Annotated in this window: 30 protein-coding genes (2 of these 30 running past the window's edge); 1 reads left to right on the top strand and 29 read right to left on the bottom strand. The window is 69.8% G+C overall.

Features of this window, described 5'->3' with window-relative positions; translation table 11 throughout:
* The 7 genes from ED92_RS36075 to ED92_RS36045 form a co-directional block, all read right to left on the bottom strand.
* A protein-coding gene (locus ED92_RS36075; protein WP_037346432.1) for an NAD(P)-dependent oxidoreductase crosses the window boundary here: on the bottom strand, positions 1–426 show its 5' portion. It extends 543 nt beyond the left edge of the window; 426 of the gene's 969 nt are visible here — the first part of the coding sequence; the start codon lies at positions 424–426; the stop codon falls past the left edge of the window.
* Position 427: 1 nt separating this feature from the next.
* The gene (locus tag ED92_RS36070) at positions 428–1,837 is read right to left on the bottom strand and encodes an NDP-hexose 2,3-dehydratase family protein (protein ID WP_037346430.1); all 1,410 of its coding nucleotides are present in this window, start codon (positions 1,835–1,837) and stop codon (positions 428–430) included.
* A gap of 71 nt (positions 1,838–1,908) precedes the next feature.
* On the bottom strand, positions 1,909–2,982 hold the full coding sequence (locus ED92_RS36065; protein WP_037346428.1) for an alpha-hydroxy acid oxidase: 1,074 nt from the start codon (positions 2,980–2,982) through the stop codon (positions 1,909–1,911).
* Positions 2,979–4,031, bottom strand: a complete 1,053-nt coding sequence (hppD, locus tag ED92_RS36060; RefSeq protein ID WP_037346426.1) for a 4-hydroxyphenylpyruvate dioxygenase — start codon at positions 4,029–4,031, stop codon at positions 2,979–2,981. Before hppD ends, ED92_RS36065 begins: the two co-directional genes overlap by 4 nt.
* Positions 4,032–4,141: 110 nt before the next feature.
* The gene (locus ED92_RS36055) at positions 4,142–5,332 is read right to left on the bottom strand and encodes a cytochrome P450 (RefSeq protein WP_037346423.1); all 1,191 of its coding nucleotides are present in this window, start codon (positions 5,330–5,332) and stop codon (positions 4,142–4,144) included.
* Positions 5,333–5,346: 14 nt separating this feature from the next.
* Entirely contained in the window at positions 5,347–7,080 is a 1,734-nt protein-coding gene (locus ED92_RS36050; RefSeq protein WP_037346419.1) for an amino acid adenylation domain-containing protein, read from the bottom strand.
* Complete coding sequence (locus ED92_RS36045; protein ID WP_037346418.1) at positions 7,077–7,907, bottom strand: alpha/beta fold hydrolase; 831 nt, start codon at positions 7,905–7,907, stop codon at positions 7,077–7,079. Before ED92_RS36045 ends, ED92_RS36050 begins: the two co-directional genes overlap by 4 nt.
* A gap of 166 nt (positions 7,908–8,073) precedes the next feature.
* On the opposite strand from ED92_RS36045, the gene ED92_RS36040 reads away from it, so the two are divergent.
* Positions 8,074–9,360: a PLP-dependent aminotransferase family protein gene (locus ED92_RS36040; RefSeq protein ID WP_037346416.1), complete on the top strand. Its 1,287-nt coding sequence runs from the start codon at positions 8,074–8,076 to the stop codon at positions 9,358–9,360.
* Positions 9,361–9,657: 297 nt separating this feature from the next.
* Here the strand turns inward: ED92_RS36040 and ED92_RS36035 are convergent, their stop codons facing one another.
* The 22 genes from ED92_RS36035 to vanA-Ao2 form a co-directional block, all read right to left on the bottom strand.
* On the bottom strand, positions 9,658–10,698 hold the full coding sequence (locus ED92_RS36035) for a methyltransferase (RefSeq protein WP_037346414.1): 1,041 nt from the start codon (positions 10,696–10,698) through the stop codon (positions 9,658–9,660).
* 63 nt (positions 10,699–10,761) lie between these two features.
* Positions 10,762–12,579, bottom strand: coding sequence for a glycosyltransferase family 39 protein (locus tag ED92_RS36030; RefSeq protein ID WP_037346412.1), 1,818 nt, complete (start codon positions 12,577–12,579; stop codon positions 10,762–10,764).
* 13 nt (positions 12,580–12,592) lie between these two features.
* Positions 12,593–13,402, bottom strand: coding sequence for a PIG-L deacetylase family protein (locus ED92_RS36025; protein WP_037346970.1), 810 nt, complete (start codon positions 13,400–13,402; stop codon positions 12,593–12,595).
* A gap of 32 nt (positions 13,403–13,434) precedes the next feature.
* Positions 13,435–14,559 (bottom strand): glycosyltransferase, encoded by a 1,125-nt coding sequence (locus ED92_RS36020; protein ID WP_037346410.1) that lies wholly within the window; start codon positions 14,557–14,559, stop codon positions 13,435–13,437.
* A 19-nt stretch (positions 14,560–14,578) separates the two neighbouring features.
* Complete coding sequence (locus ED92_RS36015) at positions 14,579–15,391, bottom strand: class I SAM-dependent methyltransferase (RefSeq protein ID WP_037346407.1); 813 nt, start codon at positions 15,389–15,391, stop codon at positions 14,579–14,581.
* Between the two features lie 25 nt (positions 15,392–15,416).
* The gene (locus tag ED92_RS36010) at positions 15,417–16,631 is read right to left on the bottom strand and encodes a glycosyltransferase (RefSeq protein ID WP_037346404.1); all 1,215 of its coding nucleotides are present in this window, start codon (positions 16,629–16,631) and stop codon (positions 15,417–15,419) included.
* A 16-nt stretch (positions 16,632–16,647) separates the two neighbouring features.
* Positions 16,648–17,865 (bottom strand): glycosyltransferase, encoded by a 1,218-nt coding sequence (locus ED92_RS36005; RefSeq protein ID WP_037346401.1) that lies wholly within the window; start codon positions 17,863–17,865, stop codon positions 16,648–16,650.
* A 22-nt stretch (positions 17,866–17,887) separates the two neighbouring features.
* Positions 17,888–19,045, bottom strand: a complete 1,158-nt coding sequence (locus tag ED92_RS36000; protein ID WP_037346399.1) for a glycosyltransferase — start codon at positions 19,043–19,045, stop codon at positions 17,888–17,890.
* Between the two features lie 12 nt (positions 19,046–19,057).
* A complete protein-coding gene (locus ED92_RS35995; protein ID WP_037346397.1) occupies positions 19,058–20,299 on the bottom strand; it encodes a cytochrome P450 in 1,242 nt (413 codons plus the stop codon).
* Between the two features lie 115 nt (positions 20,300–20,414).
* Complete coding sequence (locus ED92_RS35990; protein ID WP_037346395.1) at positions 20,415–21,611, bottom strand: cytochrome P450; 1,197 nt, start codon at positions 21,609–21,611, stop codon at positions 20,415–20,417.
* The gene (locus ED92_RS35985; RefSeq protein ID WP_037346393.1) at positions 21,601–22,758 is read right to left on the bottom strand and encodes a cytochrome P450; all 1,158 of its coding nucleotides are present in this window, start codon (positions 22,756–22,758) and stop codon (positions 21,601–21,603) included. The genes ED92_RS35990 and ED92_RS35985 overlap by 11 nt, the downstream gene beginning before the upstream one ends.
* A gap of 22 nt (positions 22,759–22,780) precedes the next feature.
* The gene (locus tag ED92_RS35980) at positions 22,781–23,956 is read right to left on the bottom strand and encodes a cytochrome P450 (RefSeq protein ID WP_037346391.1); all 1,176 of its coding nucleotides are present in this window, start codon (positions 23,954–23,956) and stop codon (positions 22,781–22,783) included.
* A gap of 329 nt (positions 23,957–24,285) precedes the next feature.
* Positions 24,286–24,495: an MbtH family protein gene (locus tag ED92_RS35975; protein ID WP_037346390.1), complete on the bottom strand. Its 210-nt coding sequence runs from the start codon at positions 24,493–24,495 to the stop codon at positions 24,286–24,288.
* Between the two features lie 11 nt (positions 24,496–24,506).
* Positions 24,507–30,068, bottom strand: coding sequence for a non-ribosomal peptide synthetase (locus tag ED92_RS35970; protein ID WP_037346388.1), 5,562 nt, complete (start codon positions 30,066–30,068; stop codon positions 24,507–24,509).
* Between the two features lie 177 nt (positions 30,069–30,245).
* Positions 30,246–42,230: a non-ribosomal peptide synthetase gene (locus ED92_RS35965; protein ID WP_037346386.1), complete on the bottom strand. Its 11,985-nt coding sequence runs from the start codon at positions 42,228–42,230 to the stop codon at positions 30,246–30,248.
* 354 nt (positions 42,231–42,584) lie between these two features.
* On the bottom strand, positions 42,585–45,737 hold the full coding sequence (locus tag ED92_RS43515) for a non-ribosomal peptide synthetase (RefSeq protein ID WP_081976012.1): 3,153 nt from the start codon (positions 45,735–45,737) through the stop codon (positions 42,585–42,587).
* Entirely contained in the window at positions 45,734–51,913 is a 6,180-nt protein-coding gene (locus ED92_RS35955; RefSeq protein ID WP_081976011.1) for a non-ribosomal peptide synthetase, read from the bottom strand. The genes ED92_RS43515 and ED92_RS35955 overlap by 4 nt, the downstream gene beginning before the upstream one ends.
* A 2-nt stretch (positions 51,914–51,915) precedes the next feature.
* Positions 51,916–53,868, bottom strand: coding sequence for an ABC transporter ATP-binding protein (locus ED92_RS35950; protein WP_037346384.1), 1,953 nt, complete (start codon positions 53,866–53,868; stop codon positions 51,916–51,918).
* A gap of 181 nt (positions 53,869–54,049) precedes the next feature.
* Entirely contained in the window at positions 54,050–54,880 is an 831-nt protein-coding gene (locus ED92_RS35945; protein WP_037346382.1) for a prephenate dehydrogenase, read from the bottom strand.
* A 137-nt stretch (positions 54,881–55,017) separates the two neighbouring features.
* The gene (locus ED92_RS35940) at positions 55,018–55,815 is read right to left on the bottom strand and encodes a helix-turn-helix domain-containing protein (RefSeq protein WP_037346381.1); all 798 of its coding nucleotides are present in this window, start codon (positions 55,813–55,815) and stop codon (positions 55,018–55,020) included.
* 1,136 nt (positions 55,816–56,951) lie between these two features.
* Positions 56,952–57,560, bottom strand: a complete 609-nt coding sequence (vanX, locus tag ED92_RS35935; RefSeq protein ID WP_037346378.1) for a D-Ala-D-Ala dipeptidase VanX — start codon at positions 57,558–57,560, stop codon at positions 56,952–56,954.
* Positions 57,550–57,671: the 3' end of a D-alanine--(R)-lactate ligase VanA-Ao2 gene (gene vanA-Ao2, locus ED92_RS35930; protein WP_037346376.1), read on the bottom strand. The gene runs 925 nt beyond the window's last position; the window shows 122 of its 1,047 coding nt (coding positions 926–1,047); its start codon lies off the right edge, out of view; the stop codon is at positions 57,550–57,552. Before vanA-Ao2 ends, vanX begins: the two co-directional genes overlap by 11 nt.

Genomic DNA, 57,671 nt, shown 5'->3' with positions numbered 1-57,671 from the left:
CAGTTTCTGCTTGTCGTACGGGGTTCCCGGCTCGTCGGGCTCGCTGCCGTCGATCGGTTCCCTGGGCGGCACACCGACCTGCGACGCGGCCCCGCCGTAGATCACCAGCGGAGGTTTTCCGCTCACGACCTCGACGAGATCGCGCATCACGCCCAGGTTCACGCGTTCGGCTTCCTCGGTCTCGGCAACCCGCCAGCCGCCGTCCGCCAGCAGCAGGTACACGATCGCGTCCGAGCCCGCGACCGCTTCGGCCAAAGCGGCGCGGTCGGTGAGATCGGCGGTGACGACGGTCGTTTCGACCGGGCCGGGCGGCGGCGTGACCGGTCTGCGCGCCACCGCTCGCAACCGGATCGGTTGCCGCGCCAGCGCGCGGGTGACGGCCGAGCCGACGAAACCCGACGCCCCGAGGACGGTGATCAGCTTCATGTCATGCCTTTCCTCGCGGCTGCGCCGCCGCGGCGTTGATACAGGCGAGCAGGGTGCGGGCTTCGACGTTGACGTAATGCCCGTGCCGGGTGAGCGCGGTGAGCTGGGCGGGCGTGACCCAGGCGTAGCCGGGCGGGGCCACGATCGTGTCGTCCGCCTCGATCGCGAGATAGCGGGCCCTGACGTTGAGGAAACGACCGCCCTCCTCGGAATGTACCGCCTCGTACCGGATCCGCGAGCGCGGCGCGTCGAGGACGAAGTCGAGGAAGGGCGGGCGGCTCTCCGGCGGCAGGTGCGCGTAGTTGTGGGGCGTGCACTGGACGGTCGGGGCCAGCTCGACGGTGTCCAGGAAACCGCCGTCGGCACGGGCGTGCACCAGGACGTGCGGCACGCCGTCGATCTCGCGCACGAGGAACGCGACGACCCCGGTGCCGACGGATTCCAGCAGCGGCTGGGTCCAGCTGATCTTCTCTCGGTTGCTGCCCTTGACCGCGACCGCGAGGACCTTGAAGTACCGGCCGTCCTCGTGCTCGATCGCTTCGACGCCCTGTTTCCAGCCGTCGACGTCCGTGAGCGGGATGCGCCGCGCGCGGACGTCATGGCGCGAACGCTCGTTGGTGAACCACGACAGGAGCTGTACGTCGGAGAGCAGCGCGCCGGAAGTCCTGTCGTGGTAAGGAAGACACGACAGCACGCTTCTGGCGTTCATGTTGATCGTCTCGTCCTCGTGCATCAGCTCCGCGATCTGGCCGAGGGTGAGCCAGCAGAAGTCGTCCCACATCGGCACGTCGTCGACGGTCTCGACGATCATGTTGCGATTGGACTTGCGGAAGAACCACGAGCCCTGTTCGGCCTGGAGGACGTCGACGATGATCCCCTCCGGATCGGGCGGGGCGAAGTACTCGATCAGTTTGACGTTCGTGCCGCCGTGCGCCTTGGTGTAGTTGCTGCGGGTGGCCTGCACGGTCGGCGAGAGCTGCACGAGGTTCGGGTTCCCCGGCTCCATCTTGGCCTGCATGAGGAAATGCAGGACACCGTCGAACTCCTTGGCCAGGATGCCGAGGATGCCCACCTCGGGCTGTTTGATGACCGGCTGCCGCCATTCGCGGTACGGCCCGTCGCCGTGGGGGCCGTCGGCCTCGACCACGTGCAGGCCCTCGATGGCGAAGAACCGGCCGCTGCTGTGCACGAGATTCCCGGTCACGTCCTCGAACCACCACTGGTCGAGGTCGGCGAAGGGGATGCGTTCGACGTGGAAGACGTTGGCCTCACGGCGTTCGGCGATCCAGGCGCGGACGTCCTCGGTCCGCATGTGCACGCCGTCGGTCGTCGCCGCCGACCGGGCGATGCGGTCGGCGTGGTCGCGATCGGCACGAGGACGCACCGTCGCGGGTGGAAAAGGGGCCAGCATCTGGGACCTCACCTTTCGCGTGGGTCGGGTGGGTCGTGAGTGGCGATTCGGGTTCTAACCCGAATCGCCACTCACGACCCGCTGTACCGAGTGCTCAACCGGCGGGCCGCGCTCACCGAGTCGCAGCCCGCCAGGCCCAGTGCGTTCCGGAGTTCGACGGCGAGCAGGTCGAGCACCTGACGGGCGCCCGCCTGGCCGTCCGCGGCCAGCCCCCACATGAAGGGCCGACCGATCAGTACCCCCGACGCGCCGAGAGCGAGCGCCTTGAGCACGTCACCGCCGTTCCGGATCCCGCCGTCCAGCAACACCTCGCAGCCGCCGGAGACGGCGTCCGCGATCTCCTCCAGCATCGCGATCCCCGGAACGGCACCGTCCAACTGACGGCCTCCGTGGTTGGACACCACGATCCCGGTGGCCCCCGCGTCGACGGCGCGCACCGCGTCCTCGACCGCGAGGATCCCCTTGAGCACCACCGGAAGGTTCGTATGCGCACGGACCGCCTCGACGGATTCCCAAGTGGCCGGGGCGAATTCGCGCGCGGTGTGGTCGGCGACGGCGGAAAGCCCTTCGGCACGGCGATGCGCGGCCGCACCGGCGTCGAAGTTGGCCGCCGTCACCGATTCCGGCAACGCGAAACCGTTCCGCATGTCCCGCAACCGCCGTCCCATCCACGGCACGTCGACGGTGAACACGATCGCCTCGCAGCCGGCGTCCTCCGCCCGGCGCACGAGCTCCAGTGACCGTTTTTCGTCGCGCAGCCAGTAAAGCTGGAACCACGTCCGTCCGCCGACGGCCGCGATCTCCTCCAGGCCGACACTGCTCAGGGTGCAGATGGTGTACGGCACCCCGGCGTCACGCGCCGCCCGAGCCGCCGCGAGCTCGCCTTCGGGATGGAACAACCGCTGGTACGCGACCGGCGCGACCGCCACAGGGAGCGAAGCGCGCCGGCCGAGAACCTCGGCCTCGGGGGTGCCGCCGGTCAGGTCGCGCAGCATCCGGGGGATCACGAAGATCCGCTCCAGCGCGGTGCGATTGGCCGCCAGCGACGCCTCGGCGCCGCTGCCCCCGGCGAGGAAGTCCCAGATCTCACCGGGCAGCGCCGCCCGTGCGGCACGTTCGAGGTCGTCCAGGCAGAGGTGGGTCATCGCCGGGCGGGGCCGAGCTTGCTCTGTCCGGTGCGCTCCAGCTCCACGGCTTCGTACAGGGCCTTGATGTTGGAGCTGCCGAAGGTTCCGGCGCCCTGCCGCTCGATGATCTCGAAGAAGATCGTCTTACGCGGGTGCGTGGAGGCGGTGAAGATCTGGAACAGCTGGCCGCCGTGGTCCTCGTCGGCCAGCAGCTTCGTCTCGCGCAGGTCGTCCAGCGAGTGCGTCTCCAGCTCGATCCGCTCGCCGAGCAGGTCGTAGTAGGCGTCCGGGGTCTTCAGGAATTCCACGCCGCGCGCGGAAAGCTCCTTGACCGCGCGGACCGCGTCCGGGCTGGTGAAGGCGATGTGCTGGACACCGGATCCGTGGTGCTCCTTGATGAAGTCGTCGATCTGGCCGGGGTCGGCGGTCTTGTCCGGCTCGATCAGGGTGAGCGTGACCGCGCCCGACGTGCTCTGCACGACGGTCGAGTTCATCGCCTGCGCGCCGACCACGATGTGCTCTTCGAAGATCTGCTTGAAACCGAGCGCGCGCTCGTAGAACGCCACCGTGGGGCCGAGGTCGCCGGCGTTCAGGCAGACTGCGAAGTGGTCGATCACGCCCAGCTCCACGCCGCCCTTGCCGCGCGGGGCCTCCTCGGCGCCGTCGCTCTGGATCAGGGTGTGCACGACATCGCCGAAACCGCTGACGGTGGCCGTGAGGACCGAGTCCGCGCCCTTCTCCGGCTCGCGGAGGGGTTGCGCGCCCGCCTTCACCGCGGCCTCGAAGGCGGCGGCCACGTCGGGGGTGCGCAGCGCGATGTCGGCCACTCCGTCACCGTGGGTCTGCAGGTAGGTGGCCCCGGGGTGGCGGTCCGACAGCGGCTCGGTCAGCACCAGCGCGATCGCGCTGTGCCGCAGCGTCACGCTCCGGTGGTCGGCCGACCGGTCGGTGGCCGTGACGGAGAAGTCGTACTTGTCCAGCCAGCCGGACGCGGCCACCTCGAGGTTGGCCACATACATTTCCACATAGTCGATCTCGAAATTCTGCGTGTTTTCGTGAGAAGACAAGACATTCCTCCGTGGAATAGATGTAATCCTCGATCACAGGATGGCGCGAAGCCATTTCCGCATCAATGGTGTCCGCTTGACACTTCCGTCCACATCGGACGGACGTCGGGTCAGCGACCGGTGAACCGCACCGGGAGTTCCCGGTATCCCTGCACGACGACCGCCCGCAACCAGGACGGGTCCTTCACCAGCTCCACCCGCGACACCCGTTCGGCCACCTCCCGCAGCACCACCGCCAGCTCGATCCGCGCGAGCGCGGACCCGAGGCAGTGATGCATGCCGTGCCCGAAAGCGATGTGCCGGTTGGGTTTCCGCCCCGGCCGGAACGTGTCCGGATCGTCGAACACGGCGGGATCCCGGTTCGCCGCGGGAAGCCACGCGACCACCGGTGTGCCGGCTTCGAGGTCGCGGCCGTTGATCGTGACCTCGCCGGTCGTCACCCGCAACACGTGCATCGCGGGCGAAGTCCAGCGCAAGACCTCGTCCACGACGGTGTCGACGTCGGCGTCCCCGTCCCGCACCCGGGCCAGAAGTCCCGGCACGGTGGCGAAAGCGTGCACCGCGCCGGTGATCGCGTGCCGCGTGGTCTCGTTGCCGCCGATCAGCACGTTGTCGCAGTTGAGCAGGACGTCGTCGATCGAGAGCTCGTCGTCGGAAAGCAGGGTGCTGACGAGGTCCTCGCCGGGACGCGCCCGGCGAGCGGTGATCAGCTCGTCGAAGTAGACGAGGATTTCGGTGTGCGCCTGACGCGGGGTCATCCCGTCGAACAGTGCGTCCTCACCGCCGAACGCGTGGTTCGTCAGGTCGATGAGCATGTCCTGGTCTTCGGCGGGCACACCGAGGATTTCGCAGACGACGGCGGCGGGGATCCGCGGGCCGATCGCCGCGGCCACGTCGCACACCTCGGCGTCGAGCACCCGGTCGAGGACGCCGGTCACCTCGGTCCGCACCCGTTCCGACAGTTTCCGCGCCGCCGCCCGCGAAAGCAGCGGCCCCACCAGTTTGCGCAGTTTCCGGTGCTGGTCCTGTTCGGAGACCACCATCATCTGCCCGCCCGAGTTGTCGGGATGATCGCGGTCGAAGCCGATCATCATCCCGTACTCGGAGGTGAACGGGGCCGACGGCGCGAGCACCGCCGCGCACGCCTGATGCGAGAACACGGACCAGAACCCGCTGGGCGAGCTGCCCGGCCCGCTCCACACCATCGCGTCTTCCGCCGCGTACTCGCGCCACCGCTCGTGCCGGGCCAAGGTCGTGTACAGGTCGGGATCGCCGAGGTCGACGGCTGTCGTCGTCTGCATGAATGGTCTCCAGGTCAGGTGTGTGCGCCGTCGAGCACCTTGGCGAGCTGAGCCACTGTCGGGGCGTCGAAGAACGCCTGCACCCTCAGCCGGATCTTCAAGCGTTCGCGGACGCGGCTCACGAGCCGGGTCGCGAGCAGCGAATGGCCGCCGATCTCGAAGAAGCTGTCCTCCACCCCGACGGTGCTGACGCCGAGCACTTCGGCGAACAGCTCGGCGAGGATGATCTCCGTGGGGGTGAGCGGCGCCCGTCCGGCCGCGCGTCCGGCATGCTCCTCTTCGGGAGTGGGCAGGGCGACCCGGTCGATCTTGCCGTTGGGCGAGACCGGCAGGCTGGGCAGACCGACGACCACGTCGGGCACCAGATATCCAGGCAGCTGTTCTCGAAGCGGTGTCAGGAGTTTTTCGGTGGGCACGCGTTCGCCACCGGCACCGACCACATAGGCGACGAGCCTGTTCTCGTGCTCGGTCACCACCGCCTGGGCCACGCCGTCCACCGCCAGCAGGGCGGCTTCGACCTCGCCCGGTTCGATCCGGTGGCCGCGCACCTTCAGCTGGTCGTCGACCCGGCCGACGAAGACGTACTGACCGTCCGGACGCGTCCGCACCCGGTCGCCGGTGCGGTACATGCGTCCGCCCGGGCCGCCGAAGGGATCCGGCAGGAACCTTTCCGCGGTCGCGGCCGCTCTTCGGAGGTAGCCGCGGGCGAGTCCGGGGCCGACCGCGTACAGCTCGCCGACGTCGCCGTCCTCGACGGGACGCAGCCGGTCGTCCAGGACATAGGTACGGACACCGGTGATCGGCCTGCCGATCGGCGGCGTCTCCTCCCCGGTCAGCGGCTCGCTCGCGGTGACCGCCACCGTGGTCTCGGTCGGACCGTAAGCGTTGATCATCACGCGGTCCACGGCCCAGCGTTTCGCGACCGGGGCCGGGCACGCCTCGCCGGCGACCAGGAGGGTCAGCCCGGCGGGCAGGCCGCCCGCCTCCTCCAGCGGCGCCAGCGCCGACGGCGGCAACGTGACATGGGTGATCCGCTGGTCGCGCACCAGCCGGGACAGCGGCTCGCCGGGCACCAGATCCGGTGCGGAAGCCAGGACGAGACAGCCGCCCGCCTGCCAGATCGGCCAGAACTCGGCGACCGCGGCGTCGAAACTGGGCGAGGCGAAGGCCAGCAACCTGCTGCCGGGCCCCAGTTCCTGACGGCGCACGTAGTCGTCGGCCAGGTTCGGGATCCCGCGGTGCGTGACCAGCACGCCCTTCGGACGGCCCGTCGAACCCGAGGTGTAGATGACGTACGCGGGGTGGTCGGGACGCAGTGGGCCGATCCGGTCCTCATCGCCCAGGTTCGGCTCTTCCCGGCCAGGCTCCCGCGCCACGCTCAGGATGACGGGGGCGCCGGTCACGTCCTGCCCCGGCAGGCACAAGAGGCAGTGTGCCGCCGCGTCGTCCAGCATCTGCCGCTTGCGTTCCTCCGGATAGTCCGGATCGACCGGCACGTATGCCGCGCCCGCCTTGTGCACGGCCAGAATCGCGATGACGAACTCGATCGACCTCGGCATCGCCAACGCGACGAGCCGCTCCGGGCCGACGCCGTGCGCGACGAGCCGCCGGGCGAGCCGGTTGGCCTCGCCGTTCAGCTCGGCGTAGGTGAGGGTGGTGCTGTCCATCGCCACCGCGGGACGATCCGGCAGCACGGCTGCGGTCGCCTCGAACAGGGCGGGGGTCGTGGCCGCCGAAAGGACGGTCATACGGTCTCTCCCAGTGTCTCGCGCGATTCGGTGCGGAGGAACCGGATCAGCTCGCGGTTCACCGCTTCCGGGTTCTCCAGATAGCCGAAATGCCCGCACTCGGGAATCGTGCGGTAGGTCGCGCCGGGGATCGCGGAAGCCAGCTCCAGCCCGGCCGCCGGTGGCGCCACGAGGTCGTGCTCGAACGAGACGACGTGACAGGGCACCTTGATCTCCTGGTAGAAGGCGAGGCGATCCGGCAACGCGCTCAGCAGCAACTGCGACCGGACACCCGGCCCCCAGGAGCCCGCCGCCGCGAACAGATCGAGCCAGTCTCCGGTGAGATCGTCGTCGGCGAGGGTCGCGGGCCCCAGGTTGTGCATGGCGCGGACCGCGGCGAGGAAACCCGGCGGCAGCTCGATGCCCTGCTCGATCAGCTTCGCCTCACCCTCGGCGAGCTCGCGTTGGACGAGACTGCTCTTGCCGCAGGCGGCCATCAGCACGACCGATTCCAGCAGTTCCGGATGGGCGAGCGCGACCTCTTGCGCGATATAGGAACCCATCGACGTGCCGACGATCCGGCACGGCACCGCGTCCAGATAGTCGATCAGTGCGGCCACATCCGCGACGAGGTCTTCGATGGTGAATCCGTCCGCGCCGTCGTCGCTCGGCGGGATCCCGCGATTGTCCATCGTGATCACCCGGAAACCGGCGGCGCGGAGCGCGGGCACCTGATGCAGGTCCCACACCGAACTCGGCGCACCGGTGCCGGTCAGCAGAAGGACCGGCGGACCGTCGCCACAATCGTTGTAGGACAACCGGATCCCGTTCTCGGTTGTCATCAGCATGATGCTCCTTGAGGGAAAAGGGCTGCTGCGCCGAGACGTGGCGCGAATCCGACCGTACCTTCGGAGATCCGGTGTCCGAGAGCACCGGTGATGGACAATTCCCGGGAAATGGGGCGTCCACCGCCTCTTCTTGACACTCCGGCGGCCGGTGGAAATCCTAGTATTCATGGATTCAAACGGTCTGTCCACTCACTTGAACGTGGAAACGCTGCACGGATCGCTCACCGATCCGGCCATCTCGTCGATGAACCTGCTGAACGAACTGATCGACGAATACCCTGTGGCCATTTCCATGGCGGCAGGCCGGCCGTATGAAGAGTTCTTCGACATACGACTCATTCACACCTACCTCGACGCCTATTGCGACCATCTCCGGCGCGACCGGAAAATGGACGAGGCCGTGGTGACCCGCACGCTCTTCCAATACGGCACCACCAAGGGCGTCATCGCCGATCTCATCGCCAGGAACCTCGCCGAAGACGAGAACATCGACGCCGCCCCGGAATCCGTGGTCGTCACGGTGGGCGCGCAGGAGGCGATGTTCCTGGTCCTGCGCACGCTGCGGGCGGGCGAGCGCGACGTGCTGCTCGCCCCCGCCCCCACCTACGTCGGCCTGACCGGGGCGGCGCTGCTCACCGACACCCCCGTGTGGCCGGTGCGGTCGAACGAGAACGGCATCGATCCGGACGACCTCGTCCTCCAGCTGAAACGCGCCGACGAGCAGGGCAAGCGGGTGCGCGCCTGCTACGTGACCCCCAACTTCGCCAACCCCACCGGCACCAGCATGGACGTGGCATCGCGCCACCGGCTCCTCGACGTCGCCGAGTCCCACGGAATCCTGCTCCTGGAGGACAACGCGTACGGCCTGTTCGGCTCCGAGCGGCTGCCCTCTCTGAAATCCCTCGACCGGTCGGGATCCGTGGTCTACCTCGGTTCCTTCGCCAAGACCGGCATGCCCGGCGCCCGGGTCGGTTTCGCGGTGGCCGACCAGCGGATGGCCGATGGCGGCCTGTTCGCCGACCAGCTTTCGAAGCTCAAGGGCATGCTCACGGTGAACACCTCGCCCATCGCCCAAGCCGTGATCGCCGGGAAACTCCTGCTCAACGACTTCAGCCTCACCAAGGCCAACGCGCGGGAAATCGCCATCTACCAACGGAACCTGCGGCTGACGCTCGATGCGCTGGAGCGCGGGCTCGGCTCGTGCGAGGGCGTCAGCTGGAACACGCCGACGGGTGGTTTCTTCGTCACCGTCACGGTTCCGTTCGTCGTCGACGACGAACTGCTCGAAACCGCCGCCCGCGAGCACGGCGTGCTGTTCACCCCGATGCACCACTTCTACGGCGGCAAGGGCGGATTCCACCAGCTCCGGCTGTCGATCAGCCTGCTCACGCCGGAACTGATCGAAGAGGGCGTCGCGCGGCTCGCGGCGTTGATCAAGCCGCGGCTTGCCTGAGCGTTTCACGCGAAGAGCCCCCATCCTTGGGTGAGGATGGGGGCTTTTTCGTGCGCCGGGTGCGGGTGGGTGATGCGAAAGCCACTTTCGCAACGTTTAAGGTTGCGAAAGTGGCTTTCGCAACCCTTCCCGCACCCGCGACCGGCCTCTCGGAAGTACGTGAAGGCCCCCTTCACTGCGTCTAGCGCAATGAAGGGGGCCTTCATGAACCTCCAGCGAAATGAGGCATGTCGCGAAAGCCACTTTCGCGACGTCTGACGTCCCGAAAGTGGCTTTCGCGACACCAACCGCCGTCGGTCAGGGCTTCGTACCGGTCACCAGCGCGTGCTCGAACGGCAGCTCGACCGAGCGCACATCGACGCATCCGACCGACTTGAGCCACGCCGAAGCCTCGGCCTGCGGCCAGGCCATCCCCCGCCCGGTGGCGAGAATGTTGAGGTACAACGAAAGCCGCGCCGAAAGCGGGCCGCCGGTCTCGTCGTCCGCGGCCGCGAACCCGTAGATCGAGATCTTCCCGCCGGACGGCAGCACCTCGTACGCCTTCGCCAGCAACATCACGCACTGCTCGGCCGTGAAGGTGTCGAGGACGTGACTGAACAAGGCGTGGTCGGTGCCGCCGGGGAACGGGTCCGTCAGCAGGTCGGCCGGGTGCAGGGTGAGCCGGTCGGTGACCTCGGCGGGCACCCGCTGTTCGGCGAGCGCCACGCTGCTGGCCAGGTCGAGCAGGGTGGCCTTGAGGCCGGGGTTGGCCTTCAGCAGGGCCGCCGCCGTGGTGCCGTCACCGCCGCCGACGTCGAGCAGATGCCGCGACGACTTCACGTCGATGTGCTCCAGCAGCCCCGGCATCGTCTGCAGCGAGAACGCCGACATCGCCGTGTAGAAGATCCGCGCCTTCTCCGGGTCGTTGCCGAGCCGCGCGTACAGCGTGTCACCCGGGCCCTCGAGGGCGTCGAGGGCCTCGTTGGTGCCGGCGCGCAGCGCGGAGGTCATCCGCGCGAACGCCGGGTAGTAGATGGTCTTCCAGCTGAGCAGGATGTGCTGCCAGCTCTCCGGCCCGGTCGTGGCGAGCAGTTCGGTCGCGACCGGGTGGTTCACATAGTCGACGCCCCGCTTCTCGATCAGGCCCGAGGTGGTCAGCGCGAGCATCAGCACGCGGACCTTGTGCGGTTCCAGGCCGGTGAACTCACCGAGCGCCGCGGCGTCGGCACCGCCGCGCTCTTCCAGGAAGTCGAAGATGTCCAACTCGATGCCGGACACCACCGCGTTGAACAGCGCGGGGCCGTTGGCGATCAGCTGGAAACGACGGTGGACCTCGGTGGAGTCGAGCGATTCCTGCATCTGCAGATTTCCTTTCCGGCCGGCGGAGACTTCCGCAGACGTTGAGAACGACACCGGCCCGCCTCAGAAGGAGCCGGACGCCGGTCCGGCATTGGCGTCGAAAGAGCTGCCGGAGTAATCGGGATGGAGTACGGAGAAGGCATAGGTGGCGGGCGCGGCGATCATCGCCACGACCCCGAGCACGAGCGCCGCCGTGACCAGGGATTTCGACGCGTTTTCCCGCACTCGCGCCAGGATCAGCACGACGAGGGCGGCGACGCCGAGCACGAGCGTGCCCCATTTCGCCCACGGCAGGAAGTTCGGGTAATGGGACCACAGCCAGGCGCCCCAGGCCAGTTCCGCGGCGATCGCGACCGGCAGGATCCAGCCCTGCCTGCCGCCGTTGCGGTACGCCCGCCAGAAGGTCACGATGCCGAGCCCGGAAAGGGCCGCGATCGCGGGAGCGAGTGAGGCGACGTACGCGGTGTGTGCGACGTCGCTCGCGCTGAAGACGAAGAGGAAGGTCACCAGCCAGACGCCCCACATCACCAGTCCGCCGCGCACCGGGTCGGTGCGCTCGGCGCGGCGCCACCACCAGAGCCCGCACAGCAGCGACAGCAGGGCGAGCGGGAACAGCCAGGCGATCGCGACACCGAGGTGACCGTCGAGGAGTTTGGTCGCCCCCATCGGATCCGCTCGTGTCTCCACTTTGGACTGATCCGGCTGCGGACCACCCGGACCGGGCGGCTGGTCGCCGTCGGCCTTCGGGCCGAGGTTCCCGTTCTGTTCGTCTTGGTGCTTGGTCCCGAAGTTCCCGTTCTCGTCGAGACCCTGGCCACCACCGGGGCCTTGCGGATCCCCGGGGCCGCCTTCCGGCCCGCCGGGGCCGCCACCGGGGCCGTCACCAGGACCGCCCTCGGGGCCACCAGGACCACCAGGGCCACCGGGGAAGTCGCCGGGTCCGCCGCCGGGGCCGCCCGGGCCGAGCGACGGCAGGCCGCCGCGGCCGTTGGGGTCTTCGGCGCCGGGCAGGTGGACACCGATGCGGCCGAGACCGTTGTAGCCGAACACCATGGCGAACGCGCTGTTGTTCGTGGTGCCGCTGACATGCGGCCGCGCGCTGTCCGGGGTGAAGGTGTAGAGCGCGATCCACGACAGCGACACCGCCAGCGTCACCACACCGGCGATCCCCAGATGCGTCACCCGGCGGCGCAGCTCGACCGGGGCGGTGAGCAGATAGCCGATGGCCAGCGCGGGCAGGATCATCCACGCCTGCACCATCTTCGCCTGGAAGCCGATCCCGACCCAGACACCCGCCAGCACCAGCCACTTCAGCCGCGCCTCGAGCACGGCGCGCTGGTAGGCGTCGACGGCGAGGACCAGGCACATCGTGAGCAGGCCGTCCTGCATGCTGTGCCCGAACATCGACGCGAGGACCGGGGTGAGGGTGAAGACGCCGGCGGCGAGCAGGCCGGGCACCACTCCCGCCCAGCGCCGCACGACCCGGTACATCACCAGCACCGAGATCACGCCCTCGATCACCTGCGGTAGCGCGAGCGACCATTCGTGATAGCCGAAGATCTTGGCCGAGATGGCCTGCGGCGCGAACGATCCGGCGAGTTTGTCGAGCGTGTACGTGGCCCCCGGGTCGACGGTTCCGTAGAAGAACGCCTTCCAGCTCTCGGACATGCTCTTGGCCGTGTCCGAGTACAGCGGCGCGAAGTCGACCCTCGGCAGGTTCCAGGCGTAGAGCACCAGCGCGACGAACGCGATGCCCAGCAGCGCCGGACGCGCCCACGGCGGCTGATCGGCGGGCGAACGCCAGAACGCCCAGCGGCCGCGCACGCCCTCGGGGGCGGCGTCCGATGATGGTGACGGCAGATGAGTGAGCGTTGCGGACACTCCGGTACCTCGCTTAACCGTTGTCTTCGTCGACGAGAACGGGCCAGATGGTTTCGCCGAATCCGCCCCGCGGTGAGTTCTTCCGCGCGTGCTCGTCCAGCCTCGCGAAGAGATTCTTGTTCCGGCCATTGAGCATCGTCAGCTGGGAAGAATAGCACTCGACGGCTTCGTTCTTCCGTTTCCAATTCTCCGCTGTCGCGGGAAGGAATTCGGAATCCCCGAGGTGGAAACCGGGTGGCAATTCGATCTTTCCCGGAGTGAACATCGAATACGGGAGGTCTTCCCACAGCCGTATCGGAACGTTCAGCGCACGCGCGGCGGACAACGCGGCGTCACGGGTGGCCAGGTTGTCGGGATGGTCGACGACGGCCGCGCACGTGACGATCAGCGTCGGCTCGAATTCGGCGACGATCGCCTCGATGTCGTCCTCGATCTCGGCGACGAGACCGTCATCGCCCGGTGAATCCTGGGCCACCGCGAGCTTTTGCCCGCCCTCCACGTGATCCGTGAGCCATCGGCCGTCCGGCAGCCTCCGGTAGATGGAGTCGAGAAACCGGCCGTGCCGGTACGCCAGCCCGAGACGGGCGAGCGCGGCGATGTCCTCGTTCCGGCGATGGAGGGGCGCGTCGTCCTCCGGGGAAAGCCCCCAGACCGCGTGCATACGTTCCGCCGCCGCGGAATACGGAGGGGGCGCCGTTCCGGCGAAGACCGTGTTGACGAGCACCTCCGCGCCGTCCCCCGCCGCTCGGGCGAGACTCGCGCCGAGGGAAAGGACCGCGTCGTCCAAATGCGGGGAAATCGCCAGCAGCCGGCGTGGGGACATGGTGCTGATTTTGGTCACCGCCTTGTCGCGCTTCAACCGACGAGCCTGGACAGCGCCTGTGCGGCAACCGTCGTGCCGTCGGTGCGGATCGTGCCGGCGACGGCCTTCGCGCGGGCGCGGGTTTCCGGCGCCAGCGCGGTGACGAGCGCGGCGGACAATGAATCGACCGTCGGGTTCGGGCCGTCGTGCGCCACGCCGATGCCCAGCTCGGCCACCTTGGCGGCGAAATGCGGATGATCCGCGATCTGCGGGACCACGATCTGCGGAACGCCTGCCAGAGCCGCCACATGTGTCGTCCCGGTGCCGCCGTGATGGACGGCCGCGGCGACCCTGCCGAACAGCGCCTGCAGGTTCTCCTCACCGACGGCCAGGCAGTCGGCGCCTCCGTCGGGCAGCGTCAAAGCGGCCCAGCCGGTGGAAAGCACGACCCGGCGGCCCTGCGCGCGGATCGCCTCGACGGCCACCTTGGCGATGTCGGCGGGAGCGGGCGAGCAACCGAAGCCGACGTACACCGGCGCCTCGCCCGCGGCGAGAAAAGCTTCCAGTTCCGCCGAAAGCGGCCGATCGTCGGGGTGGATCCACGCACCGGTCCGGACACCGCCCTCAGCCGGGGCCAGGACGGGATCCGCCGCCAGGAAGGGATTGTCGGTGCTGCTGAAGTCGTACAGGTTCTTCACCGGCGGGAGGCCGATCGCGGCGCGCAGTTCGTTCAGCGCGCCGCCGAACATGCCGTCGGCGCCGTTGTTGTACATCTCCCGGTGTTCGGGCGACGGCACGAGCACCGGCGAAGGCACGACGTAGAAGTACGGGATGCCCAGTTTCTCGGCCACCGAACGGACACCGATCGCGCCCGACAGCAGCCCGGTCGCCACCACCGCGTCACAGCCCTCGGCGGCCGCCGGGATCTTCTCGAACTGCTCGGCGATCCCCGCGATCGCGGCCTCGGGCGATTCGGGCGGTCCGCCCAGCGCGCCCGCCTCTTCGAGCACCGGCTTGCCGACGACGACGTGCGGCACGCCGGCCTCGGCCAGCCGCGCGGTGTAGTCCGGCGGGGCGCACATCCGCACCTCGTCGCCCTGCTCGCGCAACCGGAGTGCCAGTGCCACCAGCGGTTCGATCTCGCCGCGGGTTCCGTACGACCAAAACAGCACGCGCATTTCGTATCCCCTGGATGCTTCAGCGCCGGACCGCGGCGATGCCGACTGTGGCGTAGTTGATGGTGAACGAGCCGCCGATCTCGTCGATCGCCGAGCCGAGGTACGCCAGGAACCGGGCACGCGCGTCTTCCGCGAGGTGGTTGAGCCCGCCCTGGGTCGGGATCTGGTCGAGCCATTCGTCCCGGGTGCAGACACGCGACCACTCGAAGCGCAGTTCCTCCGGCTGAGTGAACGCGCCGGTGCGGAGGATGCCTTCGGCCGCCTTCACGTACTGCTTGGCGTAGATCTGCTCGACGTACTCTTCGACGTCTTCCTCCTTTTTGGACGGTGGCTCGAACTTCACGTCCGGCATCGCGTGCCGGTACGCCTCCCCCTGCGCCGTCATGACGGCTTCCGGGAGTTCGAACCCGTTGTCGAACAACGCGATCAGCCCCTGGGGAACGAGTACGTCCGCCACCTTGGCCGCGCCCGCGAACGGGTCGACCCAGTGCCACGCGGTCCCCGAGGTGACCGCGTCGAAGGTGCGGCCCGCCGGGTCCCAGTCCTCGAACTTGGCGACCTCGACGTCGAGCCCACGCCTGCGGGCGACCTCCGCCATCCGCGCGTCCGGTTCGACACCGAGCACCGTGCAGCCCGCCGCCTGGAACGGGCGGGACGAGAGACCGGTCCCGCAGCCGACGTCCACGAAGTTCTTGCCGGGGCTCAACGAGACGATCCGGTCGACCAGTGCCTCGGGATAGGTGGGCCGGGCACGGTCGTACCGTTCGGCGTCGGCGCCGAACCACTGCGCCATCTGCCGGTTCTCGTGCGGTGCTGCAGCCAGATCGGACATGTTCCTCACCCTGGTCGGTTGATGGTCAAACGGAAACGCGGCCGACGGCGGCGCGCAGGCGCTCCGCGGCCACGGTCGTCCCGTCGCCGCGGAGCGTGCCCGCGACGGCCTTCGCCCGGGCCCGGGTCTCCGGGGAGAGCGCGGTGGCGAGCGCGGCGGACAGCGAGTCGAAGGTCGGGGCCGGGCCGAACTCCTCGAACGCCACACCGATGCCCAACGCGGCCACCTGCTCGGCGAAATACGGCTGATCGGTGATCTGCGGCAGCACGACCTGGGGGACGCCCGCCCGCGCGGCCACGGTCGTCGTACCCCCGCCGGCGTGGTGGACGACGGCGGCGACGTGGCCGAAGAGCGCCTGCAGATTCACCTCACCGACGGCGAAACAGTCGGCTCCGTCGTCGGGAAGCGCCATGTCCGCCCAACCTCGGGAGAGCACCACCCGGTGCCCCTGCGCCCGGATCGCCTCGACGGCCAGCTTCACCGTGTCCGCGATCTCGGGCGTGCTGCCGAAACCGACATAGACCGGCGGCGCTCCGGCGGTGAGGAACGCTTCCAGGTCCGCGGGAAGCGGCCGCTCGTCCGGCAGGATCCAGGCGCCGGTCTGGACGGCGCCGAGTTCCGGCCGAGGCGGGGCCAGGACCGGATCCGCCGCCATCCAGGGTTGCTCGGTGAAACCGTATTCGACGAGATTCCCCACCGGTGCCAGGCCGAGCGCCGCGCGACGGCCGTTGAGCGCGTCCGCGTAGCGCTGGGAGAAGACGTCGGTGTAGAAGTCCCACAGCGCCCGGTTGTCGTCCATCGCCTCCTCCGGCGGCCGTCCGTCCCCCCGCGACAGCGGCGGCGGGTAGTACGGCGACGGCAGGTAGATCGGGCAGTAGGCGGCGTAGAAGTACGGAATGCCGAGGCTTTCCGCCACCGACCGCACGGCGATGGCGGCGGAGAGGACACCGGTCGCCAGCACCACGTCACAGCCCTCGGCGGCCGCCGGGACCGCGTCGAACTGCTCGGCGAGCTCGTCGGCGGGACGCCTCGGTTCCGGGCCTTCCGCCATCCCCCGCATCATGGCGCGCAACGACTGCCCGACCGGGACGACCTCGATGCCGAACTCGGTCAGCCGCTCCACGGTGTCCGGCGGCGCGCACACCCGCACCTCGGTGCCGAGTTCCCGCAACCGCACCGCCAGCGCGACCACCGGCTCTACGTCGCCGCGGAGTCCGGTCGTCGACAACAACACACGCATTTCGTATCCCTTGAGTTCAGACGGAAACGCGGTCGACCGCGTCGAGGAGGAATTTCGCGGCCACGGCGGCCCCGTCGGTGCGGACCGTGCCCGCCACGGCCGCCGCCCGCTCCCGGACCTCCGGGGCGAGCGCCGTCTCGAGCGCGGCGGACAGGGACTCGAAGGTCGGCGTCGGGCCGTCGTGCGCCACGCCGATGCCCAGTTCGGCCACCCGGCCGGCGAAGTACGGCTGGTCCGCGATCTGCGGGACCACGACCTGGGGAACACCCGCCCGGGTGGCCGTGGTCGTCGTCCCGGCGCCACCGTGATGGACGGCCGCGGCGACCCGGCCGAACAGCAGCTGCTGGTTTCCCTCCCCCGCGGCGAAGCAGTCGCTCCGGTCGTCGATCAGCGCCAGATCGGCCCAGCCACGGGAAAGGATCACGCGGTGTCCGCGGGCGCGCACCGCCTCGACGGCGACCTTGGCGGCCTCCTCGGGGGCGCGCATGCTGCCGAAACCGACATAAACCGGCGGCGGACCCGCGGCGAGGAACTCCTCCAGCTCCGCGGAAAGCGGCCGCACGTCGGGCAGTGTCCAAGCACCGGTCTGGACGACGTCGAGATCCGTCGGCTGGAGCGGGGCGAGCGACGCGTCGGCCGCGAGCAGCGGGTGATCGGTGAAGCCGTAGCCGAAGACGTCCTCGACCGGCGGCAGGCCGATCGCGGCCCGCTGGGCGTTGAGCGGCTCGCCGAACCGCCTGAGGGCGCTGCGGCTGTTGCGCTCCCACAACGCGCGGTTGTCGGCCCCCTCCGGCGCGGGCGGCTCGCCCAGCGGAGGCGGCGGCGCGTAGTGCGGCGACGGGATGAAGCGCGGGCAGTAGAACCCGTAGTAGTAAGGGATGCCCAACTTCTCGGCCACCGACCGGACGGCGACCGCGGTGGCCAGCATCCCGGTCGTCACCACGACGTCACAGCCCTCGGCGGCGGCCGGGACCTCGGCGAACTGGACGGCCATCGCCTCGGCCGAAAGCCGCGGCCCGTCCTCGGGCGACGGCGGTTTCGCGTCCTTGATCGCCGTGCGGGTCGACTGCCCGACCGGCACCAGCGGAACACCGACCTCGGCCAGCCGCTCGGAGGAGTCCGGCGGCGCGGCCATCCGCACCTCGGCCCCCGCCTCCCGCAGCCGTACCGCCAACGCCACCAGCGGTTCGACGTCTCCGCGGCTTCCGGACGTCGCCAGCAACACGCGCTTCACGTAATTCCCCGATCTCTTCGTTTCAGGCGGGAACCGACGGCTTTTCGCGGCTGACCGCGTCGCGCAACAGGTCCACGGCCACCGTGGTCCCATCGGCGCGGATGGTGTCGGCGACCTCGATCGCTTTGGCCCTGGTCTCGGGATCCAATGCCGTGGTGAGCGCGGCGGACATGGCCTCGAAGCTCGGCGCCGGCCCCTCCAGGGCGACCCCGATCCCCAGCTCGGCGACCCGGTCGGAGTAGTACTGCTGGCCGACGATCGACCGCACGATGATCTGCGGGGAGCCCGCCCGGGTGGCGATATGGGTCGTGCCGGTGCCGTCGTGATGGATGGAGACGGCGACCCGGCGGAACAGCTCCTGCAGGTTCACCTCGTCGACGGCGAAGCAGTCGGCCTCGTCCTCGGGCAGGTCCAAACCGGCCCAGCCGCGGGAAAGGATCACACGGTGGCCCTTCGCGCGGATGGCCTCGATGGCCACCTTCGCCGCGTCGGCGGTGCCGGACGAACTGCCGAAACCGACGTACACCGGCGGCGCTCCGGCGGCGAGGAACGCCTCCAGATCCGCGGGAAGCGGCCGCTCGTCGGGCAGGATCCACGCGCCGGTCTGCACGGCTTCGTGCCGCGGCTCCAGCGGCGCGAGGATCGGATCCGCCGCCAGCAAAGGCTTTTCGGTGGAGCAGTAGTCGAAGAGGTTCTTCACCGGCGCCAGGCCGATCTCGGCACGTTTGGCGTTGAGCGCGTCGCCGAACAGGCCGTCGGCGCCCTGGTTGTACATCTCCCGCTGCGGTGCTTCGAGGTGGCTCGGGAGGTGGATCGGGCACAAAGCGACGTAGTGGTAAGGGATTCCGAGCTTCTCGGCCACCGACCGCACCGCGACGGCGCCGGACAGCAGACCGGTCGCCACCACGACGTCGCAGCCTTCGGCGACGGCGGGCATCTGGTCGAACTGATCGGCGATCCCGGCGGCCGCGAGCTCGGGGTCCCGTCCCTCGCCGTCGTTCATCCCGCGGTCCGGCCGGGCGACGGGCACCAGCGGCACGTCGAGCTCGGCCAGCCGTTCCGCGCTGTCCGGCGGCGCGCACACCCGCACTTCCGCGCCGGATTCCTTCAGCCGTGCCGCCAACGCGACCAGCGGTTCGACGTCGCCGCGTGATCCACACGCCCACAACAACACGCGCATTGCGCTTCCCCTCTACCAGGTGACCGGCAACTGATCCGGGCAGTCGATGAACGCGTTCCGGAGCTTGACCTCGTCGTTGGACACCGCCAGGCGCAGCCCGGGGAATCGCTGCCACAGCGACTGATAAGCCATCCGCAGCACCGACCGCGCGATCGCGGCGCCGATGCAGTAATGGATGCCGTGCCCGAAGCCGACGTCGGAAACCGGCGGGCGCCGCGCGTCGAGAACGTTCGGGTTCGGCGTCAGCGCTTCGTCGCGGTTGGCCATCAGGATCGAGCAGAGGACGTAATCCCCCGCCTTGATCAGCTGTCCGCCGACGACGACGTCCCGGAGCGCCATCCGCGGATTCGGCTGCTGCACCGGCGAGAGATAGCGCAGCAGTTCGTTGACGACCCGGTCCGCCTGCTCGCGGCCTTCGAAGAGCAACTGCTTTTGTTCAGGGTTGTCCAGGAGCGCGAGCACCCCGAAGCCCAGCATTCCCGCGACGGTCTCGACACCGCCGAGGAGCAGCGCCGTGCACAGGCCCTTCAGCTCGTCGTCGGTGACGTTGTCCCCGTGTTCGCGCACCAGCATGCCGAGGAAACCGTCGTCGGGATCCTTGCGCTGGCGGGTGATGAGACCGAGCAGATACTGGTTGAACGCCGCGCTGTCGGCCGCCCTCGCCTTGAATCCGCGGCTGAGGTCGACGTTGCGCCGGATGCGGCGGATGAACTCGTTCCGGTCGTCGCGCGGGATGCCGAGGAGTTCACAAAGGACACCGCCACCCACCGGATCCGCGAAAAGTCCTTGTACGTCAGCGGGTTTGCCTTCGGCCTCGACCTCGTCGAGACGTTCGTCGATGAGTTCCTGGATCGCCGGTTCCAGCCGCCGGATCCGCCGGACGGTGAACTCCGGCGTCAGCATCCGGCGCAGCCGCGTGTGCTCGGGCGGGTCGTAGGTCGAGATCTGCCCGACGAACTGCGGCGCCATCGGGACGTCTTCGCCGTTGGTCGTCCGCTCGGCCTCGGCCTCGGTCAGCCGGGGGCGCGTCGTGAAGTTCTCGTGATCGCCCAGGATCTTGCGCACGACGTCGTACCCGAGTGCCTGCCAGACATAGCCCTTGCCGAGCTGCGTGGACGCGTCACCGAGAATCCGGACCAAGGGGCCCTTCTCCCGCAACGTGAACATGTCCTCGTGCGGGTCGCAGTGCGTCCTCATCATGTAGTTCGCGGTCGGCTCCACGGCCGGCGCGACCTCGTCGATTGCGTGCTCCATACCGAGTGGAAGCTCCTTCATAGACCAGGAATCGCGGTCCGGCCCGGGGCCGCGCCGCAATCTTCATCCGCGATCGGGCGGGACGTCCAGCGCCGTCATGGACGACGGTGCGTACTCACCACTCGACCATCAGGCTCGTGAGCCCGTAAGCCGGTGTGGTGAGGCGGAACATGGTGTCCTTCTCTGGATCCGCGAGCCTCAGGCCGGGAAAACGCCGCCACAGCGACGTGAAGACCGTGCGCAGTTCGAGCCGCGCCAGCGAAGCGCCGAGACAGTGGTGGATCCCGTGCCCGAACGCCACATGCGGCACGGGCTCGCGGGTCAGATCGAGCCGGTCCGGATCCGGCACCAGCGCGGGATCGCGGTTCGCCATGGGGAGCGAGCACAGAACGGTCTCGCCTTCCTTGATCACCTCGTCCCCGATGGCGACGTCCTCCATCGCCGTCCGGGGGGTCGGGGCGTACGGCACGGTGAGATACCGGATCAGCTCGTCGACCGCCCGGTCCGCCGCCTGCCCGTCGCCCCGCACCGCGGCGAGCTGTTCGGGATGCCGCAGCAACGCCAGCACGCCGAGGCCGATCATGCCGGAGATGTTGTCGTCACCGGCCAGCATCACCTGAACGCAGAAGCCTCTCAGCTCCTCGTCGGTGGCCTCGTCACCGTGTTCGGCGACGACGGCCCCGATCAGTCCCTCGCCGGGTTCCTCGCGGTTCCTGGCGATCATCGCCAGCAGGTAGCGGGAGAACGCCTCGCCCGCGGCCGCTCGTCTCCGCTGGCTCAGTGAGGCGTCGAGATGTCCGTGGCACAGCTTGAGGAACATGGCGCGGTCGTCACGGGGCACCCCGATCAGTTCGCACAGCACGGCTCCCGGCACCTCGTCGGCGACGAGTTCGATCACGTCGGCGGGAGAACCCTCGTCCTCCATGGCATCGAGCCGTTCGGACACGATCTGCTCGATGTACGGCTCCATGCGCCGCATCTTGCGCAGCGTGAACCCCGGCGTCAGCTTCTGCCGCATCCGGGTGTGCTCGGGCGGGTCGTAGTCCATCAGGTTGCCGACCAGTTCCTGCGGCCGGAAGATGCCTTCCCCGCCGACCTCGTCCTGCGCGTGCCACCGGCGCCGGGTGCTGAAGCGCTTGTGGTCGCCCAAAACCTGGCGCACGACGGAATGTCCCGCGGCCATCCAGATGGTCTCGGCGTCCGCGCCGGTGCCCACCGTGACCTTCGACAGCGGTCCGGCGGCACGCAGTTCGTCGGCCGGATCGAGGTCCTGTCTGCGAATGTGCAGCGGACGCGTGTCCTCACCACTCAACGGGGAGCTCCTCGATGTTGAACGGCGCGGGTTTGCCCGCCACGAACCGCAGCTCCTCCTCCGGCACCGCCAGGCGCAGGCCGGGGAACCGCCGCGCCAGGATCGGCAGCGCGACCCGCAGTTCGAGCCTGGCCAGCGGAGCGCCGACACAGTGGTGGATGCCGTGCCCGAAGGCGAGATGCCCCGGGCTGTTCTCCCGCGTGATGTCGAATTTGTCGCCGAGTGTGCGGTTGACCGCCAGCATCGAGCAGGTCAGCACGTCACCGGCGTGGATCTCGTATCCCGCGATGTTCAGGTCGACGAGCGCCGTCCGCGGCGAAGGCGCCTCGACGATCGTCGGGAAGCGCAAGACCTCCTCGGTCGCGCTGTCCACGAGTTCCGGCCGTTCGCGCAGCAGCGACAGCTGGGCCGGGTTCGTCGCGAACAGGAGCACCGCCATGGCCAGCTGGGCGGCCATCTGCTCGACGGCCACGATCAGGATCGCTTCGGCGAGCCCCGACAGTTCCTCGTCGCTGACCTTGTCGCCGTGCTCCCGCGCGATGAACCCGATCAGCTCGTCACCGGGATCACGGCGTTCGCGGGCCGCGAGCTTTTCGCAGTAGTTGACGACACCGAGGCTCGACTGGGCCCGCTGCTTGGGGATGCGGCTTTCCCGGCTGTCACGGATCATCCGCGACAGATCGGCCTGATCGTCGCGCGGGACACCGAGGAACTCGCACGCGATGAGCGCCGGCATGGGCCAGCCCGCGTACCGGACGAAGTCGATCGGCGAGCCCATGCTCTCCAAGTCGTCCAGGCCCTCTTCGATGATCTCCTCCACCCGGGGCCGCAACCGCTCGATCCGGCGGACGCTGAACGCCCCGGCCACCGTGCCACGCAGGCGGGTGTGGTCGGGCGGGTCGTAGGCCTGCAGGATGCCCGGCAGATGGGCCCGGTCCGCCTCGTCGTCGACCGGCCGCATCGAGCTGAACCGGGTGGCGTCGGCGAGGATCTCGCGGACCTCGTCGTATCCGGTGACCAACCATTGCCTGCGGCCGTTCAGCCCCGTTTCCGTGTCGTACCGGTGCAGGGGACCTTCTTTTTGCAACGCGGAGAGCTCCGGCGCCGGATCGAGCCGGATCCGCTGATGCGGCAAGGGAACTACCATGATTCTCCTCAGGTTTCCGGCGCTACCAGTCGAGCAGCAGGGCTTCCACGTCGAACGGGGGCGGGCCGAATTTGAGCTTGCGCTCGGGCTCGGCGAGCCTGAGCTTGGGGAAACGCCTCGCCAGCGCGGGAATCGCCTCCCGGAACACCATCTCCGCCAGCGGCCTGCCGAGGCAGTGGTGGATCCCGTGGCCGAACGAGACGTGCGGCGACTTCTCCCGCGTGATGTCGAATTCGTCTTCCGGTGCCGGGAAGTTCGCGCGGTTGGCGCCCAGCAGGGAGCACGTGACGGTGTCGCCGGCCTTGACGAGGCGGCCGCCGATCGTGACGTCCTCCTTGGCGATGCGCGGGTGGAGCTTCTCGTCGGTCGTCAGGTACCGGTTCAGCTCCTCCAGCCAGTCCGGGATGGTGTCCGGCCGTTCCCGCAGGATGTCGAACTGCTCCGGGAAATCGACCATCAGCAACGCGCCCGCCGCGAGGAACCGGGCCACCTGGTCGCCGCCCGCGCCCATGATGAACGCGGCCACCCCGGCCAGTTCCGCGTCGGTGATCTCGTCACCGTGTTCGCGCACCACGACACCGAACAGGTCGTCGCCGGGATCACGGCGGACCCGGGCGACGGCCTTGTTCATGTACTGCATGTACTTGTTGCCCGCCGCGTTGCGCCGTTTGTCCGTCCGCTCGGTCCGGCTGGCGTGCAGGGTGCGCGACAGATCGGCCTGATCGTCGCGCGGGATGCCGAGGAAATCGCAGGTCGCCGTCGTGGCGATGGCCCAGCCGAAATGTGGGACGAAGTCAGCCGGCCCGCCCATGTCCTCGATGGTGTCCAAGGTGTCTTCGACGATCTGCCGGACTTCCGGCCGGAACCCCTGCATCCGCCGGATGGCGAACGGCGGGGTGACCAGGCGGCGCAGGCGCGTGTGGTCCGGCGGGTCGTAGTGGGTGAGGAAACCGGGCCAGGCGATCCCGGCCGCGGTCCCGCCGTAGATCAGCCGCGCGCTGAACTTGTCCGAGCTGAGGACCTGGCGGACCTCGTCGTATCCAGTGGCGAGCCATGCCGTCCGCCGTTCACCGTCTTCCTCGGTGCCCAAGGCGGAGATGGGGCCTTCGGCCATCAGGGAAAGGAGTTCGGCCCCCGGGTCGAATCGGTTCCTCCGGTGGATTTCCAGGCCCTTGACGACGTTGAGCTCCTCGAACACGGCAGTTCCTTTCGCCTCAACCGGCCGTCGCGCGCGGATAGGGATGTTCCCGGTCGGCCGGACGAGCGTCGAGTTCGTCCAACCGTCCGGATCGGGGGCGGTGCCTCGTTCCGGAAGGCGTGTTGCGAAAGCCACTTTCGCAACGTTGAAGGTTGCGAAAGTGGCTTTCACAACCTCGCCGTCGGGGCCTGATCGGGGCGGCGGGGGCTGAAGGGCGCTTTCCCCGCATGAGATGCGAGGAAAGCGCCCTTCACCGCGTGAGACGCGGGGAAAGTCCCCTTCGCCGAGGCTCGTCCAACCGTCCGCATTGAGCGGCTGGACACCCCCGTTCAGCCGTTGACTTCGGCGATCAGGCTCTTCGGCCGCAGGTCCGTCCAGTGCTCCTCGACGTAGGCGAGGCATTCCTGGCGCGGGGCCTCGCCGTGGACGCGGGTCCAGCCCGCGGGCACCTCGGCGAACGTCGGCCAGAGGGAGTGCTGGCCCTCGTCGTTCACCAGCACGAAAAAGGAACCGTCTTCGTTGTCAAAGGGATTGCTCATCGGTTTTCCTTTCAGGCGCCCGGCCGCGGCCGGAGCTTCTCGGCGACGATGGACCCAATCTGGACCAACGCCGCGGGTTGCACCATGTCGTAATGGTTGGTCGGGATCTCGTGGTGTTCGATGGCCCCGCTGGTGAAGTCCTTCCAGCCCGCGACGGCCTCCGACACGGGCAGGTGCGCCGGCCGGTCCTCCGAGGCGACGAAGAGCAGGATGTCACCGTTGAACGGCGAGGCCGTGTGCTGCGGCCCGACCTTCCAGAGGTTCTTCATGACCGCTTCCAGCCGCTCCCGGGCACCGGGGCCCTGGACCATGCCGCCCGCCAGCTCCAGATCCTGCTGTTTCCGTTTCTGGAGGCCGTCTTCGTCGCGCGCGGCCTCCTCGGTCACCGTGCCGGTCGCGTTCCGTCCCATGTAGACGGGATACGCGTCGAGCAGGGCGAGCAGGCCGAGTTCTTCCCCGTCGGCTTCGAGCATCGCGGCCATCGCCTGCGCGATCCGGCCGCCGAGCGACCAGCCGAGCAGGTGGTACGGCCCGGTCGGCTGCACGGCACGGATATGCGCGAGGTAGTCGGCCGCCATTTCCTCGACGCTCTCGGGCAGGCGTTCGGTCCGCGCGAGACCGCGCGCCTGCACGCCGTAGACCGGCTGGTTCGCGGGCAGATGCCGCAGCAGCGGCCCGTAGTTCCAGCTCAGCCCGCCGCTCGCGTGGACGCAGAACAGCGGCGGCCGGTCGCCGTTCGGCTGCAGCGGCAACAGGATCTCGTAGTCACCCGTCTTCACCGCGGTACTCGTGCGGCGCCGCTCCCCCACCACGATCAGGGTTTTGGCCGGGGTCTTGCGGGCGAGCAGGCCGGTGTTCAGCATCCGGTGCCCCGGCTCGCCGAACGGGCAGGGCTCACCGGACTCGCCCTCGTCGACCGCCGGACCGGTGACGTAGAGATCACCGACGACGCCCGGGGCGACCGGCCGCCGCTGCTCGTCGAGCACGAGCGCGCCGAGCGGCCCCAGTTCCGCGACCACCGCGGGTACCTCGCCCGCCCACCGCGCGGGTGCGATCGCCGGACGGCCGCGTTCGGTCTCGTCGAGGAAGAGGTCCAGCTCGCTGATCCGCCGCTGGGGATCCTCCGCGACCTGCTCCAGGACGTGGACCAGCCGCCGCGCCACCGATTCCGCCGTCGCCTCGTCGAACAGGTCGGCGGCGTACCGAAGAGTGCCTTCGAGACCGTCCTCGTCGTCGTCCTCGTCGAGCCGCTCGGTGAGCTTGAACGCGAGATCCAGTTCCGTGGCCTCGGTTCCGCCCGGTTCGACGCTGGTGCGCAGGGCGGGCAGTTCCGCCGCGTCCCACGCGCCGATGTCCTCCTCGTCGACCTCCAGCCCCACCTGGAAGACGGGGTGGCGGGACAGCGAGGCGGGCAGGTCCAGCAGATCGACGATCCGCTCGAACGGCACGTCGAGCTGCTGACGCGCACCCCGGACGGCCTCCTGCACCCGTGTGACGACCTCGAGGAACGTCGGGTCACCGGAGAGATCCGTGCGCAGGGCGAGCGGCCGGGCGAACGGGCCGATCATCGGTTCGAGGTCGATGAGGTCCTCGTCCCGCGCCAGTTTCGTCCCGATCACCAGATCCTGGCCCGCACCGAATTTGCTCAGCAGCATCGCGAGACCGGCATGCACGACGTGGATGGTGTCCGCGCCGAGCCGTTCCACCGCCTTGGTCAGCCGTTCGTACGGTTCGGCGCCGAGCCGCAGCTCGACCGCGCCCGCCTTGCGCGACGGGACGGCCGGACGCGGCCGGTCGAACGGGAGCACCGTCTCGCCTTCGATCCCGGTGAGGGTGTCCCGCCAGAAGACGACCTGCTCGTTGATCAGGCTGCCCGGTTCGTCCTCGTCCGCGAGCAGCCGCTGCTCCCAGATCGCGTAGTCGGCGAACTGCAGCGCCAGCGGCGCGCGTTCCGGGACCCGGCCCGAACGCCGTGCGCCGTACGCGGCCGCCAGGTCGCGGAAGAACACGTCGAGCGAGTCGTCGTCGGCGAGGATCCGGTGCAGCCGCAGATGCAGCACGTGTTCCTTCTCCGCGAGCGCGAAAAGGTCGCAGCGCCAAGGAACTTCATTGGTGAGATCGAAGACCGACGCACGCAGCCCGGCGAGCAGGCCGGGAAGCTCCTCCTCGGTGGCGGGCACCGGGGTCAGCTCGATGGCCGCGGGCTCGTGGACCAGCTGCCGGACGTTCTGCGCGTCTCCGGGGAAGGTCGTGCGCAGCACTTCGTGCCGGGCGGCGATGTCGCCGAGTGCCGCCCCCAGTGCGGCCACGTCGAGCCTGCCGCGCAGGCGCAGCGCGACCGAGATCTGCAGTCCGGCGGTCTCCTCGCCGGGGCTGGCCAGCAACCACGCACGCAGCTGCCGCGCGGTGAGCGGAACCCGCTCGGGCCGCTCGGCCGGTTCCAGCGCGGGCCGTGACTTCGCGGCGAGCGCCCTGGCGACACCGGCGGGCGTCGGCGAGGAGAACAGCTGCCGGATGGGCAGATCCACGCCGATCACCTCGCGGATCCGCGCGATGAGCCGCATCGCCAGCGCCGAACTGCCACCGAGGTCGTGGAAGGCGTCGTCGACACCTACGTTGTCGACGCCGAGGATCTCCGAGAACAGGCCGCAGAGCACCTTCTCGGACTCGCTCTCGGGCGCCTTCTCCGACGCGCGGCCGGCGAGATCCGGGGCGGGCAGCGCCCGGCGGTCGACCTTCCCGTTGGGCGTGACCGGAAGGCCGGGCAGCGCGACGACCGCCATGGGGACCATGTACGCGGGCAGCACCAAACCCATCTGCCGCTTGATCTCCTCGGGACCGGCGTCGCCGCCGTCGGAGACGAAGTAGCCGACCAGCCGCTTCTCCCCCGGCTGGTCCTCGCGCGCCATGACGACGGCCTCGACCACGCCCGGCTGGGCGGCCAGCACGGATTCGACCTCACCCAGTTCGACGCGGTAGCCGCGGATCTTCACCTGGTCGTCGGCGCGTTCGAGGAACACCACCTCGCCGCCGCGGGTCCAGCGGGCCAGGTCGCCGGTGCGGTACATACGTTCGCCCGGCAGGAACGGGCACGCCACGAACCGTTCCGACGTCAGGCCCGGGCTGTCGAGATATCCCCGCGCCAGCCCCGTTCCCGCGATGTACAGCTCGCCCGCCACACCCGGCGCGACCGGCCGCAGGAAGGCGTCGAGGATGTAGATCCTGCGGTTGGTCATGGGGTGACCGATCGGCAGTTCCCGGTCGACGACGTCACCGGGTTCGATCGGAAGCCACGTCGCGCACAACGTGGTCTCGGTCGGCCCGTAGGTGTTGCGCACCCGAAGGTTCGGCTGGGCCCGCCGCAGGTTTTCCACGGACTGCGCGGGAACGATGTCGCCGCCCGTGCCGATCTCGACCAGACCGTCGAAGCATTCCGGCGACGTCTCCGCCAGCGCGCGGAAGGTCCCGGCGGTGAGGTGGACGTAGTTCGCGCCGCGCGCGACGGCCTGCCGCACCCCCGCCGCGTCGAGGACACCCGGCTCGGTGAGCAGGACACGCGCACCGGTCGAGAGCGGCACCCACATCGCGTACAGCGACGGGTCGAAGACGTGCGTCGCGTGCATCAGCACGCCGTCGCCGGGGCCGATCTGCCAGCCCCTGTCGCCGGCAAGGCCCGCCACGCCGCCGTGCGGAATGCCGACGCCCTTGGGCAGACCCGTGGATCCGGAGGTGTACATGACGTACGCCAGGTCGTCCGCGCTCGGCCGGAATTCCGTCGCCGTGCCGGCGAAAGCGTCGATGGCGACGCGTGTTTCCGGCGCGTCGAGGACGATCGCGTCCTCCGGCGCGACCCCGCTGGTGGCCTGCGCGCACACGACGACCGAGACCCCGGAGTCTTCGAGGATGAACGCGATCCGCTCGGCCGGGTACTCGACGTCCACCGGGACGTACGCGGCGCCCGCCTTCCAGATCGCCAGGAACGCGATCAGCAGCTCCGGCGACCTTTCCATGGCGACACCCACGCGGTCGCCGCGGCCGACGCCACGGGCGGCGAGGTGCGCGGCCAGCCGGTTCGAGGCCTGATCGAGGGCGGTGTAGGTCAGATCCGCGCCGTCGGCGTCGGTGATCGCCACCGCCTCGGGCGCCTCGGTCACCCGCCGGGCGAACAGTTCGACGACGGATTCCCCGGGGACCGGGCCTTCGGTCGCGTTGAATTCGTCCACCACCAGGGCGCGTTCGGCCTCGCTCAGCAGGGTCAACCGGCCGACGAGGACGTCGGGTTCGGCGACCAGCCGCTCCAGCACGCGGGCCAGCGCGCCGACGACCGATCCGGCGACCTTCTCGTCGAACAGGCCGCGGTCGTAATCGAGGATCAGCGGCATTTGCTCACCCGGGCCGGTGACCAGCGTGAACGGGTAGTGCGACGAGTTGCGCCCGCGTTTGACCGGACGCAGCGTCAGGCCGTCGTGGGCCTGACCGAGCCCCTTGCGGGGGAAGTTCTCGTAGATGACCAGCGTGTCGAAGACCGCGCCGGGACCGACCACGGCCTGGACGTCCTGCAGGCCGAGATGCTGGTGGGCCATGAGCGCCGACTGGTCGCGCTGCAGTTCGGCGAACAGGTCGACCGCGCGGCGGGCGCCGTCGAGCCGCACACGCACCGGCAAGGTGTTGAGCAGCTGGCCGACCATCGACTCGACGCCGGCGAGTTCGGCGGGACGGCCCGAAGCGGTCGCGCCGAACACGACCTCGGTGCGGCCGGCGAGCTGCGAAAGCACGACGGCCCACGCGCCCTGCACGACGGTGTTCAGCGTGAGGTCGTGGCCGCGCGCCAGATTCGCCAGCCCCTCGGTGAGTTCCGTCGACAGCTCGACGATCTCGGTGTCGATCTCCGGGACCCGGCCGGGATCGGCGGGCGCGACCGCGGTGGGCGTGTCGATCCCGGCGAACTCCTCGCGCCAGGCCGCGCGGGCGATTTCCTTGTCCTGCTTGCCGAGCCAGGCGAGATAGTCCCGATAGGACACTGTGGGCGGCAGGCCGGACGCGTCCCCGCCAGCGGCGTAGATCGCGGCGAGTTCGCGGTGGATGATCGGCATCGACCAGCCGTCGGTCAGCACGTGGTGCAGCGTGTGCACGAGGCGGTGGCGGTCCGGGCCGAGCCGGATCAGGTGCAGCTTCATCAGCGGCGCCACCTCGATACGGAGCCGCTCGGCCAGCTCGTCCGCGGCCAGCCGGTCCACTTCGCTTTCGAGGATCTCCTCGGGCAGCCCGGTCAGATCCGTTTCACGCCAAGGGATCTGCGCGTCGCGGGTGATGACCTGCACCATCTGCGCGCCGCTGACGTACCGGAAACAGGCCCGCAGCGCGGCGTGCCGGTCGACCAGCGCCTGCCACGTCGCGCGCAGCAGCGCGGCGTCCAGCGGGCCGTCGATACCGTAGACGGTCTGCACGGTGTACGTGTCCGGGCCGTCGTCGTCGAGCGCGGTGTGGTAGAGCATTCCCTCCTGCAGCGGGGAAAGAGGCCAGACGTCCTCCACGCTGGAACGCGGTTTCGCGCGAGTGTCGTCAACGGTCACGATCTGCTCCTTGGTGGGTGGGTGAACTCGCGTTCGCGTGCTTCGAGGCGTAACTCGCGTGATCAGAGGCGGAACTCGCGTGATCGGGGGCGAAACTCGCGTGATCGGGGCCGCGCACGTGAGTTACGGCCCCAAGCACGTGAGTTACGGCCCCAAGCACGCGAGTGCGGTACTCGATCACGAGAATCCGGCCTCGAGTTGGTCCAGCTGGTCAGGGGAAAGGGCGAGGAGCGAGCCCCCGGCGGGCTCCGGGTCCGGGGTGCTTTCGCCTTCGGCCGGGATCTCCTTGACGAGCGTCGCCAGCCGTTCCGGTGTCTTCTCTTCGAACACCTGCCACGGGCTCAGTTCCAGCCCTTCGCGGCGGGCGCGGGCCGACAGCTGCATCGAGATGATCGAGTCGCCGCCGAGTTCGAAGAAGCTGTCGTCGGGCCCGACCTGCTCCAGGCCGAGCACCTCCGCGAACAGGTCGCACAGCCTCGCCTCCATGGCCGTGCGCGGGTCGCGTCCGGAGGACATGCCGGAGAAGTCGGGTGCCTGCAGCGCCCGGTGGTCGAGTTTGCCGTTCGGGGTGAGCGGCATCTTCTCCAGCGCCACGAACGCCGCGGGCATCATGTACTCCGGCAGGCGTTCCGCCGCCATCTCGCGCAGCACCGACGTCAGTGAGCCGTCGGCGCCGTCCGACGGCACGACGTAGGCCACGAGCCGTTTGTCGCCCGGCCCGTCCCGGTGCACGGCGACCGCCGCCTGCGCGACGCCCGGATGTTCGGCGAGCACGTTCTCGATCTCCGCGGGCTCGACCCGGTAGCCGCGCACCTTGACCTGCGCGTCGACCCGGCCGACGAAGATCAGCTCGCCGTCGGGGTCCCAGCGGAACCGGTCGCCGGAGCGGTACATGCGCTCGCCCGGGGTGAACGGGTCCGCGACGAACCGTTCCGCCGTCAGGCCCGGCCGCCCCAGGTACCCGCGAGCGAGCCCGGCCCCGGCGATGTACAGCTCGCCGGTGACACCGGGCGGCACCGGCTGCAGGTACGCGTCGAGGATGTAGTGCTTCACGTTCCGGATCGGGCCACCGAGCGGGACCACCTCGTGTCCCGGCGACAACGGGGCGCTCATGGTCGAGCAGATCGTCGTCTCGGTCGGGCCGTAGGCGTTGATGAACCGGCGGCCCGGCGACCAGCGGTCGACCAGCGCGGGCGTGCACACCTCGCCGCCGGTCAGCACGCCGCGCAGCGTGTCCGGCAGATCCTCCTCCACGGCCAGCACACTCGGCGACACCGTGAGATGAGTGATCCCCCAGCGCCGCAACGCGTCTCCGAGCGTCACCCGCGGCGGCATGGTCTCCGCGTCGGCCAGCACCAGGGTCGCGCCGGCCAGCAGCGACATGTACAGCTCGGAGACGATCGCGTCGAAGCCGATCGCGGACAGCTGCAGAACCCGCGAAGACGACGTCACGCCGAGGCGTTCGATATGTGCCGTCGCCAGGTTCCCGAGCCCGGAATGGGTGACCATGACACCCTTCGGCACCCCCGTCGACCCCGACGTGTAGATCACGTACGCCGCGTCGGTCGCCTTCACCGGCGGCAGGACGACAGCCGGATCCGCGGCCGGGAGTTCGTCCAGCATCAGGATTTCGCCGTCGAACGTCGACGGCACCACCGCCCGCGTGGCCGCCGTGCACACCAGCACCTGCGGCGCCGAGCTCGTCAGCATCAGCTCGATACGCTCGGCCGGATAGTCCGGGTCGACCGGCACGAAAGCCCCGCCGGAGAACGACACGCCCATCATCGTCACCACGAGTTCGGCCGACCGCTCCACCAGGACACCGACCCGGGTCTCCCGCCGGACACCCAGCCCGACGAGCAACCGCGCCAGCGTCTCGACCTCGCCGAGCAGCCCGCCGAAGGTCAGGGTCCGCTTCGCGTCCGCGATCGCCACGGCGTCGCGAGACTTCTCCACCTGGCGGCGGAACAGCACCGGCAGGGCTTCGGCCTCGAACGGCACCTCGGTCCGGTTCCACTCGTCGATCACCAGACGGCGCTGCTCCGGCCCGATCAGGGCGACCCGCCCGACCGGCACCCGCGGTTCGGTCACGACCTGGTCGAGCGCCCGGACGATCGAGGCGACGATCTCCTCGATCCGCGTCCGGTCGAACACGTCCGGCCGGTAGATCACCTCACCGTGGACGCCGCCGCCTTCGGAAGCGCGGATGGACAACGGATAGTGCCCGGTGTCGTCCGGGATCCCCGCCGGGCGCAACGCGAGGACGTCGGGATCGTCGGACGGCGGGGGCGGCGGCGGGTAGTTCTCGAACACCACGATCGTGTCGAAGGCCGCGCCCGGACCGGCGAGCTGGTTGATCTCGGTCAGCCCGACATGCTGATGCGGCATGAGGGCGACCTGGCGTTCCTGCAGATCCGTCAGCATCTCCAGGAACGGCTGGGCGCCGGTGAGCCGGGCACGGACCGGCAGCATGTTCATGAACAGGCCGACCGCGGATTCGACACCCGGGATCTCGATCGGCCGCCCGGCCACCGTGGTCCCGAAAACGACGTCGTCGCGTCCGGTCAGCCTGGCCAGCAGAAGTGCCCAGACACCTTGGAAGAGCGTGTTCGTCGTGACGCCGTGGCGCCGCGTGAACTCCATCAGCCGGGTGCCGAGTTCGGCGTCGAGTTCGAAGCGGACGCGGTCCGGCTCGATGGGCACGGCGATGGTGTCCGGCGGCACCACGTGGGTCGCCTCGTCGAGCCCGGCGAGTTCGGTCCGCCACGCCTGTTTCGCGGCCGCCTTGTCCTGACGGGAAAGCCAGGCGAGGTACTCCCGGTACGACGTCGGGGTGGGAAGCGTCCGCTCGCCTTCGTACGCCGCCATCACCTCGCCGAGGAAGACCGGAAGCGACCAGCCGTCGGCCGAGATGTGATGCGACCGGAGCACCAGCCGGTGCCTGCGGTCGCCGAACCGCACCAGGTGCAGGTGCAGCAGCGGCGCCTTCGCCAGGTCGAACCGCTCGGCATGGGACTCCGCCGCGAGCCGCTCGAATTCCGCCAGTGCCTCGGCCTCGGGCAGGTGGGACAGGTCGGTTTCCTGCCACGGCACCGGAACATCGCGGACGACCGCCTGGACGGCCGTGCCGGAGCCGAGCCGGTGGAAACCCGCCCGCAGCGCGGGATGCCGGTCGAGCAGGGTCTGCCACGACGCGCGGAACCGGGCGACGTCGAGCGGTCCGTCGAGGATGATGTCGCGGATACCGGCGTAGACGTCCGGGCCGCGCTCGTCGACCGCGTGGAACAGCAACCCTTCCTGCAGCGGGGAAAGCGGCCAGATGTCGTGCAGGTTCGGGACGAGCGCCTCGACGTCCGACACTTCCCGCTGCGTCAGCTCGATGAGCGGGAAGTCGGACGGCGTGTGTCCTCCCACGCCGGCTTCAGTGTGAGTCGCGAGCTCGGTCAGCGAGTCCAGCCATGCCTTGCCGAGCGATTCCGCGTCGGTTTCGGTGAGCAGCCGTTCCGCCCAGGTGAGGGTCAGGGTGAACTCGGGTCCGGCGTCGCCGTCGAGCACCACCGCGTCGATTTCGACGGCGTGCCGCAGCGGCAGGTCGTCCTCCGCCGTGCCGCCGATGGTTCCGGCGAGCTGCCAGGGTTCCGCGTCGCCGTCGGGCCGGGGCGAGAACCGGCCGAGGTAGTTGAACCCGATCTCCGGCGACGGCAGTGCCGCCAGCACCTTCCCGGCTTCGTCGTCGAGATACCGCAGCATCCCGTAACCGAGCCCGCCGTCGGGGACCGCACGCACGTTTTCCTTGACCTGCTTCACCAACTGGCCAGGCGTGTCCGCCCCGGAGGTGTCCAACCTCAGCGGATGGACATCGGTGAACCAGCCGAGCGTCCGCGAAAGGTCCATGTCTTCGAGGGGCTCACGCCCGTGACCTTCGACGTCCACCACGACGGCGGTGCCGCCGCGCCATCGGGTGACCGCACCGGCGAGGGTGGCCAGCAGCACCTCGTGGATGCCGCAGTGGAACGCCGCCGTCGCCTTCTCCGCGAGGACGCTCGCGCGGTCCCGCGGCAACGTCCACGAGCGGCGGCCGGAGGTCGCGATGGTGTCACGTTTCGGGTCGAGTACGCCGACCCGCGCCCGCGCACCGTCGAGGATTTCCTTCCAGGTCTCCAGTTCCCCGGTCCGCCGCGCGGCCTCGTCGGCCAGCGTCCGCGCCCAGCGCCGGAAGGAGACGGGCGGCGGGTCGAGCACCGGTTCCTCGCACGCCGCTTGCAGATCGGCGAGCAGGACACGCCACGACACGACGTCGACCGCGAGGTGATGGGCGGCCAGCACGAGCCGCCCCTTGGCGCCCGCGTCGACCCACACGGCCTGGAACATCACACCCGCGACCGGATCGAGCCGTCCGGCCGCCTCGTGCGCGTGGCGCTCCGCGATCTCGTCGAGGTCACCGTCGCCCGCCTCGACCCTCTGAAGCACTGTGGCGACGTCGACGGTTCCCCGCTCCGCCACGACCAGACCGGAGTCGACGACCCGGCTGCGCAGCAGGTCATGCGTATCGATCACGGTACGCAGACCGGCCGTCAGCGCCGCCTCGGTCAGGTCGCCGGGCACTCCCGCGATCACCCATTGCGCCAGCGCGCCCCGGGACATCGCGCCGGGATCGCGTTCGAGCAGCGCCCGCACGACCGGCGTCCACGGCACCTCGCCGACGCCGTCGGCGACCTCGGCCTGCCGCACACCGCGTCCGGCGACGGCCGCGATCCCCGCGGGCGTCTTCTGCTCGAAGACCTGCTTGGCACCGAAGACGTAGTCCTCGCGCCGGGCGCGGGCGGCCAGCCGCATCGAGAGGATCGAGTCGCCGCCCAGTTCGAAGAAGCTGTCGTCCGCGCCGACCCGGTCCACGCCGAGGATCTCGGCGAACAGATCGGTCAGCACGCGTTCGGCCTCGGTGCGCGGTTCACGGCCGGCGGCTTTCCCGGCGAATTCGGGTGCGGGCAGGGCGGCGCGGTCGATCTTCCCGTTGAGGGTCAACGGGAAGGTGTCGAGTACGAGCACCACCGCGGGCACCATGAACTCCGGCAGCCGCTGCGCGAGCCGCGTCCGGACCGTCTCGGCGTCCAGTTCCGATTCCGCGGTGACGTAGGCGATCAGCCGCTTCTCGCCGGGTCGTTCCTCCCGTGCCACCACGACGGCCTGGGCGACGTCGGGCAGTGCGGTCAGCGCCGCCTCGATCTCGCCCGGTTCGACACGGTAGCCCCGGATCTTCACCTGGGCGTCGGCGCGGCCGCCGAACAGCAGTTCGCCGTCCTCGGTCCAGCGCGCGAGGTCGCCGGTGCGGTACAGGCGCTCACCGGCCGCGAACGGATTCGCGACGAAACGCTGCGCCGTCGCGTCCGGAGCACCCAGATAGCCGTGCGCCAGACCGGCACCGGCGAGATACAGCTCTCCGGTCACCCCCGGCGCCACCGGCTGCAGGAACGCGTCGAGCACGTACGCCTGCCGTCCGGCCAGCGGTCCGCCGATCGGCAGGACGTCGCCCGTTTCGGCACCCGGTTCGAGGACGAGCCAGGTGGCGCACAAGGTGATCTCGGTGGGGCCGTAGAGCTGCCGGAATCGCACGTCCGGGCAGGCACGGCGCATCCGCTCCACGGACGCGAGAGGCACCGCGTCGCCGCCGGTCAGGATCTCCCGCAGCCCGATGAACGACTCCGGCGCTTCCTCGGCCACCACGCGGAAAGTCCCGGCGGTCAGGTGGATGGTGGTGACGCCGCGCTCGATCGCCTCCCGCACCCGCTGCGCGTCGACCGCGCCCGGTTCCGCGACCACGACGGTGGCCCCGCTCACCAGCGGCACCCAGATCTCGACCAGTGACGCGTCGAAGGCGTGGGAAGCGTGCAGCAGCACACGATCCCCGGGTCCTTGCGACCAGCCCGGGTCACCCGCCAGCGCCGCGACACTGCCGTGCGGCACCGCGACCCCCTTGGGCACGCCGGTCGAACCCGACGTGTACATCACGTACGCCGTGTCGTGCGCGCCGACGGTGACGGGCGGCGCCGCGTACTCCCTCGCGCCCATGACGACCGGCTCGATCCCGTGCGGCACCGCGTCGAGGCTCGCCGTCACGCAGATCGCCAGCGCCGCACCGGAATCGGCCAGCATCCGCTCGATCCGCTCCGCGGGGTAGTCGACGTTCACCGGAACCTGAGCCGCGCCGGCCTTCCAGACCGCGAGCAGGGCGACGAGCAGATCCGCGCCGCGTTCCATCACGACACCGACGCGGTCACCGCGCCGCACCCCTCGCGAGGCCAGATACCCGGCCAGCCCCTCGGATTCCCGGTCGAGTTCGGCGTAGGACAGCGTGCGCTCCCCGTCGACGACCGCGACCGCGTCCGGCGATTCCGCGGCCTGCCGCCGGAACAGCTCCGGCACCGTGGTCCCGGACGTCGCCTCGCCCGTCGCGTTCCAGCGCTCCACCACGGAAGCACGCGCAGGTTCGCTCGTCACGCCGAGGCGGCCCACAGGAAGCGAGGCCTCCGCCGACACCCGCTCCAGCACCCGCACGACCTGCCTGGCGACCTCGGCCGCCGTTCCCGCCTCGATCCGGTCGGGCCGATACGCCACCCGGATCTGCAAGGTCTTGCCGGGCGAAACGCTCATGGTCAGCGGATAGCCGGTGCCGGTCCTGGTCACGACCGAGCTGATCGACACCCCGCCGTCGTCGCCGAGACCGTCGGCGTCGTGCGGGTAGTTCTCGATCATCACGATGGTGTCGAAGACCGCGCCCGCCCCCGCCGCGCGCTGCACCTGCGACAGCCCCAAGTACTGGTGCTCGCTCAACGCGGACTGACGGCTCTGCAGGTCCTGGAGCAGTTCCAGCACCGGCAGGTCACCGTCGAGCCGCACGCGGACCGGGACGGTGTTGATGAACATCCCCACCATCCGCTCCACGTCCGGCACGTCCGCCGGACGCCCGGAGACGACCGTCCCGAACACGACGTCGGTGCGGCCCGCGAGCCGCGACAGCACCAGCGCCCACGCGCCCTGCACGATCGTGCTCAGCGTCAGGCCGTGTCCGCGGGCGAATCCGGTGAGCGCCCGTGTCGCCGCTTCGGGCAGCAATTCGGCGTGCTCGCCCGGGACGACCATCGCCTTGTCCGCGTCGGCGTCCACCACGGTCGGCTCGTCGGAACCGGCGAGTTCGGCGCGCCACGCCTCCTGGGTCGCCCGCTCGTCCTGGCGGCTCAGCCAGCTCAGATAGTCCTTATAGGACGGTGTCTTCGACGGTCCTCGTCCACCCGCGTACGCGATCGAGACCTCGCCCAGGACGAGCGGCGTCGACCAGCCGTCAAGGAGAACATGGTGCGACGTCAGCACGAACCGGTGCCGCACCGGGCTCAGCTTGATCAGCATCAGCCGGAGCAGCGGCGCCTTGGTCACGTCGAACCGCTCGGCCTGGTCCTCGGCGAGCAGTCGCTCGATCTCCGCGGCCGCGTCCTCCTCGCCGACGTGCGACAGATCGACCGTGCGCCAAGGGATTTCGGCCTCGGCGGCGACGACCTGCACCGTCGCGCCGGAACCCAGCTGGTGGAAGCCCGTCCGAAGCGAGTCGTGCCGGGCGACCACCTGGTCCCACGCGGCCCGCAGCCGGTCCGCGTCGAGCGGTCCGTCGAGGTCCAGGATCCGCTGGCTCTGATAGACGTCGACGCCGTCGTCGGCGACGGCCCGCTCGAAGAGCATGCCTTCCTGGAGCGGTGAAAGCGGCCAGATGTCGGTCAAGCCCGGCGTCGCGGCCTCCAGCTCCGTCACGTCCTGCAGCGCCAGCTCGACGAGAGCGAAGTCGGACGGCGTGTGCCCGCCCGCGGCGCGATCGTCGGCGAGCGCGTTCAGCGTCGCCAGCCAGGCCTCACCGAGACGCTCGACCGTGGCGGGATCGACATCCCGGGCGTCGATGGCGAGCCCGAGCCGCGGCCCGTCCGGCGTGTCCTGCACCTCGGCGCCGACCTCGACGGGATGGGCCAGGATCATGTCCGGCCCACCGCCGAGCGGCCCTTCGCCCGCCGGCTGCCACGCACGGTCCTTGGCGGAAAGGCCGGTGCGGCCGAGATAGTTGAACCCGATCTGCGCGGACGGCGACTCCGCCAGCCTGGCGCCGGTTTCGGGGTTGAGGTACCGCAGCAGCCCGTAGCCGAGTCCGTCGCCGGGAACGGCGCGGATCTGTTCCTTGGCGGTCTTCAGCAGGTTCCCCGTCGAGACGTCGAAGCGGACGGGGTGCACGCTGGTGAACCAGCCCACCGTGCGCAACAGGTCTTCGCCGTCGGCGGCCTCGCGACCGTGTCCTTCGACGTCCACGAGCAGCGCGCCGGTCCCGCGCAGCCCGGTCACCGCACCCGCGAGACCCGCCAGCAGGACGTCCTGGATCCCGCAGTGGAAGGCGTTCGGCAGCCGGGTCAGCAGGTCGTCCGCCACGGCGCCGGACAGCGTCGCGGACCACGAGTGCGTCTTGCCCGCGCTCAGGTCCACGGCCGGTGCCGCCCCGTCGAGAAGGGCGATCCAGCGGTCGGTTTCGGCCACGGTGCGCTCGTCGCGTGCTTGCTCGGCGAGGCGGCGCGCCCAGTGGCGGTACGACGTCGCCACGGGTTCGAGCGCCGCGTCTTCGTAGGCCGAGCGCAGATCAGGCAGCAGGATTCCCCACGAGACCGCGTCGACGGCCAGGTGATGCGCCACGAGCGCGAGCCGTCCCTGCCCGGATTGCGGATCGTCGATCCACACCGCGCGCAGCATGGTCCCGGCCGCCGGATCCAGCGTGGCCGTCGCCTTCCGGACCTCGCGTCCGGCGGCCTCGTCCAGGTCGCGGGCCTCGACGCGCGTCACCAGACCGGCCGCGTCCACCGCACCCGGCTCGGGCACGATCAGCCGTCCCGCGTCCACGCGCGCCCGCAGCAGATCGTGCGTGTCCAGCACGGCCTGCAGGGCCTTGACCAGCGCTTCCTGGCTGAATCCTTCCGGGGTGACGAGGACTCTGGCCTGCGCGAAGCCCGGCCGCACGGCGTTCTCGCCGAGGGCGAGCATCACCGGCGTCATCGGGATCTCGCCCACGCCGGACTCCACTGTGGACGGTGCCACGGTGTCCTTGGCCAGCGCCGCCAGCCGTTCGGGCGTCCGGTGCTCGAACACCAGCCGCGGGGTCAGGGAGATGCCTTCGCGCCGGGCGCGGGCGGCCACCTGCATCGACGAGATCGAGTCGCCGCCCAGCTCGAAGAAGCTGTCCTCGACGCCGACCCGTTCCAGCCCGAGGACGTCGGCGAACACTCCACAAAGGACTCGTTCGTCCTCGGTCGCGGGCTCGCGGCCCGCCGCCTTCGCGGAGAAGTCCGGTTCGGGCAGCGCCTGCCGGTCCACCTTCCCGTTGACGGTCAGCGGCAAGTCGTCCAGCACCAGCATCGCGGCCGGGATCATGAACTCGGGCAGCGTCTCGGCGAGCTGTCCGCTCAGGAGCGCCGGGTCCAGGGCCTGCCCCGCTTCGGGGACGGCGTAGCCGATCAGGTGCTCACCCCGGGCGACGACCACGGCCTGCGCGACGCCGGGCAGCCGGGCGAGCGCCACCTCGATCTCGCCGGGCTCCACGCGGTAACCGCGGATCTTCACCTGGTCGTCGGCGCGGCCGGCGAACGCCAGCGTGCCGTTCTCCGTCCAGTACGCCAGGTCGCCGGTCCGGTACATGCGGCCGCCCGCGACGAACGGATCCGCGACGAACCGCTCGGCCGTCAGCATCGACCGGCCCAGATAGCCTTGCGCCACACCGGCTCCGGCGACGTACAGCTCGCCAGGCAGGCCCTGCGGAACAGGCCGCAGGAACGCGTCGAGCACGTAGACCCGGCGTCCCGCGAGCGGACGGCCGATCGGCAGCACCGCGCCCATCCCGTCGCCGGGTTCGAGCAGCCACCATGTCGCGCACAGCGTGGCCTCGGTGGGCCCGTACAGATGCCGCACCCGAACGTCCGGGCAGGTCCGCCGGACACGCTCGACCGCGGCGGGCGGTACCGCGTCGCCGCCGGTCAGCACCTCGCGTAGCCCGGCGACCGACTCCGGCGCCTCCTCGGCCAGCACCCGGAAACTGCCGGCGGTCAGGTGAGCGGCCGTGACCCCGGAGGCCACGTAACCGGCCAGCGCCTCGCCGTCCACCACCCCCGATCCGGCGAGCACCAGCCGCGCGCCCGTCAGCAGCGGCACCCACATCTCGAACAGGGAGATGTCGAAGGCGTGCGAGGCGTGCATCAGCACGGCGTCTCCGGGGCCGACGTCCCAGCCGGGCTCGCCGACCAGTGCCGCGACGTTGCCGTGCGACACCGCGACACCCTTGGGCGTGCCCGTCGAGCCCGACGTGTACATCACGTACGCGACGTCGTCGGCCGTGACGCCGATCGACAGCCGCGCGGACTCCGCGACCGCTCGCCGGGTCTCCGGATCGTCGAGGACGATCGGGGCGAGACCGCCGTCCAGCACCGCGTTCCGGTGGGCTTCCGTGCACACCACCGCCGCCGGTTCGGCGTCCGCCAGCATGAACTTCACGCGTTCCGCCGGATACGCGGGGTCCAGCGGGATGTACGCGGCACCCGCCTTCCACACGGCGAGCAGGGTCGCGATCAGGTCGGGCGACCGGTCCATCACGACGGCGACGCGGTCTCCGCGCCGGACTCCCTTGCTGCTCAGGTACCCGGCGAGCCGCTCGGCGCGCTCGGCCAGCTCTCCGTACGACAGCGTCTCGTCACCGGCGACGACGGCCACCGCGTTTTCGTCCTGACGCGAGAACAGATCCGGCGCCAGTACGTCCGGGGTCGGCTCGGACGAGACGCCCCACCGACCGACCGTTTCGCGCTCGGCCTCGCTGATGACCTCGATGTCGGCGACGGTGAGATCACGCGTCAGCTGCCGCAGCACGCCGGTGAACCGCTCGACGATGGCGAGCGCGGCCGCCTCGTCGAAGAGGTCCGTGAGGTAGTCGAGTTTGACGAGCATCGACTCGCCGGGAACGGCGACCAGCGTCAGCGGATAGTGGGCCGCTTCCTGGCCCTGGTTCACGCGAATGCCGAAGGGGGCGGCGGACTCCGGCCCGCCGAGCTCGCGCGGGAAGTTCTCGAAGACGATCATCGTGTCGAAGCTCGCGCCGGGACCGGCCGCCTGCTGGATGTCCGCCAGCCCGACGAACTGGTCGGGGATGAGCGCCGACTGCCGCTTCTGCAGCTCCGCCAGCATCTCGACGACCGGCGCCGAGCCACGCAGCCGCGCGCGTACCGGGACGGTGTTGAGGAACAGCCCCACCATTCCTTCCACGCCGGGCAGATCCGGCGGGCGCGCCGAGACCACCGCGCCGAACACGACGTCGGTGCGGCCGGACAGCTGGGCGAGCACCAGCGCCCACGCGCCCTGCACCACCGTGTTCAGCGTGAGCCCGTTGCCGCGGGCCAGCTCCTCCAGCGAGCGGGTGAGCTCCGAGGGAAGTTCGACCGTGACGCTCTCGGGAATCCCGGGCGCCCGTCCCGGATCGGCGGGCGCGACCAGCGTCTGCGACTCGAGATCGCCCAGTTCCTTCGTCCAGGCCGAAAGCGCCTTCGTCTTGTCCTGGCGGCTCAGCCACGCGAGATATTCGCGGTACGGCGTCACCTCCGGCAGCTCCGCCGCCGCGTACAGCGCCGACAGCTCGTCGAACACGATCGGCAGCGACCAGGCGTCCATGATCGCGTGATGGCAGGTCACCACGAGGCGATGGCTGTCGTCGCCGAGCCGGATCAAGGTCAGCCGCAGCAACGGCGCCGTCGCGAGGTCGAACCGCTTCGTCCGGTCCTCTTCGGCCAGCCCGTGCACGGCGGCTTCGGGGTTTTCGAGGTGGGACAGGTCGATCTCGCGCCACGGCAGTTCGACCTGCCTGGCGATGATCTGCACGGTCTCGCCGGTTTTGCGCTGCCGGAAACACGCCCGCAGTGAAGCGTGCCGGGCCAGCAGCGCCTCCCACGCCGCGCGCAACCTCGCCGCGTCCACGGGCCCGTCCAGCTCCAGGACCCAATGTCCGATGTAGACGTCGAGCCCCTCACCGTCGTAGACCGCGTGGAAGACCAGCCCTGCCTGCAACGGCGACAGCGGCCAGATGTCCTCGATCCGCGACTGAGCCATCAATTTCTCCCTCGATCAGCGAAGTCCTTCGGCGAATCCCGTCCTGCGCGAAGTCGAAGAGCCGACGTCGAACGCGGCATGTCCCCCCGCAGAATCGTCGCCCGAAGGGTCGGCACGGACAACATGTCCAACGGCCGCTTTTCCTGCGGTGAAAGGGACTGCGGCGCGGTCGGCGTCCAGCCGACGGTGTTGCGAAAGCCACTTTCGCAACCTTGAAGGTTGGGAAAGTGGCTTTCGCAACGCTTCACGTGGCCAAGGTGCCGGATGTGCCGAAGGGGACTTTCGCCGCATGGGATGCGGCGAAAGTCCCCTTCGTCCAGGAACCGTTGGCCCTCACCGGGCGAAAAGCGAGCCTCACACGGTGTCGAACTCCGACTCCAATTCTTCGATCTCGTCCTTGCCCATGTCGACCAGTTCGAAGTCGGCGGCGGGTTTCCGCGCCGCGGGGACCTCGTCCGGCTCCTCCCCCAGTTCGACGAACGACGCGAGCCCCGCCGGGGTCCGGTACTCGAACACCTCCCGCGCGCCGAAGGTCATCCCCTCGCGCCGCGCCCGCGCCGCCAGTTGCATCGAGACGATCGAATCGCCGCCCAGCTCGAAGAAACTGTCGTCCGCGCCGACCCGCGCCAGCCCGAGCATCTCGGCGAACAGCTCGCACAGCAGCCGTTCGATCTCCGTGACCGGTTCCCGGCCGGCAATGTGCCCGCTGAAATCGGGTTCCGGCAACGCCTTCCGGTCGACCTTGCCGTTCGCGTTCACCGGCAGCGCGGCCAGCGCCATCACCACCGACGGCACCATGTACTCCGGCAGCAGCCCGGCGATCCGCTCCCGCAGCCGCACCGGATCCACCCCGGCGCCGGTCACGACGTACCCGATCAGCCGGCCGTCGCGGACCGCCACCACCGCCTGGTCGACGCCCGGCTGGTCCGCCAGTACCGCCTCGACCTCGCCCGGTTCCACGCGATAGCCGCGGATCTTGACCTGTGTGTCCGCCCGTCCGGCGAAGACCAGCTCGCCTTCGTCGTTCCAGTAGGCCAGGTCCCCGGTCCGGTACATGCGCTCGCCGGACGCGAACGGGTCGGCGACGAACCGTTCGGCCGTCAGCGCCGTCCGGCCGAGGTAGCCGTGTGCCACCCCGGCGCCCGCGATGTACAGGTCCCCCGCGACGCCCGGCGGCAGCGGCCGCAGGAAGACGTCCAGTACGTACAGCCGCCGTCCCGGATGCGGTTTGCCGATCGGCAGCGTCGTGCCCAGCTCGTCACCGGGCCGGATCACCTTCCACGACGCGCAGAACGTCGTTTCCGTCGGACCGTAAGTATGGAGCACCCGCAGGTCCGGGCACGCCTGCCGCACCCGCTCCACGGCACCGAGCGGCACCACGTCCCCGCCGGTCTGGAAGTACCTCAGCCCCGCGAAGCAGTCCGGCTTCTCCTGCACCAGCGCGCGGAACTGGCCGGCGGTGAAGTTCACCGAGGTGAGGCCTTCCGCCGCGTGGGCGGCGAGCCGGTCCGCGTCGATCACGCCGGGGCCGGCGAGGATCACCCGCGCCCCCGCCACGAGCGGCACCAGGACCTCGTACAACGCCGGGTCGAACGTGTGCGGCGCGTGCATCAGCACCGCGTCGCCGGGGTGCAGGTCCCACACCTTGTACCCCAGCAACGCCGCGACGCCGCCGTGCGAGACGGCCACGCCCTTCGGTGTCCCGGTCGACCCGGACGTGTACATCACGTACGCCAGATCGTTCGCCCCGACCGGTACCAGCGAAGCCTCACCGGAAACGCGATCATCGACGAGGATCCGCTGATATCCGGCCGGCGTCGCGGTCCCGGCCCGGCACACCACCGCGGCGGCCGAGGAATCCTCCAGCATGAACGCGACCCGCTCGGCCGGATAATCGGGATCGATCGGCACGTACACCGCCCCGGCCTTCCAGACCGCGAGCCAGGCCGCCAGCAGCTCGGCCGACCTTTCGACCACCACGCCGACACGGTCGCCGCGCCGCACGCCCCGGGCGGTCAGCACCGTGGCGAGTTTCCCGGACCATTCGTCGAGTTCCGCGAACGACCATTCCCGGTCCGCGGCCACGATCGCCGTCGCGTGCGGGGTCCGGTCCACCTGACGGCCGAACATCTCCACCGCCGACGCCGCGCCGACGATGTCGTCCGTCTCGTTCCAGCGCTCGACCACCAGCGCACGCCCGGCGGCGTCCAGTACGTCCAGCCTGCCGACCGGCGTTCCCGGCTCCGCGATGATCTGCTCCAGCACCAGCGTGAGCCCGTCCAGCGCCGCCTTGGCGACGGAGTCTTCGACGACGTCCGCGTGATACTGCAGTTCGATTTCGAGGCTTTCACCCGGCATGACACCCAGCGTGATCGCGTACGGCGTCGCCTGGTTGAAGTCCCGCAAGGTCAGGCTGAGCGCGGACGGCGAGTCGCTCGCCGGGTCGGCGTAGTTCTCGAAGACGACGATCGTGTCGAAACCCGCCTCGCCCAGCTTTTGGATCTCCGGCAGGCCGAGATGGTGGTGCGCCATCATCTCCGACTGCCGCCCCTGCAGCTCCGTGAGCATCCGCAAGACCGGCTGAGCCGCGTCCAACCGCACCCGCACCGGCACGGTGTTGATGAACAGGCCCACGGTCTGCTCCGCACCGGGCAGTTCCGCGGGCCGTCCGGAGACCACCGCGCCGAACACCACGTCCTGACGGCGGGAAAGCCTCGCCAGCACCAGCGACCACGCGCCCTGGACGAGCGTGTTGAACGTCAACCCGTTGCCACGAGCGAATTCGGCCAGCGCGGTGGTGAACTCCGGCGAATGACGGACCACTTCGCTCGACGGCAGCCCGTGCGCCTTCCCGGGGTTTTCCGGCAGCCCGAGCGCCGAGCCGTCGGCACCGTCCAGCTCCGTGCGCCAAGCCGCCTTGGCGGCCTCCTTGTCCTGCCTTCCCAGCCAGGCCAAGTAGTTCCCGTAGGAGCCCGGGGCACGCGCGACACCACCCGTCGCGTAGATCTCGAGGAGATCCGCCTCCATGATCGCCCGCGACCAGCCGTCGATGAGCAGATGATGGCTCGTGGTCACCAGGCAGTGCTTGTCCGGGCCGAGCCGGATCAGCATCAACCGCAGCAACGGCGGCCGCGTGAGGTCGAAGCGCGTGGAGCGTTCCTTCTCCGCGATCACGGTCGCCTCGGCCAGCGCGTCCTCTTCGGACAGATCGGACAGATCCCGTTCGGCCCACGGGAGTTTGACCTCCCGGGGGATGAGCTGGATCGTCTCGCCGTTCTTCCGCCGCTGGAAACTCGCCCGCAGCGCGGCATGCCTGGCGAGGACGAGCTCCCAGGACTTCCGGAACCGTTCCGTGTCCAGGGGTCCGTCGATGATCTGCGACTGCTGGATGAGATGGATGTCGGGTGCCTCGTCGTCCAACGAGGCGTGGTAGAGCATGCCCGCCTGCATCGGGGAGAGGGGCCAGACTTCGGCCAGTGCCGATCCAGTGTTCGTCGAAGTGTTCACGATGCCCGGCCTTCGCTGAGTTCCGCTGCCAATGCTTCGAAGCTCTCGATCTCGTCCTGGTCCAATTCGAGGAGACCGAAATCGGATGCGGTGTGCCCGCCCGCGGCGGGGTCTTCCGCTTGGGCGGCCAGCCCGGACAACACGGCCAGCAGTTCCTGGACGAGTCGTTCGATCCCGGCCTCGTCGAACACGCCGTCCGACCATTCGAGCATGATGATCAGTTCGGGCCCGTCCGGCAGGTCCTGGACGATCGCATTGACGTCCAACCCGTGCGGCAGCCGCATGTCCGCGTCGACGGAGCCGCCGATCTCGCCCGTCTGCTGCCAAGCCCGCACGTCGCCACCGTCACCGGCGGCGAACCGCCCGAGGTAGTTGAACCCGATCCGCGCCGACGGCAGCTCCGCCAGCGAGAGCGCGGTCTCGGCGTTGAGGTAGCGCAGCAAGCCGTACCCGAGCCCGTCGCCGGGCACCGCGCGCGACTGTTCCTTGACGACCTTCAGCAACGTCCCCGCCGCCGCGTCCCCGGCGAGCACCCCGGCCAGGTCGATCCCGGAGACGTCGAGGCGGACCGGATGCGTGCTGGTGAACCAGCCCACCGTCCTGGACAGATCCATGCCCTCGACGGGATGACGACCGTGGCCCTCGACGTCCACCAGCACCGAGTCCGTCTCGCTCCACCTCGCCACCGCTCCCGCGAGCCCGGCCAGCAGGACCTCGTGCACCCCGCAGTGGAATACCACCGGGGCCCGCCCGACCAGCACCGACGTCTCCGCCGAAGGCACCACCCACGACCGCGAGCGCACCTCGCCCACCACGGCCTGCTGGTTCCCGGTTCCGAGAATCGCCTGCCACGCGGGAAGTTCCGCGACCCGCTCGGCGGAGACGGCCCATTCCTCCAGCAGTCCCGCCCACCGCCGGAAGGACACCGCCACCGGCTCCAGTTCCGGTTTCCGGCCTGCGGCGACGGCTTCGCACGCGGCCTGCAGATCCGCCGCCAGGACCCGCCACGAAACCCCGTCGACCACGAGGTGATGCGCCACCACGATGATCCGGCCCACCCGCTCCGGTCCGGCGTCCAACCACACGGTTTGGACGACCACCCCGGCGGCGGGATCCAGGCGTCCGACGGCCTCCCGAGCGGCGGCGGTCTCGTCCAGCTCGCCTTCGACCTTCACCCGCGTGAAGGTCCCGGCCACACCGCGTTCGCCGACCACCAGCCGTCCGTCGACGATCCGTGCCCGCAGCATGTCGTGCGTGTCCAACACCGCCGTCAGGCCCGCGGTCAAGGTCTCTTCCGTCAGATCCGCAGGAGCACCCAGGACGATCCACTGCGCGAACCCCGGCGCCGCGACGCCGTCCCCGAACAGCCGCATCACCGGCGTCATCGCGACTTCACCGACACCATCGGCCGCCACGGCCGACTCCTGCTGGGGAACCAACGTCACCAGTTGCGCGAGCCGTTCGGGAGTCCGGTGCTCGAACACCTGCTTCGGCGTGAGCGAGATACCGTCACGACGCGCGCGGGACGCGACCTGCATGGACGAGATCGAATCCCCGCCCAGTTCGAAGAAACTGTCCTCGACGCCGACCCGCGCCAGCCCGAGCACCTCGGCGAAGACCTCGCACAGGATCCGTTCGGCCTCGTTCGCCGGTTCCCGGCCGACCGTCTTCGACGAGAAATCCGGTTCGGGCAACGCCTTCCGGTCGATCTTCCCGTGCGGTGTCAGTGGCAGGACGTCCAGCGCCATCACGGCCGCGGGCACCATGTACGCCGGCATCCGCTCGGCGAGTTCGGTCCGCAGCGCCTCCGGGTCGACGTCACCCGGCGACACGTAGGCCACCAGACGACCCTCGCGAACGGTCACCGTCGCTTGGGTGACGCGCGGGTTGTTGGACAGCGCGAACTCGATCTCGCGCGGCTCGACGCGGAACCCGCGGATCTTCACCTGGTCGTCGGCCCGGCCGGCGGACACAAGCTCGTCCTCGTCCGTCCAATAGGCGAGGTCACCCGTCCGGTACATCCGCTCACCGGCGACGAACGGATCGGCGACGAACCGCTCGGACGTCAGCGCCGCGCGGCCCAGATATCCCCGCGCCACCCCGATTCCGGCCAGGTACAGCTCACCGACGACGCCCCGCGGCAACGGGCGCAGGAACGCGTCCAGCAGATAGCCGCGGACACCGGCGATCGGCCCGCCGAACGGGATGATCTCGCCGTGCGGCGCCAGCGGCATGCTCACCGTCGCGCAGATCGTGGTCTCGGTCGGCCCGTAGGCGTTGAGCATCCGGCGGTCGGCGGAAAGCCGGTCCACCAGCCCGGGCGGACAGAGCTCGCCCGCCGCGGTCACCGTCCGCACCCCGGCCGGGAAGACGTCCACGGTGGCCAGCACGGACGGCGGCGCCTTCACATGCGTGACGTCCCAGCGCTCCAGTGTGTCGCTCAACGACGCCTGCGGCGGCAGATCCTCGTCCGGCGGCATCACCAGCGTCGCCCCGGAAAGCAACGCCATCATCACCTCGGACACGATGGTGTCGAAGCCGAGCGCCGCGAACTGCAGGACACGGGACGACGGCGTCACGGCGAGCCGTTCGATATGCGCCATCGCCAGGTTGCCCAGGCCCGAGTACGTGACGATGACGCCCTTCGGCGTCCCCGTCGAGCCCGACGTGTAGATCACGTACGCCGCGTCGCGCATCCCCACCTTCGGCAAACTCGCTTCCGGGGCCACCGCCAGGTCGAGTTCGTCGAGCACGACGATCCGGTCGGCGAAGTCCTCCGGTACCGCGTCGCGCGTCTTTCCCTGGCACACCACCAGCATCGGATCGGCGCTGCCGAAGATCAGCTTCACCCGCTCGGCCGGATACGCGGGATCCACCGGGACGAAGACGCCGCCCGCCAGCGAAACCCCGAGCATCCCGATGAGCCACCACGCGGACCGTCCGGCCACGAGCCCGACCCGTCGTTCGCGTTCGACCCCGCCCGCCCGCAGGACCGCGGCGAACCTCGTAGCGCGGTCCCACAGTTCCGCGTAGGTCAGGTCGCCTTCCCCGTCCGTGACCGCCACCGCGTCCGGCCGCTCGGCCGCCATCCGCCCGATCAGCTCCGGCAGCGGCACGTCGTCCAGCAACGCGGGTTCCCAGCGGGGCAACGGGATCTCGCCCATTCCGGTCCGCCCGACGAGGGCGGCCGGATCCTCGACGACGGCGCCGAGCGCGCCGGCGAACCAGTCCAGCAGGGAATCGGCGACGGCCTGGTCGATCTGCCCGCGCCAGTAGGCGAGCTGGATCCGGAACCCCTCGCCGGGGATCACCCCGACGGTCACCGGGTAGTGCGTCCCTTCGACCGTGCCCAGATACGAGAACTGGTCGGCGAAGTCCCGCGGGTAGTTCTCGAACACCAGCAGCGTGTCGAACATCGCGCCGGGTCCGGCCGTCTTCTGGATCTCCGTCAGTCCCAGGTGCTGATGCGGCATCAAGGCGACCTGGCGCCGCTGCAGGCCGGTGAGCATGTCCACTATGGACTGTGTGCCGTCCAGTGAGACCCGCACCGGGATCGTGTTCATCATCAGCCCCGGCATCGCCTCCACACCGGGAAGTTCGGCGGGACGGCAGGCGACCGTGGTGCCGAACACCACGTCGGTCCGCCGCGCGAGCCGCGCCAGCACCAGCGCCCACGCGCCCTGCACCACCGTCGCCAGCGTCAGGCCGTGGTCGCGGGCGAAATCGGTGAGCCGCGTGCAGAGCTCCGGCGCGAGATGGGTGACGCGGTAGTCGTAGTCCGTCGCCGCGTCCGATTTGGCGACCAGCGCGGGCACGTCGATGTCGGACAGCTCCGCCCGCCACGCCGTGCGCGCCGCTTCCTTGTCCTGCCTGTCCAACCACGCCAGGTAGTCGCGGTACGAGGCGGCGGTCCGCTCCGGGAATCCCCCGGCGGTGTAAGCCGCCGACACCTCGTTGAGGATCACCGCCACCGACCAGCCGTCGGTCAGGATGTGGTGATTGACCACGAGCAGCCGATGCCGGTCTTCACCGACCTTGATCAGGACGAGCCGGAACAGCGGCGCCTTGGCGAGATCGAACCGGTCCCGCTGCTCCGCCGCGGACAGCGCCTTGACGGCCTCCTCGACGTCCGTGCCGGAGAGATCGACCTCGCGCCACGGCAGGTCGACGTGGCCGGCGACGGCCTGCACCGCCTTGCCCGAAGCGAGCCGGTGGAAGGTCAGCCGGAGCTCGGGGTGCCGGGCGAAGACCGCCTCCCACACCGAACGCAGCCTGGCGACGTCCAGCTCGCCGGTCAGCTCCACGATCCACTGGGTCTGATAGATGTCGGGACCCTGGTCGTCGAGGGTCGTCTGGAAGAGCAGGCCCGCCTGGAGCGGCGCCAGCGGCCAGACCTCCACGGCGTCCGGGACCGCGGCCGCGAGTTCCGCTTCGTCTTCCGCGGTCAGCTCGATCAGCGGGCCGGTGACCTGCCGGTCGGCCGCCACGGCACCCGCGACGGCGGCCAGCCGCGCGGGGGTCTGCTCCCGGAAGATCTGCGAAGGCGTCACCAGCAGACCGGCCTTCGCCGCCCGGGCCGCCACGCGCACCGCGAGGATCGAATCCCCGCCCAGTGCGAAAAAGCCGTCGTCGACGCCCGCACCGGCCGAACCGGTCACTTCGGCGAACAGTCCACAAAGGACACGCTCGGTCTCGGTGACGGGTTCGCGTCCGCCCGCCTTCGCCGTGAAGTCGGGAGCGGGCAACGCCGCCCGGTCGACCTTGCCGTTACCGGTGAGCGGCAACGCGTCCACCGTCATCACCACGGCGGGGACCAGGTGGTCCGGCAGCACCGCGCCGAGCCGCTCGCGGACGAGGGCGGGATCGACGTCCGCCACGACGTACCCGATCAGCCGTCCGTCGATCGGCACCACGACGGCCTCGTGGACGTCCGGCTGGGCGGTCATCGCGGCCTCGACCTCGCCGGGTTCGACGCGGAACCCGCGGATCTTCACCTGGTCGTCCACGCGGCCCGCGAAGAGCAGCTCGCCGTCCGGTGTCCACTTCGCGAGGTCGCCGGTCCGGTACATCCTTTCGCCCGGCGCGAACGGATCCGCCACGAACCGCTCGGCCGTCAGCCCTGGCCGGGCGAGGTAGCCGTCGGCGAGACCGGCGCCGGACAGGTACAGCTCGCCGACCACGTCCGGCGCCACCGGCCGCAGCGAGTCGTCCAGCACCCAGGCCTGGCGGCCGGAAAGCGGACGCCCGATCGGCAGGACCGGAACCGGCTCGTCCTTCGGTTCGAGCACGTACCAGGTGGCGCACAGCGTCGTCTCGGTCGGTCCGTACAGATGCCGGATCCGCGCGCCCGGCGCGGCCTGCCGGACGCGGTCCACGGCGTGCGCGGGCACCAGGTCCCCACCGGTCAGGATCTCGCGCAAACCCGCGAACGATTCCGGCGCTTCCTCCGCCACCGCACGGAAACTGCCCGCGGTGAGATGTGCCCGTGTCACCCCGCCCGCGACCGCCTCCCGCAGGCGCCGGGCGTCCACCGGCCCCGGCTCGGCGATCACGACCCTGGCGCCCGACACCAGCGGGACCCAGATCTCGCACAGGGACGCGTCGAAGGAATGCGGCGCGTGCATGAGGACCGCGTCGTCGGGTTCCATCGCCCAGCCGGGATCCCCCACCAGTTCCGCGACGCTGGAATGCGGGACCGCCACGCCCTTCGGCTTGCCCGTCGACCCGGACGTGTACATCACGTACGCCAGGTCTTCCGGGCTCGCCTGGACGACCGCGGCCTCGCCCGCCTCGTCCGTGACGAGCACGGACTCGATCCCCGCCGGGACGCCGTCGCGGGTCGCGGCGGAGCACAGCATCAGGGACGCGCCCGAATCCTCGACCATGAACGCCACCCGCGGCGCGGGATACGTGGCGTCCACCGGCACGTAGGCCGCGCCCGCCTTCCAGACGGCGAGCAGCGCCACCAGCAGCTCCGCCGAGCGGTCCAGCATGACCGCGACCCGGCGGGCGCCGCGGGCGATCAGCCGCCCGGCCAGCCTGCCCGCGAGCTCGTCGAGCTCCCGGTAGGTGAGGATCCGGTCCCCGTCGGCCACGGCCACCGCGTCCGGTGCCCGGTCCACCTGCCGGGCGAAGAGGGCCGGCACCGTCGACGCGGCCTGCGCTGCGGAACTCATCGTCATCCTCCGTAGACCACGGTGTCCAGCGGTTCAGGCTCTTCGTCGAACTCGTCTTCCTCGGGCTCCGGCTTGGCCGCGTTGTTCTCCGGCCTGGCGAACTGCGTGTGATAGAGCTCCGAGTACAGCCCGCCCCGCGCCAGCAACTCGTCGTGCGTGCCGCGTTCACGGACCGTTCCGCCGTCGATCACGAGGATCTGGTCGGCCTCACGGATCGTGGACAACCGGTGCGCGATCACCAGCGACGTCCGGCTGCGCAGCGCGGTCTTGAGCGCCCGCTGGACGGCGGCCTCCGACTCGGAGTCCAGATGCGCGGTCGCCTCGTCGAGCACGACGACGGTGGGCGCCTTCAGCAGCAGCCGCGCGATGGCGAGCCGCTGCTTCTCCCCACCGGACATGCGGTAGCCGCGATCGCCGGTGACGGTGTCGAACCCGCGGGGCAGGGACTGGATCAGCTCCCAGATCTGCGCCCCCTTGCAGGCTTCGATCAGCTCGTCCTCGGTGGCCGTCGGGCGGGCGTAGAGCAGGTTCTCCCGGATCGTGTCGTGGAAGAGGTAGGCGTCCTGGCTGACCACGCCGACCGTCCCGCGGATCGAGTCGAAGGTGAGGTCGCGCAGATCGTGGCCGTCGAAGCGGACCGCTCCCGAATTCGGGTCGTACAGCCGCGACACCAGATGCGTGATGGTGCTCTTGCCGGCCCCGGACGGGCCGACGAGCGCGGTGAGCGTTCCGGCGGGGGCCTCGAAGCTGATGCCGCGCAGGACGTCCGCCGTGACGTCGCCGTGTTCCCGTTTGGTCCGCAGGTGTTCGAGCGACGCCAACGAGACCTCGTCCGCGGTGGGATAGCGGAACGCCACGTCGTCGAACTCGATACCCGGGGCGACGTCCTTTTCGAGCTCCTTCGCGTCCGGGCGTTCCTGGATCAGCGGCTTCAGATCGAGCAGCTCGAAGATCCGGGAGAAGCTCACCACGACGGTCTGCGCGGTCTCCTGCATCCCCGACAGCTGCGTGATCGGCCCGAACAGGCGCCCGAGCAGGGTGGCGATGGCGATGAGCGTCCCGAGCTGGAACGCACCGTCGATCACGAGCCCGCCGCCGACGCCGTAGACGACCGCCGTGGCGATCGAGGCCATCAGCGCCATCATGGCGAAGGACATCCGGGCCCAGATGGAGATGCTCACGCCGATCTTGCGGATCTTCCCGGCGCGCGTGCGGTAGTCGGCCATCTCCTCGTCCGGGCGGCCGAAGAGCTTGGAAAGCATCGCGCCCTGGACGTTGAACCGCTCGTGGAGCAGGCCGCCGAGACCGGCGTTCGTCTCCATCAACGTGCCCGTGCGCCGCTGGATGATCCGGCCCACCCAGATCCAGGGCACGACGAAAAGCGGCACCAGCACCAGCGTGACGAGCGCGACGAGCCAGGACAGGTAGAACAGTTCGGCCAGCACCAGCAGGACGGTGACCACGCTGGTGGCCGCCATCAGCAGATGCCCGAACGCCTGCTGCGCCATGATGAGCTCGGTGTGCAGCCTGCCGACCAGCACCCCGGTCTGGGTGCGGGTGAAGAACGCGATCGGCAGCCGCCGGACGTGATCCAGCGCCTGCACCCGGAGGTCGTAGGTGACGCCTTCCCCGATCTTCGCGGAGACGTACGCCGACATCAGCGACAACAACGCGCCCGCGACGGCCAGCCCGGCGGTCAGGACCGCCATCAGGATCACGACTCCGAAGTCGTTCTTGAGGATGCCGCCGTCGATGAGTTCCTTCATCAGCAACGGGGTCGCGATGACGACGAACGCCTCCATCGCGGCGATGAGGACGAAGAGCGCCACCTTGCCGACATGGGGACGGAAGTACGCGAGGACTCTGCGCACCGTCCCGGGGCGGACCCGGTTCGACCAGGGATCGGGGTCGTCATCGCTCTTGGGCGACGCCCCGAAGCGCAACATTACTTCCATTTGGGCATCCCTCTCACGCACGAAGTCGGCGAGCTCAATCGTGCTGAATCGTGTCGATGTCCACGAGTGGCCCCGGGAACACCGCGGTCTGTTCGTCCACAAAGGACCTACGTGTTCCGCCCCAGAGCACGCGAGTTCCGGCTCCAAACACGCATGGACGTGGCTGAATCACGATGACTTGCTACCCGATGGCCGGTATCCGGCCGTGGCCGTCCACGCCCCGGCGCAGCAGTTCCGTCAGATCGTCCAGGTCACCGGCCCGCAGCGCGGTGGCCGCCGCGGCGAGATCGGCCGCGATGCGGTCGAGCACCGCCGCCACCGGAACCGCGTTGCCGGAGAGAATCCTCCGCCACAGCAAAGGATTTCCGGCTGCGATCCGTGTGACGTCCCGTAACCCCTGCCCGGCGAGGCTCAAGGCGACGTCGTCGCCGGCGGCCAGGCTCGCCGCCACCGCCGAGGCGGCCACGTGCGGGGCGTGCGACACCAGCGCCACCGCCGAGTCGTGCTCGGCGGCACCGACGGTGACGACCTCGGCCCCGCACAGCGCCACCAGTTCGCGGGTCAGCCGCAGTGCCTCGGTTCCCGTTCCGGGGCCGGGGCACAGCGCCCAAGGGCGGCCGGCGAACAACCCCACCCGGGCGGCCGCCGGGCCGGAGCGCTCCCGGCCGGCGAGCGGATGCCCTGGTACGTAAGAGGTCATGTCGCAGCCGAGGCGCTCCGCGTCGGCGATCGGATCGACCTTGACGCTGGCCACGTCGGTGTACGCCCGCGCCGCGCCCTGCTTCTGGAGTTCGGCCAGCCGCTCGCCCACGAGCTGCGGCGGAACGGCGATCACCGCCAGATCCACTTCCTCACCGGTCCATTCGCGCCCGGCGCCGAGCTCCCGCGCCACCCGGACGGCTTGCGCGTCGATGTCGGAGAGATGAACCGCCACACCCTTTTCCTCAAGGGACAACGCGGCCGAAGTGCCGATCAGGCCGGTGCCGACGACAAGCGCCTTCTCGATGGTCACAGCTACTTCTTAGGCCGCACACCCGGTGATGTCGAGCGACGGGGCCTGGGCACCGCGCACGAGAAAAGGGGACTTTCGCCGCGTGGAGCGGAAAAGTCCCCTTCGCCCGGCCCGTGCCTACCCGATGCCCCCGGCGCTCATCGTGCCGCCAGATCGGTCGCCCGGTTCTCCAGATGATCCGCGAACCCCGCCCAGACCCGGGCGTGATCCCTGGCGAAACCGGCGACCACGCCGTAGAGATGCGGCGGGACACCGTGCAGGATCCGTTCCCATTCCTGCCCGTCCATGGAGTGCATGGCGAGCATGCGCAACAGGATCCGGCCGACCTCGCTCAGCCGCAGCGCCGGGTCGGCCTTGAGCCGCTCCAGCACGGTGAGCCGTTCCCGGTCCAGCGAATGACCGAGGTCGGTTTCGGTGAGGCTCAACGGATCCGGCTTGGTCCGCAGTCTCCTGCTCCCGTCCGGGGTCGGGCTCTCACCACGCTCCAGCCTGCCGCGCACGTCCCGCACCGTCTCCGGGGAGATGCCGACCTGCTTGGCGACCTGGCGGAGCGACAGACCGGGATCGTTGCGGATCAGGTCGGCGGCGAGTTTCCGCCGCTCCGAACTGTCCACTGGACGGATCCGCCCGTCCCGCCCGATCCTGGCGCCGCTGCCGCCTTCGCCGCCGCGTTTGCGCAGGTCCGCCACCGTGCCGGCGGAAATGCCGGTCGCCGACGCCACCCGCCGGTCGGACCACTGCGGATGCGTCCCGATGATCTGGACGGCCGCCCGTTTCCGATCCGCGAGCGAAAGCGGCAACCCGTGCCGGATGTTCGCTTCCACCGCGAGGACGAAGGCGTCGGACTCGGCGCCGTCGATGAACCTCGCGGAAATTTTCGTATCGCCCCTGACTCGTGCCGCCTTCAGCCGGTGCAGGCCATCGACCACCTGCATCGTCGGGCGGTGAACGAGAATGGGCGGAAGCTCCCACTCCGCCGACAACAGTGTCTCGACGTGCTCTGGATCCTCGCCCGAAGTCCGCGGCGAACAGGCAGAAGACAGTCTCGACAGCTCGATTTCGACGACAGGGAGAGCGGACAAGTCAACTCTCGTCGGATCCACCTAGCCCCCATTGAATCTGTTGATTCATCAACTATTTGGACACGCCACGAAAACCCCACCGTCCAACTGCCCGGCTTCGGCGGTTGGACACCATGAACCCGTCCGATGCCGGCCTCGGCCGTTGGACGGGATGTCCTCGACGGTGAGGATCCCTCAAGCGCCACGGGCGGAACCGCGTGCGAGCGGCCCGCCACAACGGTCTCCCAGTTGACCGTCCGGCGCGTATTCCGACGAACTACCGAAGCTGAACGGCATCCTCCCATCGCCCCGACGGCGATCTGCGAGACGAACACTGACGGAACCGCTGCCCGCTTCGTGCGAGGTCTCGGACATGTCCGATCTTACGGTTTCGGTTCAGAGGTTCGGCGAGTGAAGTCTTTGGTCTGCCTCGTGGTCGCGAGTCACCCGACGCGTCCCCCCTGTCCCCAGTAAAGCGCGCACACCATGTCAGCCCCAGCTGATGCGCACATGTGCAGCATGGCATGAACAATCCATGTCGGCAATTGACGAACAGTGTGATTTTCGTAGTGAAGGGAGCCGCCAAGATCAATATCCGAAACTCCGCATGCGGTATTGACTCGATTGGCGAACATAAGTAAAGCACCCGCGTAGACGCTTGTCCGGGCACTTCGGATTGGGCTGTTCGCAGGCTCCATTAGGCCGTTCGCGCGGCCCGACTTCTACTCGGAGGATCACCGCCTCCGTCGGTTCACGTTCCGTTCTTCGGCACTTGTTCACACGAACGGCCGAGCCCGCTTCCCACGGTCTGGTCGGCGTGGAACGCCGAGAGCAAAGTGAGGCCCGGCATGATGTAAAGCGGTCAGCCCCAGGCCATCCACACCGTCGTGGCAACCAGCAATTCATGGGATGAAATGGTGTTCAAGACCGGTTGGGCGGATACACCCCGAAAAGCACGAAGGCCCCCTTCCTCCGGCTGAGCCGGGGGAAGGGGGCCTTCACATGCCCGTCTACTCGATGGGGAAATCGAAATAGGTGTCCGGGTAAGGCTCGTCCTTCAGGGTGTAGTGCCACCACTCGCACTCGTACGAGCTGAAGCCCGAGCCCTCCATGACCGCGCAGAGGTGCGCGCGGTTCTTCGCGGCCTCTTCCGGCACACCGTCGGCACCGTGGTGCGAGACGACGTCCATCAGGTCGTGGTCGCCGCCCATGTCGGCGAGCTCACCGGTGTCCAGGCGGTAGAGCGTCAGGTCCACCGTGCTTCCCCGGCTGTGCCCGGACTTGGTGGCCACGTAGCCCTGTTCGAACATCTGGGGCCGCTCGATGTTCGGGTAGTGCCTGGCCTTCTTCCGGCCGTCCTCGGGCTCTTCCGCCCAGCGCATGAAGCGGTCCACGGCGCGCTGCGGGCGGTACACGTCCCAAAGGAGCAGACCGAAGCCGAGCTCCTCGGCCTTGTCCCGCGCCTTTTCCAGCGCCGCGCAGAACGCACGCGTGCCGACGACGCGGTTCACCAGGTAGCCGTCCACCGGCTTGCCGGTGAAGTTGTCCCACGTGGCGTACTTCGCGTCCCACCGGATTCCGGAGACGACCTCGTCGACGAAGACGAAATCATCCCTCATTCGGCACGCCCGCCAGCGTCAGCTTCACCAGGCGGTCGATCACGTCGCCGAGCGAGAGGCCGGCGGCGTTCATCATCCGCGGGTAGCGGCTGTACGAGGTCAGGCCGGGCA

It is taken from the genome of Amycolatopsis sp. MJM2582, assembly GCF_000754115.1.
In the GTDB taxonomy this organism is placed as follows: Bacteria; Actinomycetota; Actinomycetes; order Mycobacteriales; family Pseudonocardiaceae; genus Amycolatopsis; species Amycolatopsis japonica.
Note: the sequence above shows the minus strand (reverse complement) of the source record. Positions and strands in the feature narration are given on the sequence as shown.

Bases quoted from the DNA above. Each gene is read 5' to 3' on its own strand.
- ED92_RS36070 (WP_037346430.1), bottom strand. From the start codon at position 1,837: ATGCTGGCCCCTTTTCCACCCGCGACGGTGCGTCCTCGTGCCGATCGC.
- ED92_RS36065 (WP_037346428.1), bottom strand. From the start codon at position 2,982: ATGACCCACCTCTGCCTGGACGACCTCGAACGTGCCGCACGGGCGGCG.
- ED92_RS36055 (WP_037346423.1), bottom strand. From the start codon at position 5,332: ATGCAGACGACGACAGCCGTCGACCTCGGCGATCCCGACCTGTACACG.
- ED92_RS36050 (WP_037346419.1), bottom strand. From the start codon at position 7,080: ATGACCGTCCTTTCGGCGGCCACGACCCCCGCCCTGTTCGAGGCGACC.
- ED92_RS36045 (WP_037346418.1), bottom strand. From the start codon at position 7,907: ATGCTGATGACAACCGAGAACGGGATCCGGTTGTCCTACAACGATTGT.
- ED92_RS36040 (WP_037346416.1), top strand. From the start codon at position 8,074: ATGGATTCAAACGGTCTGTCCACTCACTTGAACGTGGAAACGCTGCAC.
- ED92_RS36035 (WP_037346414.1), bottom strand. From the start codon at position 10,698: ATGCAGGAATCGCTCGACTCCACCGAGGTCCACCGTCGTTTCCAGCTG.
- ED92_RS36025 (WP_037346970.1), bottom strand. From the start codon at position 13,402: ATGTCCCCACGCCGGCTGCTGGCGATTTCCCCGCATTTGGACGACGCG.
- ED92_RS36020 (WP_037346410.1), bottom strand. From the start codon at position 14,559: ATGCGCGTGCTGTTTTGGTCGTACGGAACCCGCGGCGAGATCGAACCG.
- ED92_RS36015 (WP_037346407.1), bottom strand. From the start codon at position 15,391: ATGTCCGATCTGGCTGCAGCACCGCACGAGAACCGGCAGATGGCGCAG.
- ED92_RS36010 (WP_037346404.1), bottom strand. From the start codon at position 16,631: ATGCGTGTGTTGTTGTCGACGACCGGACTCCGCGGCGACGTAGAGCCG.
- ED92_RS36000 (WP_037346399.1), bottom strand. From the start codon at position 19,045: ATGCGCGTGTTGTTGTGGGCGTGTGGATCACGCGGCGACGTCGAACCG.
- ED92_RS35995 (WP_037346397.1), bottom strand. From the start codon at position 20,299: ATGGAGCACGCAATCGACGAGGTCGCGCCGGCCGTGGAGCCGACCGCG.
- ED92_RS35985 (WP_037346393.1), bottom strand. From the start codon at position 22,758: ATGGTAGTTCCCTTGCCGCATCAGCGGATCCGGCTCGATCCGGCGCCG.
- ED92_RS35975 (WP_037346390.1), bottom strand. From the start codon at position 24,495: ATGAGCAATCCCTTTGACAACGAAGACGGTTCCTTTTTCGTGCTGGTG.
- ED92_RS35965 (WP_037346386.1), bottom strand. From the start codon at position 42,230: ATGGCTCAGTCGCGGATCGAGGACATCTGGCCGCTGTCGCCGTTGCAG.
- ED92_RS35955 (WP_081976011.1), bottom strand. From the start codon at position 51,913: ATGAGTTCCGCAGCGCAGGCCGCGTCGACGGTGCCGGCCCTCTTCGCC.
- ED92_RS35950 (WP_037346384.1), bottom strand. From the start codon at position 53,868: ATGGAAGTAATGTTGCGCTTCGGGGCGTCGCCCAAGAGCGATGACGAC.
- ED92_RS35940 (WP_037346381.1), bottom strand. From the start codon at position 55,815: ATGCAGGTGGTCGATGGCCTGCACCGGCTGAAGGCGGCACGAGTCAGG.
- vanX (WP_037346378.1), bottom strand. From the start codon at position 57,560: ATGAGGGATGATTTCGTCTTCGTCGACGAGGTCGTCTCCGGAATCCGG.